Source organism: Allobosea sp. (assembly GCF_030695125.1).
Lineage (GTDB): Bacteria > Pseudomonadota > Alphaproteobacteria > Rhizobiales > Beijerinckiaceae > Allobosea.
On sequence record NZ_JAUYTP010000085.1, the window covers coordinates 56,233 to 111,215 of the forward strand.

General features: G+C 67.9%; 56 protein-coding genes (1 of these 56 running past the window's edge). 25 read left to right on the top strand and 31 right to left on the bottom strand.

Annotated elements, in window-relative coordinates; all coding sequences use genetic code 11:
- Positions 1-15: 15 nt before the first annotated feature.
- Positions 16-333 (bottom strand): ArsR/SmtB family transcription factor, encoded by a 318-nt coding sequence (locus tag Q8S38_RS24445; protein ID WP_305682920.1) that lies wholly within the window; start codon positions 331-333, stop codon positions 16-18.
- A gap of 189 nt (positions 334-522) precedes the next feature.
- Positions 523-1,455 (bottom strand): LysR family transcriptional regulator, encoded by a 933-nt coding sequence (locus Q8S38_RS24450; protein ID WP_305682921.1) that lies wholly within the window; start codon positions 1,453-1,455, stop codon positions 523-525.
- 123 nt (positions 1,456-1,578) lie between these two features.
- Between Q8S38_RS24450 and Q8S38_RS24455 the strand changes: the two genes are divergently transcribed.
- The 9 genes from Q8S38_RS24455 to Q8S38_RS24495 all read left to right on the top strand — a co-directional run bounded on the left by Q8S38_RS24455 (position 1,579) and on the right by Q8S38_RS24495 (position 10,120).
- Entirely contained in the window at positions 1,579-2,616 is a 1,038-nt protein-coding gene (locus Q8S38_RS24455) for an ABC transporter substrate-binding protein (protein ID WP_371125962.1), read from the top strand.
- A 176-nt stretch (positions 2,617-2,792) separates the two neighbouring features.
- Positions 2,793-3,836: an ABC transporter ATP-binding protein gene (locus Q8S38_RS24460; RefSeq protein ID WP_305682922.1), complete on the top strand. Its 1,044-nt coding sequence runs from the start codon at positions 2,793-2,795 to the stop codon at positions 3,834-3,836.
- Positions 3,833-4,699: an ABC transporter permease gene (locus Q8S38_RS24465; protein ID WP_305682923.1), complete on the top strand. Its 867-nt coding sequence runs from the start codon at positions 3,833-3,835 to the stop codon at positions 4,697-4,699. The genes Q8S38_RS24460 and Q8S38_RS24465 overlap by 4 nt, the downstream gene beginning before the upstream one ends.
- Positions 4,700-4,862: 163 nt before the next feature.
- Positions 4,863-5,663 (top strand): ABC transporter permease, encoded by an 801-nt coding sequence (locus Q8S38_RS24470; RefSeq protein ID WP_066723403.1) that lies wholly within the window; start codon positions 4,863-4,865, stop codon positions 5,661-5,663.
- Between the two features lie 5 nt (positions 5,664-5,668).
- Positions 5,669-6,802 carry an NAD(P)/FAD-dependent oxidoreductase gene (locus tag Q8S38_RS24475; RefSeq protein ID WP_305682924.1) on the top strand — a complete coding sequence of 378 codons (1,134 nt, stop codon included), beginning with the start codon at positions 5,669-5,671 and terminating at the stop codon, positions 6,800-6,802.
- Entirely contained in the window at positions 6,795-7,091 is a 297-nt protein-coding gene (locus tag Q8S38_RS24480; protein ID WP_371125966.1) for a (2Fe-2S)-binding protein, read from the top strand. Before Q8S38_RS24475 ends, Q8S38_RS24480 begins: the two co-directional genes overlap by 8 nt.
- Entirely contained in the window at positions 7,088-8,536 is a 1,449-nt protein-coding gene (locus Q8S38_RS24485) for an FAD/NAD(P)-dependent oxidoreductase (protein ID WP_305682926.1), read from the top strand. The genes Q8S38_RS24480 and Q8S38_RS24485 overlap by 4 nt, the downstream gene beginning before the upstream one ends.
- Positions 8,533-9,681 (top strand): NAD(P)/FAD-dependent oxidoreductase, encoded by a 1,149-nt coding sequence (locus Q8S38_RS24490; RefSeq protein WP_305682927.1) that lies wholly within the window; start codon positions 8,533-8,535, stop codon positions 9,679-9,681. The genes Q8S38_RS24485 and Q8S38_RS24490 overlap by 4 nt, the downstream gene beginning before the upstream one ends.
- A 94-nt stretch (positions 9,682-9,775) precedes the next feature.
- Complete coding sequence (locus Q8S38_RS24495; RefSeq protein ID WP_305682928.1) at positions 9,776-10,120, top strand: Rid family hydrolase; 345 nt, start codon at positions 9,776-9,778, stop codon at positions 10,118-10,120.
- Positions 10,121-10,251: 131 nt separating this feature from the next.
- On the opposite strand, the gene Q8S38_RS24500 is transcribed toward Q8S38_RS24495, so the two are convergent.
- The 5 genes from Q8S38_RS24500 to Q8S38_RS24520 form a co-directional block, all read right to left on the bottom strand.
- Positions 10,252-11,850 (bottom strand): gamma-glutamyltransferase family protein, encoded by a 1,599-nt coding sequence (locus Q8S38_RS24500; RefSeq protein WP_305682929.1) that lies wholly within the window; start codon positions 11,848-11,850, stop codon positions 10,252-10,254.
- A 134-nt stretch (positions 11,851-11,984) separates the two neighbouring features.
- Positions 11,985-13,268, bottom strand: a complete 1,284-nt coding sequence (locus tag Q8S38_RS24505; RefSeq protein WP_305682930.1) for a TRAP transporter large permease — start codon at positions 13,266-13,268, stop codon at positions 11,985-11,987.
- 12 nt (positions 13,269-13,280) lie between these two features.
- Positions 13,281-13,796, bottom strand: a complete 516-nt coding sequence (locus Q8S38_RS24510) for a TRAP transporter small permease (RefSeq protein WP_305682931.1) — start codon at positions 13,794-13,796, stop codon at positions 13,281-13,283.
- Between the two features lie 69 nt (positions 13,797-13,865).
- Positions 13,866-14,861: a TRAP transporter substrate-binding protein gene (locus Q8S38_RS24515; RefSeq protein WP_305682932.1), complete on the bottom strand. Its 996-nt coding sequence runs from the start codon at positions 14,859-14,861 to the stop codon at positions 13,866-13,868.
- A 75-nt stretch (positions 14,862-14,936) separates the two neighbouring features.
- Entirely contained in the window at positions 14,937-16,277 is a 1,341-nt protein-coding gene (locus tag Q8S38_RS24520) for an NAD(P)H-dependent oxidoreductase (protein WP_305682933.1), read from the bottom strand.
- A 249-nt stretch (positions 16,278-16,526) separates the two neighbouring features.
- Here Q8S38_RS24520 and Q8S38_RS24525 point away from each other — a divergent pair, with 249 nt between their 5' ends.
- The gene (locus Q8S38_RS24525; protein WP_305682934.1) at positions 16,527-17,441 is read left to right on the top strand and encodes a LysR substrate-binding domain-containing protein; all 915 of its coding nucleotides are present in this window, start codon (positions 16,527-16,529) and stop codon (positions 17,439-17,441) included.
- Between the two features lie 40 nt (positions 17,442-17,481).
- On the opposite strand, the gene Q8S38_RS24530 is transcribed toward Q8S38_RS24525, so the two are convergent.
- A complete protein-coding gene (locus tag Q8S38_RS24530) occupies positions 17,482-17,856 on the bottom strand; it encodes a thiol-disulfide oxidoreductase DCC family protein (protein ID WP_305682935.1) in 375 nt (124 codons plus the stop codon).
- 147 nt (positions 17,857-18,003) lie between these two features.
- Entirely contained in the window at positions 18,004-20,175 is a 2,172-nt protein-coding gene (katG, locus tag Q8S38_RS24535; RefSeq protein ID WP_305682936.1) for a catalase/peroxidase HPI, read from the bottom strand.
- Positions 20,176-20,319: 144 nt separating this feature from the next.
- Here katG and Q8S38_RS24540 point away from each other — a divergent pair, with 144 nt between their 5' ends.
- Complete coding sequence (locus Q8S38_RS24540; protein WP_305682937.1) at positions 20,320-21,258, top strand: hydrogen peroxide-inducible genes activator; 939 nt, start codon at positions 20,320-20,322, stop codon at positions 21,256-21,258.
- A 42-nt stretch (positions 21,259-21,300) separates the two neighbouring features.
- Here the strand turns inward: Q8S38_RS24540 and Q8S38_RS24545 are convergent, their stop codons facing one another.
- The 10 genes from Q8S38_RS24545 to Q8S38_RS24590 all read right to left on the bottom strand — a co-directional run bounded on the left by Q8S38_RS24545 (position 21,301) and on the right by Q8S38_RS24590 (position 31,013).
- Positions 21,301-21,693 (bottom strand): DUF4149 domain-containing protein, encoded by a 393-nt coding sequence (locus Q8S38_RS24545; protein ID WP_305682938.1) that lies wholly within the window; start codon positions 21,691-21,693, stop codon positions 21,301-21,303.
- A gap of 67 nt (positions 21,694-21,760) precedes the next feature.
- Positions 21,761-22,981, bottom strand: a complete 1,221-nt coding sequence (locus Q8S38_RS24550) for an FAD-binding domain-containing protein (protein ID WP_305682939.1) — start codon at positions 22,979-22,981, stop codon at positions 21,761-21,763.
- Positions 22,982-23,129: 148 nt separating this feature from the next.
- Entirely contained in the window at positions 23,130-24,125 is a 996-nt protein-coding gene (locus tag Q8S38_RS24555) for a zinc-dependent alcohol dehydrogenase (protein ID WP_305682940.1), read from the bottom strand.
- A gap of 13 nt (positions 24,126-24,138) precedes the next feature.
- A complete protein-coding gene (locus Q8S38_RS24560; protein ID WP_305682941.1) occupies positions 24,139-24,909 on the bottom strand; it encodes an SDR family NAD(P)-dependent oxidoreductase in 771 nt (256 codons plus the stop codon).
- 3 nt (positions 24,910-24,912) lie between these two features.
- Positions 24,913-26,226, bottom strand: a complete 1,314-nt coding sequence (gene hpsN / locus Q8S38_RS24565) for a sulfopropanediol 3-dehydrogenase (RefSeq protein ID WP_305682942.1) — start codon at positions 26,224-26,226, stop codon at positions 24,913-24,915.
- An 82-nt stretch (positions 26,227-26,308) separates the two neighbouring features.
- Positions 26,309-27,358 (bottom strand): ABC transporter substrate-binding protein, encoded by a 1,050-nt coding sequence (locus Q8S38_RS24570; protein ID WP_305682943.1) that lies wholly within the window; start codon positions 27,356-27,358, stop codon positions 26,309-26,311.
- A 33-nt stretch (positions 27,359-27,391) separates the two neighbouring features.
- Positions 27,392-28,648: a DegT/DnrJ/EryC1/StrS family aminotransferase gene (locus Q8S38_RS24575; protein WP_305682944.1), complete on the bottom strand. Its 1,257-nt coding sequence runs from the start codon at positions 28,646-28,648 to the stop codon at positions 27,392-27,394.
- Complete coding sequence (locus tag Q8S38_RS24580; RefSeq protein WP_305682945.1) at positions 28,638-29,435, bottom strand: ABC transporter ATP-binding protein; 798 nt, start codon at positions 29,433-29,435, stop codon at positions 28,638-28,640. Before Q8S38_RS24580 ends, Q8S38_RS24575 begins: the two co-directional genes overlap by 11 nt.
- A 13-nt stretch (positions 29,436-29,448) precedes the next feature.
- Positions 29,449-30,237 (bottom strand): ABC transporter permease, encoded by a 789-nt coding sequence (locus tag Q8S38_RS24585; protein ID WP_291824904.1) that lies wholly within the window; start codon positions 30,235-30,237, stop codon positions 29,449-29,451.
- Positions 30,237-31,013, bottom strand: coding sequence for an ABC transporter permease (locus Q8S38_RS24590; RefSeq protein ID WP_305682946.1), 777 nt, complete (start codon positions 31,011-31,013; stop codon positions 30,237-30,239). The genes Q8S38_RS24585 and Q8S38_RS24590 overlap by 1 nt, the downstream gene beginning before the upstream one ends.
- 165 nt (positions 31,014-31,178) lie before the next feature.
- Here Q8S38_RS24590 and Q8S38_RS24595 point away from each other — a divergent pair, with 165 nt between their 5' ends.
- The gene (locus tag Q8S38_RS24595) at positions 31,179-32,192 is read left to right on the top strand and encodes a LacI family DNA-binding transcriptional regulator (protein ID WP_305682947.1); all 1,014 of its coding nucleotides are present in this window, start codon (positions 31,179-31,181) and stop codon (positions 32,190-32,192) included.
- Positions 32,193-32,283: 91 nt separating this feature from the next.
- Here the strand turns inward: Q8S38_RS24595 and Q8S38_RS24600 are convergent, their stop codons facing one another.
- Genes Q8S38_RS24600 through Q8S38_RS24615 form a run of 4 tightly spaced genes read right to left on the bottom strand, consistent with a single transcriptional unit; the run spans position 32,284 to position 35,731 of the window.
- The gene (locus tag Q8S38_RS24600; RefSeq protein ID WP_305682948.1) at positions 32,284-33,120 is read right to left on the bottom strand and encodes a shikimate dehydrogenase family protein; all 837 of its coding nucleotides are present in this window, start codon (positions 33,118-33,120) and stop codon (positions 32,284-32,286) included.
- Between the two features lie 40 nt (positions 33,121-33,160).
- A complete protein-coding gene (locus tag Q8S38_RS24605) occupies positions 33,161-34,240 on the bottom strand; it encodes a LacI family DNA-binding transcriptional regulator (RefSeq protein ID WP_305682949.1) in 1,080 nt (359 codons plus the stop codon).
- 29 nt (positions 34,241-34,269) lie between these two features.
- Positions 34,270-34,962 carry a DUF4286 family protein gene (locus Q8S38_RS24610; protein ID WP_305682950.1) on the bottom strand — a complete coding sequence of 231 codons (693 nt, stop codon included), beginning with the start codon at positions 34,960-34,962 and terminating at the stop codon, positions 34,270-34,272.
- A gap of 13 nt (positions 34,963-34,975) precedes the next feature.
- Positions 34,976-35,731, bottom strand: coding sequence for a 3-ketoacyl-ACP reductase (locus tag Q8S38_RS24615; RefSeq protein ID WP_305682951.1), 756 nt, complete (start codon positions 35,729-35,731; stop codon positions 34,976-34,978).
- A gap of 144 nt (positions 35,732-35,875) precedes the next feature.
- Here Q8S38_RS24615 and Q8S38_RS24620 point away from each other — a divergent pair, with 144 nt between their 5' ends.
- The gene (locus Q8S38_RS24620; RefSeq protein WP_305682952.1) at positions 35,876-37,513 is read left to right on the top strand and encodes an acyl CoA:acetate/3-ketoacid CoA transferase; all 1,638 of its coding nucleotides are present in this window, start codon (positions 35,876-35,878) and stop codon (positions 37,511-37,513) included.
- Positions 37,514-37,534: 21 nt separating this feature from the next.
- On the opposite strand, the gene Q8S38_RS24625 is transcribed toward Q8S38_RS24620, so the two are convergent.
- Entirely contained in the window at positions 37,535-38,470 is a 936-nt protein-coding gene (locus Q8S38_RS24625; protein ID WP_305682953.1) for a ketopantoate reductase family protein, read from the bottom strand.
- Positions 38,471-38,657: 187 nt separating this feature from the next.
- Between Q8S38_RS24625 and Q8S38_RS24630 the strand changes: the two genes are divergently transcribed.
- From Q8S38_RS24630 to Q8S38_RS24655, 6 genes are all read left to right on the top strand, one after another.
- Complete coding sequence (locus Q8S38_RS24630; protein WP_305682954.1) at positions 38,658-39,512, top strand: ABC transporter permease; 855 nt, start codon at positions 38,658-38,660, stop codon at positions 39,510-39,512.
- A gap of 61 nt (positions 39,513-39,573) precedes the next feature.
- Positions 39,574-40,572 carry an ABC transporter substrate-binding protein gene (locus Q8S38_RS24635; RefSeq protein WP_305682955.1) on the top strand — a complete coding sequence of 333 codons (999 nt, stop codon included), beginning with the start codon at positions 39,574-39,576 and terminating at the stop codon, positions 40,570-40,572.
- A 57-nt stretch (positions 40,573-40,629) separates the two neighbouring features.
- A complete protein-coding gene (locus Q8S38_RS24640; protein ID WP_305682956.1) occupies positions 40,630-41,142 on the top strand; it encodes a MaoC/PaaZ C-terminal domain-containing protein in 513 nt (170 codons plus the stop codon).
- Positions 41,143-41,153: 11 nt separating this feature from the next.
- Positions 41,154-41,990 carry an ABC transporter ATP-binding protein gene (locus Q8S38_RS24645; RefSeq protein WP_305682957.1) on the top strand — a complete coding sequence of 279 codons (837 nt, stop codon included), beginning with the start codon at positions 41,154-41,156 and terminating at the stop codon, positions 41,988-41,990.
- A gap of 51 nt (positions 41,991-42,041) precedes the next feature.
- A complete protein-coding gene (locus Q8S38_RS24650) occupies positions 42,042-42,797 on the top strand; it encodes an enoyl-CoA hydratase/isomerase family protein (protein ID WP_305682958.1) in 756 nt (251 codons plus the stop codon).
- 36 nt (positions 42,798-42,833) lie between these two features.
- Positions 42,834-43,643 (top strand): IclR family transcriptional regulator, encoded by an 810-nt coding sequence (locus Q8S38_RS24655; protein WP_305682959.1) that lies wholly within the window; start codon positions 42,834-42,836, stop codon positions 43,641-43,643.
- Between the two features lie 99 nt (positions 43,644-43,742).
- On the opposite strand, the gene fdhD is transcribed toward Q8S38_RS24655, so the two are convergent.
- Together fdhD and Q8S38_RS24665 are read right to left on the bottom strand one after the other, a co-directional pair.
- Positions 43,743-44,570, bottom strand: coding sequence for a formate dehydrogenase accessory sulfurtransferase FdhD (gene fdhD, locus Q8S38_RS24660; RefSeq protein ID WP_305682960.1), 828 nt, complete (start codon positions 44,568-44,570; stop codon positions 43,743-43,745).
- Between the two features lie 46 nt (positions 44,571-44,616).
- Positions 44,617-45,048, bottom strand: a complete 432-nt coding sequence (locus tag Q8S38_RS24665; RefSeq protein WP_305682961.1) for a hypothetical protein — start codon at positions 45,046-45,048, stop codon at positions 44,617-44,619.
- 245 nt (positions 45,049-45,293) lie between these two features.
- Here Q8S38_RS24665 and Q8S38_RS24670 point away from each other — a divergent pair, with 245 nt between their 5' ends.
- Both Q8S38_RS24670 and Q8S38_RS24675 read left to right on the top strand, forming a co-directional pair.
- Positions 45,294-45,479, top strand: a complete 186-nt coding sequence (locus Q8S38_RS24670; RefSeq protein ID WP_305682962.1) for a hypothetical protein — start codon at positions 45,294-45,296, stop codon at positions 45,477-45,479.
- Between the two features lie 396 nt (positions 45,480-45,875).
- Positions 45,876-46,343: a response regulator gene (locus Q8S38_RS24675; protein WP_305682963.1), complete on the top strand. Its 468-nt coding sequence runs from the start codon at positions 45,876-45,878 to the stop codon at positions 46,341-46,343.
- A 20-nt stretch (positions 46,344-46,363) separates the two neighbouring features.
- Here the strand turns inward: Q8S38_RS24675 and Q8S38_RS24680 are convergent, their stop codons facing one another.
- Positions 46,364-48,715 carry a hybrid sensor histidine kinase/response regulator gene (locus Q8S38_RS24680; RefSeq protein WP_305682964.1) on the bottom strand — a complete coding sequence of 784 codons (2,352 nt, stop codon included), beginning with the start codon at positions 48,713-48,715 and terminating at the stop codon, positions 46,364-46,366.
- A 325-nt stretch (positions 48,716-49,040) separates the two neighbouring features.
- Between Q8S38_RS24680 and Q8S38_RS24685 the strand changes: the two genes are divergently transcribed.
- Together Q8S38_RS24685 and Q8S38_RS24690 are read left to right on the top strand one after the other, a co-directional pair.
- On the top strand, positions 49,041-49,679 hold the full coding sequence (locus tag Q8S38_RS24685; RefSeq protein ID WP_305682965.1) for a Crp/Fnr family transcriptional regulator: 639 nt from the start codon (positions 49,041-49,043) through the stop codon (positions 49,677-49,679).
- A gap of 82 nt (positions 49,680-49,761) precedes the next feature.
- Positions 49,762-50,334, top strand: a complete 573-nt coding sequence (locus Q8S38_RS24690) for a DUF4142 domain-containing protein (protein ID WP_305682966.1) — start codon at positions 49,762-49,764, stop codon at positions 50,332-50,334.
- Between the two features lie 91 nt (positions 50,335-50,425).
- On the opposite strand, the gene Q8S38_RS24695 is transcribed toward Q8S38_RS24690, so the two are convergent.
- A complete protein-coding gene (locus Q8S38_RS24695; protein ID WP_465247608.1) occupies positions 50,426-51,469 on the bottom strand; it encodes a sensor histidine kinase in 1,044 nt (347 codons plus the stop codon).
- A gap of 250 nt (positions 51,470-51,719) precedes the next feature.
- Here Q8S38_RS24695 and Q8S38_RS24700 point away from each other — a divergent pair, with 250 nt between their 5' ends.
- Positions 51,720-52,121: a SpoIIAA family protein gene (locus tag Q8S38_RS24700; protein ID WP_305682968.1), complete on the top strand. Its 402-nt coding sequence runs from the start codon at positions 51,720-51,722 to the stop codon at positions 52,119-52,121.
- A gap of 30 nt (positions 52,122-52,151) precedes the next feature.
- Positions 52,152-52,799, top strand: coding sequence for a DNA-3-methyladenine glycosylase (locus Q8S38_RS24705; protein WP_305682969.1), 648 nt, complete (start codon positions 52,152-52,154; stop codon positions 52,797-52,799).
- A gap of 70 nt (positions 52,800-52,869) precedes the next feature.
- On the opposite strand, the gene Q8S38_RS24710 is transcribed toward Q8S38_RS24705, so the two are convergent.
- The 3 genes from Q8S38_RS24710 to Q8S38_RS24720 all read right to left on the bottom strand — a co-directional run.
- Positions 52,870-54,042 carry a zinc-dependent alcohol dehydrogenase gene (locus Q8S38_RS24710; RefSeq protein ID WP_305682970.1) on the bottom strand — a complete coding sequence of 391 codons (1,173 nt, stop codon included), beginning with the start codon at positions 54,040-54,042 and terminating at the stop codon, positions 52,870-52,872.
- Positions 54,043-54,113: 71 nt separating this feature from the next.
- A complete protein-coding gene (locus Q8S38_RS24715; RefSeq protein ID WP_305682971.1) occupies positions 54,114-54,533 on the bottom strand; it encodes a hypothetical protein in 420 nt (139 codons plus the stop codon).
- A 111-nt stretch (positions 54,534-54,644) separates the two neighbouring features.
- On the bottom strand, positions 54,645-54,983 hold the 3' portion of the coding sequence (locus Q8S38_RS24720; RefSeq protein ID WP_305682972.1) for a LysR substrate-binding domain-containing protein. 549 nt of this gene lie beyond the right edge of the window; the window shows 339 of its 888 coding nt (coding positions 550-888); its start codon lies beyond the right edge, outside the window; it ends in the stop codon at positions 54,645-54,647.

Below are 54,983 nucleotides of genomic sequence, written 5' to 3' on the forward strand. Positions count from 1 at the left end.
TGAACGCCGGCGCCGTCAGGCGGCGCTGGCGTCGGATGTCTCGCAGCACTCGTCGCGGCAGCATTCCGCCACGAGGAAAGCGACGAGGCCGTTCATCACGTCGAAATTCGCGCGGCAGACGAGGGTGCGGCCCTGCCGCTCCTGCGTCACCAGTCCGGCCACGATCAGCGCCTTCAGATGAAAGGAGAGCGTCGACTGGGCGATGCCCAGCCTGCTCTGGCAATCCCCGACCGAGAGACCGCCATGGCCGGCGCGGACGAGGGCGCGGTAGAGCGAAAGCCGGGTCAGGTTGCCCAGTGCCTCCAGTCGCGATGCGGCGATGATCGTTTCCATGCCGCGAGCATGTCCGACGACGCAGCGGTCGTCAATCGATATTTCCGGTTTTATCGATATAAAGAGTCGCGGCTGGCGCCCCGTCAGAACCGGTAGAATCGCCGCGCATTGCCGTGGAGCAGTCGGGCGCGCGCCGGCTCGTACATCGCCGCCCTATCCGTCCTGTCCTCCCGGTGGCTGATGCCGTGGTCAGGGAGACAGGACTGGACCGGGATGGTGCGCGTCTTCGCTGTCGGCCAGATGCTGCATGGCGCCGACCACGGACTCGACGAAGCCCAGCGCCAAGGGCGAGCGGAATCGTCCGGCCGGCCAGACGACGCCGACATCGTACAGCACCTTCGGATGGAAGGGCCGCACGACGATGCCCCGACCGCCATATTCGGCCGCGGTGTAGGGATCGACGATGCCGATTCCGGCGCCCGAGGCGACCAGCGAGCAGGCGATCATCGAGAGCGGCGTCTCGACGCGGATCTGTCGCGTCACCCGGGCGGCTGAAAACAGCGCGTCGGTGCGGTAGCGCCACTGCGTCGAACCCGCCAGCGAGACGAAGGGCTCGCCGACGAAGTCGAGCGGCTCGATCACCGCCTTCTCCGCCAGTCGGTGGCCTTCCGGCACCACCGCCACGGCCGCCACGGAGGGCAGTTGCTCGGCATCGATATGGGGAAAGTCGAGCGGGTATTGCGCGAAGCCGATATCGCAGAAGCCGGTCGCGACCCAGTCGACGACCTGCGACGAGATGCTGCCATAGATCGCGATGTCGAGGCCCGGCTTGTCCTTCATATAGGCCGCGACGAGACGCGGCAGGAAGCCGACATTGAAGGTCGGCAGGGCGGCGATGCGCAGGCTGCCCGACAGCCCATCGCGGAGGTTGCGGGCGGCATTGTGAATCTGCTCCAGCCCGACGAACTGGCGCTCGACCTCGCGGTATAACGAAAGCGCCTCGTTGGTGGGCACCAGCCTTGTTCCGCGCCGCTCGAACAGCGTCAGCCCCAGCACATATTGCAGATCATGGATCAATCGCGTCACGGCCGGCTGGCTGATATTCAGCGCCTTTGCCGCCGAGGTAACCCCTCCGGTGACGATGACGGTTCGAAAGGCTTCGATCTGACGGGGATTCAGCATGGTTTCCGACGGGCAAAACCGAGACATAACATTTCGGTATGGATTGCGCGATTCATTCGATTTGACCCGTTACAATCTGTCGCAGAACCTTCACGGATCACTCGCAAAAATGAGGAGGGGTTCATGAAGTTCTCTTGGGTTGGACTGCTGCTGACGACCACCGCGCTGGCGACGTCCGGCGCCGCCATGGCGCAGCAGAAGACGATGTTCGTGGCCGGCTATGGCGGGTCCTACGAGCAGACCATGCGCAAGGAGGTCATTCCGGTCTTCGAGAAGCAGGCCAACGTCAAGATCGAGTACGTCGCCGGCAACTCGACCGACACCCTCGCCAAGCTCCAGGCCCAGAAGGGCAACCAGCAGATCGACGTCGCCATCGTCGATGACGGCCCGGCCTATCAGGCGGTCGCGCTCGGCTTCTGCGGCACGCTGACCGACGGCCCCGTCTACAAGGACGTCGCCCCGGTGATGAAGTTCAAGTCGAACAAGGGCGTCGGCCTCGGCCTCGTCGCGACCGGCCTGTTCTACAACACCAAGGTCTTCGCCGAGAACAAATGGCCGGCCCCGACCTCCTGGAACGATCTCAAGTCCAAGACCTACGGCAAGAAGATCGTCACCCCGCCGATCAACAACACCTATGGCCTGCATGCCCTGATCGCGATGGCGCAGATCGGCGGCGGCGGCGAATCCAATATCGAGCCGGGCTTCAAGACCTTCAAGGACGAGATCAACCCGAACGTCATCGCCTATGAGCCGTCCCCGGCGAAGATGACCGAGCTGTTCCAGAACGGCCAGGCCGTGCTCGGCGTCTGGGGCTCGGGCCGCGTCAAGGCCTTTGCCGACACCGGCTTCCCGGTCGCCTTCGTCTATCCGAAGGAAGGCAGCTTCGCGCTCGGCGTGGCCGCCTGCCCGGTCGAGGGCGCCAAGAACCCAGCCGAGGCCAACGCCTTCATCCAGTTCATGCTCTCGCCCGCGATCCAGAAGATCATGGCCATCGGCGCCGGCTTCGGCCCCGCCAACACGACCGTGACCCTGACCAAGGACGAGCAGAAGGGCCTGCCCTATGGCGACGAGGTCAAGGCGCTGAAGGCGGTCGACTGGGACATCGCCAACGCCAAGCGCGAGGAATGGACCAAGCGCTGGAACCGCGAGATCGAGCGGTAAGGCTCCGTCCGTCATTCTCGGGCGCCGCGACGCGGCGACCCGAGAATCTCGTGACGAGCACATCGCCACCGTCATGCTCGGGCTTGACCCGGGCATCTCGTCCCAGGCGTTCAGAGATGGTCGGGTCAAGCCCGACCATGACGCCCGATCTTTGAGCTGAAACCTTCGAAAGTCCCATGTCCCATCTCGTCCTCGACGGCCTGACCAAGCGCTTCGGCGGCTTCACTGCCGTCGACGCCATGAACCTCTCCGTCGAACGCGGCGAATTCATTTCCCTGCTCGGCCCTTCCGGCTGCGGCAAGACCACGACGCTCCAGATGATCGCTGGCTTCGTCGAGGTCGACGACGGCGGCATCCGGCTCGATGGGGCCGATCTGGTGTCGGTGGCGCCCAACAAGCGCGGTCTCGGCATCGTCTTCCAGAGCTATGCGCTGTTCCCGCATATGACGGTGGCGGAGAACATCGCCTTCGGGCTCGAGATGCGCGACGTGCCCAGGGCCGATCGCGATCAGCGCACCCGGGAGGCGATGGAACTCGTCGGCCTCAAGGGCTTCGCCGACCGCTATCCGCGCCGCATGTCGGGCGGCCAGCAGCAGCGCGTCGCGCTGGCCCGCGCGCTGGTGATCAAGCCGGCTTTGCTCCTGCTTGACGAGCCGCTCTCCAATCTCGACGCCAAGCTGCGCGAGGAGATGCAGGGCGAGTTGCGCCAGATCCAGCGCTCGATCGGCACCACCACGATCCTCGTCACCCACGACCAGCACGAGGCGATGGCGCTCTCGGACCGGATCGTGCTGATGAACCATGGCCGCATCGAGCAGATCGGCGCGCCGCACGAGGTCTATGACCGGCCGGCCAGCGCCTTTGTCGCGAGCTTCCTCGGCAAGACCAATGTGCTCGCCGCCACCGGCGACGGGCAGGGCGCGGTCACTATCGGCGGGCTCGCCCTCGCCCTGCCGGGCGCCGGCAAGGGGCCGCTGCAACTGGCCGTTCGGCCCGAGCGCCTGACCTTCGCGCAAGCCGGCGAGCCCGGCCTCGAGGCCCGCATCACCGGCCGCATCTTCCAGGGCGCGCACTGGCAGTTCAGCGCCGACAGCGCCGCCGGGGTGCTCTGCCTGATGCGCGGCAACAATGGCGAGGCGGTTCCCGCCGAGGGCGAGACGGTGCGGCTGCGCTTCTCGGCCGCCGACGCGGCCATCCTGCCCGCCGGAGCGGCGGCATGAGCGGCGTCGTCACGCAGCGCAACGCGCCCTTCCTTTTGACCGGGCCGGCGCTGCTGGTCTTCCTCGGGCTGGTGATCATCCCGCTGGGCATGACCGTGCTGCTCTCCTTCTACGACTGGGGGCAGTACAAGGGCATCGTTCCCGACTTCACGCTGAAGAACTGGATCGAGGTCTTCACCGATTCCTACTTCTTCGAAATCTTCATGCGGACCTTCCGCATCGCCTTCCTGGTGACGCTGGCGGCGATCGTCATCGGCGTGCCCGAGGCCTATATCCTCAACCGGATGTCGCCGGCCTGGCGCAGCGCCTTCCTGCTCGTGATCATCGGCCCGCTGCTGGTCTCGGTCGTGGCGCGCACGCTTGGCTGGGCGCTGCTCCTGGGCTCGACCGGCCTCGTCAACCAGGGCCTGATCGCGCTCGGCCTGATCAAGACGCCGCTCGAATTCATGTTCACCGAGACCGGCGTCGTCATCGCGCTGATCCATGTGCTGATCCCCTTCATGATCCTCGCGGTCTGGGCCTCGCTGCAGCGGCTCGACCCGCAGATCGAGAATGCCGCGCTCTCGCTCGGCGCCGGCCGCATCACGATCTGGCGGCGCGTGATCCTGCCGCAGATCGTGCCGGGCATCCTCTCGGGCTCGATCATCGTCTTCGCACTCGCCGCCAGCGCCTTCGCCTCGCCGGCGATCATCGGCGGGCGCCGTCTCAAGGTCGCCTCGACGCTGGCCTATGACGAGTTCCTGAACACGCTGAACTGGCCGCTGGGCGCCGCGGTGGCGACGCTGCTGCTCGTCGCGCTCGTGCTGATCACCGTCGGCTCCAACCGCCTGATCGAGCGCCGCTACGCACAGGTGTTCGAATGAGGGACCAGACCAACACACCAGCCCTCATCCTGAGGAGCCGCGAAGCGGCGTCTCGAAGGATGCTTCAGGAGGCTCCGGAGATCACTGGACCATCCTTCGAGACGCGCCTGTCGGCGCTCCTCAGGATGAGGGCTTTGGAAAGCCTCATCGAAGGAACCCTTCCATGAGACGCAACGGCATCCCCGCGCTGATTTTCCACGGGCTCTTCGTCGTCTTCATGCTGGCGCCGCTGCTGATCGTCTGCGTCGTCGCCTTCACGCCCGAGGGCTATCTCTCGCTACCGACGCGCGGCCCGAGCCTGCGCTGGTTCCGGGCGATCTTCGACTATCCCGAGTTCATCCGGGCCTTCCGCGATTCGCTCTGGCTGGCGGCTTTGTCCTCGACCATCGCGATCGGGCTTGCGGTGCCGGCGGCGCTCGCCATCGCGCGCTACCGCTTCCCCGGACGCGAGGCGATCACGGCGCTGTTCATGTCGCCGCTGATGGTGCCGCATGTCGTGCTCGGCATCGCCTTCCTGCGCTTCTTCACGCAGATCGGCATCTCCGGCACCTTCGTCGGCCTGGTGCTGAGCCATATCATCGTGGTCATCCCCTTTGCGCTGCGGCTCGTGCTGGCGGCCTCCTACGGCATCGACCGGCGCATCGAGCATGCTGCGATCTCGCTCGGCGCCGGCACGGCTACGGTCTTCCGCCGGGTGACGCTGCCGCTGATCCTGCCGGGCGTCGTCTCCGGCTGGCTCTTGGCGGCGATCAACTCCTTCGACGAGGTCACGATGACCGTGTTCATCGCCTCGCCGGCGACCGTGACGCTGCCGGTGCGCATGTTCCTCTACATCCAGGACAACATCGACCCGCTGATCGCGGCCGTCTCCGCCTGCCTGATCGCGATGACCGCGATCCTGCTCTTCGCGCTCGACCGGCTGTTCGGGCTCGACCGCCTCTTCGTCGGATCCGGAAAGGGCTGACAGACGTGACGAACTCAGCATTGTCATCGGAAGCCGACATCGTCGTCGTCGGCGGTGGCGTCGTCGGCGGCGCCATGGCGCTCGGCCTGGCGCGCGGCGGCGCCCGCGTCACCGTGCTCGACGAGGGCGATGTCGCCTTCCGCGCGTCGCGTGGGAATTTCGCGCTGGTCTGGGTCCAGTCCAAGGGGCTGGGCATGCCCGACTATGCGATGTGGTCGCGCCGTTCGGCCGAGCAATGGCACGAACTCGCGGACGTGCTGCACGAGGACACCGGCATCGACGTCGCCCACAGCCAGCCCGGCGGCTTCATGCTCTGCCTCTCGGAAACGGAGCTGGAGCAGCGCCGCCAGACCATGCAGCGGCTGCACAACCAGATGTCGCTGAGTGATTTCCCCTATGAGATCCTCGATCATGACGAGACCAAGCGCCGTCTGCCCGACATCGGGAAGGATGTGGTCGGCTCGGTCTACAGCCCGCTCGACGGCCATGTTAATTCGCTCAAGCTGTTCCGGGCGCTGCGCGACGCCAGCGCACGCCGCGGTGTCGACTATCGCCCCAACTGCACGGTCGACAGCATCACCTCGGACGCGGGCGGCTTCCGGCTGAAGGGCGCCTTCGGCGAGATCGCGGCGGGCAAGGTCGTGCTTGCGGCGGGGCTCGGCAATGCGCGGCTCGCGCCCATGGTCGGGCTCGACGCGCCGGTGAAGCCGAGCAAGGGCCAGATCATCGTCACCGAGAAGACGGACGCCTTCCTGCACAACCCGATGGTGACGATCCGCCAGACCGACGAGGGCGGCATCATGATCGGCGACAGCCAGGAGGATCGCGGCTTCGACACCGTGGTCGGCCAGCCGATCCTCTCGGTCATGGCCGAGCGCGCGGTTCGGATGTTCCCGCGGCTGGCGGGGCTGAACGTGGTGCGCTCCTGGTCGGCGCTGCGGGTGATGAGCCCCGACGGCTTCCCGATCTACGACCAGTCGCTCAGCCATCCCGGTGCCTTCGTCGTCACCTGCCATTCCGGCGTGACGCTCGCCGCCAACCACGTCCTGACGCTCGCCCCCGCCATCCTGTCGGGCGGGTTGCCGGACACGCTCGATGCCTTTTCCGCACGGAGGTTCCATGTTCCGGCCCATGCATGAGGCGAAGCCGGCCGAGGCGCTCGGCTTCACCTTCGATGGTCGCGCGCTGACGGCGCGCGCCGGCGACACGGTCGCGGCCGCGCTGCTGGCCAACGGAATCCAGGCCTGCCGCCAGACGCCGGTCTCGGGCGCGGATCGCGGACCCTATTGCATGATGGGCGTCTGCTTCGACTGCCTCGTCGTCATCGACGGCGTCGGCAACCGCCAGGGCTGCCTCGTGCCGCTGCGCGAGGGCATGCGGATCGAAACCCAGGCCGGGCGCCGCCATCCCGACGGGGCCCAATCATGATCACGATCGAAACAATCGGCGAGGTCGCCGAGCATTACGACATCGCTGTCGTCGGCGCAGGCCCCGCCGGGCTCGCCGCAGCGGCGCGCGCGGCCGAACTCGGCCTCTCCGTGCTGCTGGCCGACGAGAACCCCGCGCCGGGCGGCCAGATCTACCGCGCCATCACCACGACGCCGGTCACGCCGCGCGCCGTTCTCGGCGAGGATTACTGGAAGGGCGGGGCGCTGGTCGACCGGCTCAAGCCGACGGCAACCGCCTATGCGCCGGGCTGCACGGTCTGGTCGGTCGCGCCTGACGAGGCGGGCGGTGTCGAACTCGGCCTTTCGCTCGGCGGCCAGGCCCGGCTCATCTCCGCCGGTCAGGTCATCCTGGCGACGGGCGCGCAGGAGCGGCCCTTCCCGATTCCGGGCTGGACCCTGCCGGGCGTGATGACCGCGGGCGCCGCCCAGATCGCGCTGAAGGCCTCGGGCCTGGTGCCGAGCGGCCGCACGGTCATCGCCGGCTGCGGTCCCTTGCTCTATCTGCTCGCCGGCCAGCTCGCGGCGGCCGGCGCCACCATCGTCGCGGTGCTCGACACCACGCCGCGCCGCAACTGGCTCGCCGCCATCGCCGCGTTTCCCGATTTCCTGCGCTCGCCCTATCTCGCCAAGGGCCTGAAGCTCATGGCCACGGCGCGGGGCAAGCTGCCGTTCAAAACCGGCGTCACCGCGCTGGCGGCCGAAGGCTCCGGCAAGCTCACGGGCGTGACGGTGACGCGGGGCGGAGCGACCGAGACCATCCCCTGTGACGCGCTCCTGCTGCATCAGGGCGTCATCCCCGGCATCAACCTCGCCAACGCCGCCGGCTGCGCGCAGCACTTCGATACAGTCCAGCATTGCTGGACGCCGACGGTGGACGGCTGGTTCGCCTCCTCGATCCCCGGCATCGCGATTGCCGGCGATGGGGCCGGCATCGGTGGCGCCGAGAGCGCGGCGCTGCGCGGCGAGATCGCGGCGCTCGACGCCGCGCACCGGCTCGGCAGGCTCTCGGAGGCCGAGCGCAACGAGAAGGCAGCCCCCACACAGGCCGAACTCGCCCGCAGCCTGCGCGGGCGCCGCTTCCTCGACCTGCTCTATCGCCCGGCCCTGCAATTCCTCGCGCCCCCGGCGGACGAGACCATCGTCTGCCGCTGCGAGGAGGTCACCGCCGGCCAGATCCGCGACACGGCGCGGCGCCTCGGCGTTACCGGCCCCAACCAGATGAAGGCCTTCCTGCGCTGCGGCATGGGCCCCTGCCAGGGTCGCCTCTGCGGCCCGACCGTGGTCGAGCTGATCGCACAGGAGCGCGGCGTCTCGGCCGAGGAGACCGGCTATTACCGGCTGCGCCCGCCGGTGAAGCCGGTGACGCTGTCCGAACTCGCGGCCCTGCCGCCGACGGATGCCGCCATCAAAGCGGTGGTGCGGTGAGCGAAGGGCGCCGCAGCGCCGACGTCATCGTCATCGGCGGCGGCATCCATGGCTGCTCGACCGCGTTGCACTGCGCGATGCGCGGGCTCTCGGTCATCCTGATCGAGAAGGACCATGCCGGCCGCCATGCCTCCGGCGTCAACGCCGGCGGTGTGCGCCAGCTCGCGCGCCATGTCGCGGAGATCCCGCTCTCCAACACCTCGATGGCGCTCTGGCACCGCATCGGCGACCTCGTCGACGATGATTGCGGCTTCACCTCCGACGGGCAGGTGCTGGTCGCGGAGGACGAGGAAGACCTCGGCAACTGCCGCGCCCGCGTCGACGACCTGACTCTGCGCGGCTTCCACCATGAAGAGCTGATCGACGCGGCCGAACTGCGCCGCCTCGTGCCGGCCGTCTCGGACGCCTGCCCCGGCGGCGTCGTCTCGCGCCGCGACGGTGCGGCGATCCCGCTGCGCGCGACGCAGGCCTTCAAGCGCAAGGCCCAGAGCCTCGGCGCCGACATCCGCGAGGGCGTGCGTGTCACCCGCGTCGCCCGCGACGGCGCCAACTGGCGCGTCGAGACCGATCACGGCGCCTTTCTCAGCTCCCGCATCGTCAATGCCGCGGGCGCCTGGGCCGACCGCATCGCTGCCGATCTGGCTGAGCCGGTGCCGCTCGAGGTCATCGCGCCGATGCTGATGATCACGGCCCGGATGCCGGCCTTCATCAAGCCGGTGGTGATCCTGCGCAAGCGCAAGCTCTCCTTCAAGCAGTTCGAGAACGGCACCGTGCTGATCGGCGGCGGCTATCTCGGTCGCGCCATCCGCGACGAGAACCGCACCGTGCTCGACTGGGGCAAGCTCGCCACCAATGCCAGGACGGTCTGGGACCTGTTTCCGATCATGCGCGGGGCGCCGATCCTGCGTGCCTGGGCCGGCATCGAGGCACGCATGCCCGACGATCTGCCCGTCTTCGGCAAGAGCGCCCGGCATGAAGGCGTCTACCACCAGTTCGGTTTCTCGGCCCATGGCTTCCAGCTCGGGCCGGGCGCCGGGGCCGTCATGGCCGAGATCATCGCCACCGGCTCGAGCAACGTCCCGATCGACGGGCTCGGCATCGCGCGGTTCGCGCCGTCGTCACACCAGCCGGCATTGCGAGCGTAGCGAAGCAATTCAGGGGCCGCCGTGCGCTGCTGCCCTGGATTGCTTCGCTGCGCTCGCAATGACGACCACAGCCTTTCACCCCAGGAGAGAAGACATGACCATCAAGCGCCACATCAAGACCCCGATCCAGAACCGCGTCGTCGAGGCCGGGAACCTCGTCTTCGTCGGCGGCTGCATCGCCGACGACATCACCCAGTCGATGGGCCCGCAGACGCAGAACATCCTGACCAAGATCGAGAGCTATCTCGGCGAGGTCGAGCTCGACCGCAAGGCGATCGTCGCCGCGACCATCTTCGTCACCGATCTGCCGGGCAAGAAGGAAATGGACCCGGTCTGGACCGCGTTCTTCGGAGACGCGCTTCCGACCCGCGCGACCGTCGGCGTCGCCGATCTCGGCGGCGCGCTGATCGAGATCGTCTGCACCGCCAGCCGCGGCTGAGGGCCGACTTGAAGCGCGGGTCGTCCCGGGCGCCCGCAGGGTGACCCGGGACCCATTCCGGAACAGTTCAGGAATGGATCCCGGATCTCCGCTTCGCTGCGTCCGGGATGACGGCGCGTTATTGGTATCGCTCAAACCGCCACGACATAGCCATCCCGGCGCGGGTCCGCCGCGCCGGTCATCACGCCGGTGACGGGGTCGACCGACACCGCCTGCATGCCGCCGCAGCGCATCGTCCAGCCCGTGTCGAAGGCGGTGATGGCGTGGCCGCGCCGGCGCAGCTCGGCCAGGGTCTCGGGCGCGATCCGGTTCTCGGCCTCGATCGCCCGCCCGTCCCAGAGCCGCGCGCGCGGCGCCTCGATCGCGTCCTGCAGCGGCAGCCCGAAATCGAGATGCTGCACCATCGCCTGGGTCTGCGTCTGCATGATGCCGTAGGAGCCCGGCGTGCCGAGCGCGAGCACGGGGCGGCCATCCCGCGTCGACAGGCTGGGCGACATGCACATCGGCAGTTCGTCGCCGGGCTTCGAGCGGTTCGGGCTGCCGGTCTGGACGTCCGACCAGTACAGGAAATTGTTGAGGCAGACGCCGGTGCCCGGCACCACGATCCCGCTGCCGAAGGGGCTGCCCAGGCTGTTGGTGATGCACACCAGATTGCCCTCGGAATCCGCCGCCGAAAACGAGGTCGTATGCGCCGGGTCCTCGCCCGGCTGCGGCGTCCATTGCTCCGTCGGGCCCTCCACCGGCGCGCCGTCGGTCAGGCGCTGGCGCAGTGCGGCTAGCGCATCCTCCGTGAAGATCCCGGCGAGGCGATCGGGCGAGGGGTTGTTGGCGGCGATGCGGACACCGGCCGCCAGCCGGATTGCGCGGAAGACGAGGTCGAGATGCTCCGGCCCGTCCTTGGCGAGGGCGCCGAGATCGCTGCCCTCGAGGATCTTCAGGCTGAGCAGGAACTGGAAGGCCTCGCAGGGCGGCGGTGGCACATGGACGGTGAGGCCGCGATAGGAGGCCGCGAAAGGCTCGCGCCAGCGCGGCGCCACCGCCGCGAGATCCTCCATCGTCATCAGCCCGCCGAGCGAACGCAGATGGGCGACGATGCGCTGCCCCAGCGCGCCGCGATAGAGATGATCCGGCCCCTCTGCCGCGATGGCGGCAAATGTTGTCGCGAGATCGGGCTGGCGCAGCACCTGGCCCACCCGGATGGGGCCGCCCTCGGGCAGATAGGTCGCGGCGAAACCGGGATAGAGCTCCGTCCACGCCTCCAGCAGCGGCGCCTGTTCGTTGAACTCGGCGACGCCGAATTCCGAGAGGGCGAAGCCGTCCCCGGCGAGCGCGATCGCTGGGGCGAAAACCTCGGCCAGCGTCTTGCGGCCATGGCGCGAGACGAGTTCGCACCAGCCGGCGAGGTTTCCCGGCATCGCCACGGCATGGGGTCCGCGCTCGAGATCGCTGCGCTGCGTGAAGCGCTCGGCCGGGAAGCTCTTCTGGATCGGCGGCACGAAGTCGAGCACGCTGACGCGGCCCTCCGCCGCCGACCAGAGCGTCGCCGAGCCCATGCCCGACAGGCTCGACATGAAGGGCTCGACCACGGAGAGCGCCGCTGCCGTCGCGGCGATGGCGTCGAACGCGTTGCCGCCCTGGATCAGCAGCCGCGCGCCCGCCTGGGCCGCGAGCGGATGGGCCGCGGCGACGATGCCGTGGCGGGACTGGATCGTCGGGCGGCGGCCATCCATCGTCGGTCTCCTCGCAGCGGCTCTTGAGTGGCCGGCGCGCGATCAGAGCATGACGGGGGCGGGGCGCGACAGAGCCCCGGGCCTGCGCTGCGCGGGCCGGGGCCGGCGCGGCGCGCATGGCGACGATGCGGGGCTCAGTTCAGCACGAGCCGCGGCAGCCAGAGCACGACCTCGGGGATGAAGGTGATGATCGCCAGCACGCCGAATCCGACACCGAGGAAGGGCAGCACCTCCCGCACGACCCGCTCGATCTTCACCTGGGCGAAGTTGCCGCAGATGTAGAGGAGAATGCCGACCGGTGGCGTCAGCAGGCCGAGCATTAGGTTGAAGACGATGACCAGCCCGAAATGCACCAGATCGATGCCGACCGCCTCGACGATCGGGATCAGCACCGGGATCAGGATGATCATGGCCGCGATCGCTTCCATGAAGCAGCCGACGATCAGCAGCAGCACGTTGATGAGGATCAGGATGACCCAGGGGTTGTCCGAGAAGGCGCCGATCCACGCGGCGATCTCGCGCGGCAGGCCGCTCACCGCCATCAGCCAGCCGAAGCCGGCGGCAAAGGCGATGATGATCATGACCACGGCGGAATCGAGCCCGCTCTGGACGCAGATGCTCCAGAGCTGCCGCCAGGACAGTTCGCGATGGATCACCATGGCGACGAAGAGCGCATAGAGCACGGCCACGGCGGCGCTCTCGGTGACGGTGACGACGCCGCCGGTGACGCCGAACAGGATGACGAAGGGCATCATCAGCGCCCAGATCGCGCCCCGGCCGGAGCGCAGCACCTCGCGCATCGGTACGGCCTCGTTGACCGGGTATTTCCGGGCCCGCGAGATCAGGTAGACCACCATGGCCAGCCCGCCGCCGAGCAGAAGGCCGGGGATGACGCCGCCGAGAAAAAGGGCGGCGACCGAGACGCCCTTGCCGACCGACAGGGCATAGATCACCAGCGGGATCGAGGGCGGGATGATCGGGCCCATCACCGAGGCGGAGGCCGTGATCGAGGCGGCGAAGCCGGGGTCGTAGCCCGAGCGCTTCATGCCGGGGATCAGCACCTTGCCCAGTGCGGTCGCATCGGCCACCGCTGATCCGGAGACGCCGGAGAAGACCATGCAGGACATCACGGTGGTGAGGCCGAGCCCGCCGGAGAAGCGGCCGACGCAGGCATTGGCGAAGCTGATGATGCGGGCGGTGATGCCGCCGACATTCATGATGTTGCCGGCCAGGATGAAGAACGGGATCGCCAGCAGCGAATAGGAATCGGCACCGATCAGCGCCCGCTGCACGAAGACCGAGAAGGGCAGCGTCGGGTGGTTGGCGATCGTCATGACGGCGGCGAGCGCCATCGCGAAGGCGATCGGCAGGCCCAGCACCATCATCACGCCGAAGGAGAGCATCAGCACGCCGGCCATCGGGGTCGTCTCCTAGAGATGAACGTCGCCGAGCGGATCGCGCCTGGCCGGATCGAACAGCTTCTCGATCCAGAACACGATCATCAGCGCGGCGCAGAACGGCGCGGCGAAGTAGAAGGAGGCGGGGCTGATCTCCAGCGCTCCGAAGGTCTGGCCAAGCGTGCCGATGGAGATCTGCAGCCCGAACCAGAGCATCAGCACGGCCAGCAGCAGGATGAGCCCCTGGTTGAGCCAGTGCACCAGCGTCTGCAGCCGCTGCGGCAGCATCAGCACGAACATGTCGATCGCGATGTGCAGCATGTTGCGGTAGAGCACCGCCGCGCCGGCGAAGACCGACCAGACGAACAGGATCCGGCAGACCTGCTCGGTCCAGGACAGCGGGCGCTCGAGCCCGTAGCGATACCAGACCGCCGCGATCGTGATCAGCACGATCGCCGCGATCGACACGCCGATGATGGCGCGGGCGGTCCATTCGCAAAGGTCGCAGAGCCTGCGCCATAGCGCAGGCAGGCCGGTCAGGGGCTGCATGGCAATCCTGTCACGCGAAGGAAAGTTGCCGGGCCCGCGGTGGGCCCGGCAGCGATGGCGATCCGATGATCAGGCGATCGTCTTGATCCGGTCGACCCACTTCTTCACATGGGCGAACTCGGTCTCCATGCCTTCGAGCGTCTTGCGGAAGGCGTCCTTGTCGACCTCGTTGATCGCGATGTTCTTGGCCTTGACCAGGGCCAGGATGCGGTCGTCGTCGGCGATCACCTTCGGACGCAGCGAGTCCTCCATGTCGCGGGCGGCCTGGATGAGGGCCTTGCGCTGGTCCTCGTTGACCGCGCGGAAGCTCGCTTCCGAGATCACGATCATGTTGTCCTGCATCATGTGCTCGGTCAGGGCGAGGTTCTTGTTCACGTCGAAGATGCCGCCGTTGAAGGTCAGCGCCATCGGGTTCTCCTGGCCCTCGATCACCCCCGACTTGAGGGCCTGGAACACCTCCGGCCAGGGAAGCGGCGTGGGCGAGGCGCCGAAGCGCTCGAAGGTCCGGCGCCACATCGTGGTCTCCGGCACGCGGATCTTGAAGCCCTTGAGATCGGCCGGCGTCTTGACGACACGGCTGGAGGAGAGCTGGCGCGGCATGCGCGGGATGGCGCCGAGCGGACGCAGCTTGGCCTGAGCCGCGACGTCGTCGCCATATTCGGCCATGATCGCGGTCATGACCTTGTCCTTGTGGGCGACGTTCTTGAACAGATAGGGATAGGTGAAGACCTCGGCCGGCTTGTACCAGCCGGCGAGCAGGGCCGCGCCCGGCGTCGCGACATGGATCGAGCCCTGCAGCAGCCCCTCGACATTCTCGCGCTCGCCACCGAGTGCTCCGGCATGGTGGGAGGCGATGTCGATCTGGCCCTTGGTCAGCTCCTTCACGCGCGCGGCGAAGACGTCGAGGCTCTGGGAGATGAAGTCGGTCTGCGGCGTCGCCGAGGCTCCGATCCATTTCAGTTGCTGGGCCCTCAGAATACCGGGGATGGCGATGAGGCCGGCGCCGAGCGCGGCTCCTGCCAGGACGGTCCGGCGGGTCGGCTGGTCTGTTCTGCTCTTGGTCATGATGTCCTCCCTGGACGTTGGGCCGGCCCGTTATCTCGGGCTCTCGCCGGTCTGCACTGCTAGGCCGGGGCGACGTCAGCCCCGGAAGAGATCCTCCATCTCGCGGCGAACCTTGACCGCGGCATCGTCGGCGTCGAAGGCGACGTCCGACCACTTCAGCCGCTGGCCCAGCGCGATATCATGCTTGAGCTTGACGCGATGGGCGAGGCCCAGCGGCAGATAGCCTTCCGCCAGCGAGGTCTTGGCCGGCGTCTGCTTGCCCCATACGCAGAAGCCGCCCTCGCCATCCAGCATTTCGCCGGCCTTGAGGTCGCGCTTGGCGGTGGCGACGACGTCGGAATTGAAGCAGATCGGCGCGCCCGTCGGCTCATGACGCAGCGCGGCGGAGGCGACCGAGATGCCGAGTTCCAGCCCGATCATGTGGATCGGCCGGTAGAGGCACGAGTAGCGACCGCTCTTGTCGGGCAGCATCGAATACTCGCGGAAGCACTCCTCGCTATAGGCGCTGTCGGATTCGAAGACGACATAGGTGCCCATGACCAGGCTGTGGGGCACGTCGGTGCCGTCGCGATAGACCGAGGAGGTCACCTCGGTGACGCCGGCCCGCTCCAGCACGCCGCCATCGGCCTTGGGCTTGCAGATCTCGGCATGCTCGAACCGCGTCGCCGGCGGGAAGGACAGGCCTTCCGTCTGCGATTCCAGCCCCGTCGCGTTGCAGACCGCGGTCATCTCGATGCCCGACTTGGTGCCGTCGACGAAGGAGTTGAACATCTTCGGATTGATCGAGTTGCGATCCTTGATCTTCATGTACTTGTCGAGGATGTCCCAGACCGTGTCGGGCGTCGACTGGTGGTAGGTCGGGTGGTAGCGCGTGCCCTTGCCGGCGCTGACGACCCGGAAGCCCGAGGCGCGGGCCCAGTCGACATGGTCGGCGATCAGGGCCGGCTGGTCGCCCCAGGCCAGCGAATAGACCACGCCGGCCTCGCGCGCCTTGCGCGCCAGCAGCGGCCCGGCGCAGGCGTCGGCCTCGACATTGACCATGACGATGTGCTTGCCATTGGCGATGGCGCGCATCGCGAAGCGGATGCCGGCACCCGGATCGCCCGTCGCCTCGATGATGACCTCGACGCCGGGATGGTCGATCAGCGCGTCCCCGTCCTCGGTGACGAGCGTCGCACCGTTCTTCAGCGCATCGTCGATCGAGGTGGCCGCGTATTGTTCCTCCGGCCAGCAGGCGAGTTTCAGCTGCGAGCGGGCGCGGGCGGTGTTGAGGTCGGCGACGCCGACGATGTGCATCCCGTCCGTGCTGCGGGCCTGGGAGAGGAACATGGTGCCGAACTTGCCGGCGCCGATGATGGCGACGGTGACCGGCTTGCCGGCGGCCTTCCGTTCGAGAAGCAGTCTATGCAGGTTCATGCGCCGGTTCTTTCCTCGTCAGGCCGACCGCGGAGATCGGACGTCTCGTCATTCGAGGAGGCATCGCATGGAGAAGGGGTGGCGAACGCGGGCTGCGCGTCACCTGGCGCCGGTTGCCGGCGCGTCATTCCTCCCTGCGGGCCGCAGCTTCGTTTGATGAGCTGCATTCCTCATGTCATAGGCGTAACATGGGGTTCGTTCACTGGAAAAACGAATAAGTTTGGCATGATCGACGAATAGGATTCACCGATGATCGGAGGCATGCCACCGCTGCAATGGCTGCAGACCTTCCGGGCCGTGATGGAGGCCGGAAGCTTCGCCGGCGCGGCCAAGCTGATGAACCTGACGCCATCCGCGATCAGCCATCAGATGCGCGCGCTGGAGGGCATGCTGGGGCGGCCCCTGTTCCTGCGGGTGCGGCGCAGTGTCGTCCCGACCGAGGAGGCGCTGACCTACTCCGCCTCAATCGGCGAAAGCTTCGCGCGGCTGATGACGGCGACCGTCCGGGTCGCGTCGGGGGCGGGCGTGCGGCGCCTGCCGATCCATGCCTCGCCGAGTTTCGCCACCCTCTGGCTGATGCCGCGGCTCGGCCAGTTCCTGCGCGAGCATCCCAGCATCGACGTCGCGCTCTTCGCCAGCCATGAGCCGGCCCGCCTCGGGCAGGACGGCATCCTCATCGACATCCAGTATGCGCGGCCGGTGCCGGAGGATTGCGAGGCGGTGGCGCTGGGCGAGGAGCTGATCGTCCCGCTCGCCAGCCCCGCTTTCGTGGCCGCGCATGGGCTGGAGGCGCCCGGCGACATCGCCCGCGTGCCGCTGATCCAGTCGCTGCGCTGCGTCGTGCCCTGGGACCAATGGGCGGCGCGTTATGCGCCTTTCGTGCCGCTGAGCCCGCGCGGGCTGCAGTTCGACCGGGCCCATCTCGCGCTGGCTGCGGCCATGGACGGGCTCGGCCTCGCGCTCGAATCGACGCTGCAGGCGCGCGATCTGCTCGCCGCCGGCAAGCTCGTGATGCCCTTCGGGCCGCGCGGCATCGGCGTCGTCGCCCATCGCCTGATCTATCGCCGGGAGGAGCGTGCCAATCCCGAGATCCAGGCCTTCGTGGAATGGCTGATGCGCGAGATCACCGAGAAACCCGACCCCGAGGAGCGGGGCGAGCCCTGAGCGCGACGGTCGGGTCCATTGAGCCGGCGTGGCTCGGCGGTCAGGGCTGGACGGTGGTTTCGGCTTCGCGCTTGCGGGCCCAGCGTTGCAGGATCGGCCGGTAGCGCAGGAAGCGGACATAGAGCCATTCCAGCGCCGCGCCGACGACGCGGTTGCGTGCGACCAATCCGAGCGGGCGCAGCAAGGGGATGGCGCGCCACATCGCGGCGAAGGCGGCCGCACCCGACAACAGCGTCCCGTTCTCTTCCGCATGAAAGCGCGCCAGCAAGGCACCGCGGTCGATCGGGCAGGCCGTATCCTCGGAGGTCACGTCGAGGAAGGTGATCGCGCCCTTGCGGTCGAGCCGCTTCATCGCCGCGATCTCGCGGCGGCACAGCGGGCAGTCGCCATCATACCAAACGGTTGGACCGGTCATAGACGCAGAGATGGGCCCTGTGCGGCGGCGCGGCAAGCGGGCCCGGCGCCGCAGGCGTCGATGTCGCAGGGGTGGAAAACAAGTCGTCCCGGCGCGGGGGCGCCGGGACGATGAGGGGGGCGGCACGCGCCCCCGAACAGAGCCGCCTCAGTTCAGGTCGAAGCGGCCGGCATTCATGACCTTGACCCACGCCGCCACGAAATCGGCGACGAACTTCGCCTTGGCGTCGTCCTGGGCATAGACCTCGGCATAGGCGCGCAGCACCGAGTTCGAGCCGAAGACGAGGTCGACCCGGGTCGCGGTCCACTTCACCGTGCCGCTCTGGCGCTCGACGATGTGGTAGAGGTTCTTGCCGACGGGCTCCCAGCGATAGGCCATGTCGGTGAGCGCGACGAAGAAGTCCGTCGTCAGCGCGCCGACATTGTCGGTGAACACGCCATGCGCCGTGCCGTTATGGTTGGCGCCCAGCACGCGCAGGCCGCCGACCAGTGCCGTCATCTCCTGCGCCGTCAGGCCCAAAAGCTGGGCGCGGTCGAGCAGGAGTTCTTCGGGGCTGACCGTGTAGTCCTTCTTCAGCCAGTTCCGGAAGCCGTCGGCGACAGGCTCCATCACGGCGAAGGAGTCAGCGTCGGTCTGCTCGGGCGTGGCGTCGCCACGGCCGGCCGCGAAGGGAACGCTGATCTCGACGCCAGCCGCCTTGGCGGCCTGTTCGACGCCATAGGACCCGGCGAGCACGATCACGTCGGCGATGCTCGCGCCGGTCTGCGCCGCGATGCCTTCCAGAACGCTGAGTACGCGGGCCAGTCTCGCCGGCTCGTTGCCCTCCCAGTCCTTCTGCGGCGCGAGGCGGATGCGCGCGCCATCGGCACCGCCACGCAGGTCGGAGCCGCGGAAGGTCCGCGCGCTGTCCCAGGCGGTCGAGACCATCTCGGCGATGGAGAGGCCGGACGCCGCAATCTTCGCCTTGACGGCGGCGACGTCGTAGTCGCGCCGGCCGGTGGGGATCGGATCCTGCCAGATCAGGTCCTCAGCCGGCACCTCGGGGCCGAAATAGCGGATCTTCGGGCCCATATCGCGATGGGTCAGCTTGAACCAGGCGCGGGCGAAGGTATCCGAGAAATAGGCGTGGTCGCGGCTGAAGCGCTCGCAGATCTCGCGATAGACCGGGTCCATCTTCATCGCCATGTCGGCATCGGTCATGATCGGCATGACGCGGATCGAGGGATCCTCGACGTCGACAGGCATGTCCTCCTCGCGGATGTCGATCGGCATCCACTGGAAGGCGCCGGCGGGCGACTTCTTGAGCTCCCACTCATAGCCGAAGAGCAGGTCGAAATAGCCGTTGTCCCAGGTGGTCGGATGGGTCGTCCAGGCGCCCTCCAGGCCCGACGTGACGGTATCGCGGCCGATCGAGCGGGTGCTGTGGTTCATCCAGCCCATGCCCTGCTCGGCGATCTCTGCGCCCTCGGGCGCCGGGCCCAGCCGCGCTGCATCGCCATTGCCGTGGGTCTTGCCGACGGTGTGGCCCCCGGCGGTCAGGGCGGCGGTTTCCTCGTCGTTCATCGCCATGCGGGCGAAGGTCTCGCGGACATGGGCCGCCGTCCGCAGCGGGTCGGGCACGCCGTTCACGCCCTGCGGGTTGACGTAGATCAGGCCCATCTGCACGGCGGCGAGCGGGTTCTCCATCGTCGACGCGTCCATCAGGTCGCCGTAGCGGCTGTCGGACGGCGCCAGCCACTCCTTCTCGGCGCCCCAGTAGATGTCCTTCTCCGGGTGCCAGATGTCCTCGCGCCCGAAGCCGAAACCGAAGGTCTTCAAGCCCATCGATTCATAGGCGACGTTGCCGGCCAGGATCAGCAGGTCTGCCCAGCTGACCTGGTTGCCGTATTTCTTCTTGATCGGCCACAGCAGGCGGCGCGCCTTGTCGAGATTGGCGTTGTCCGGCCAGGAGTTCAGCGGCGAGAAGCGCTGGTTGCCGGTGCCGCCGCCGCCGCGGCCGTCGGCGAGGCGATAGGAGCCCGCTGCATGCCAGGCCATGCGGATGAAGAGGCCGCCATAATGGCCCCAATCGGCCGGCCACCAGGGCTGGCTGTCGGTCATCAGGGCGGTCAGGTCGCTCTTCAGCGCCGCGACGTCGAGCGTCTTCAGCGCCTCGCGATAGTCGAAACCCTTCAGCGGGTTGGTCTTGCTGTCGTGCTGGTGCAGGATGTCGAGGTTGAGCGCGTTCGGCCACCAGTTCATGGCCATGCCATCGGTCTTCGTCACCGCGCCATGCATCACCGGGCACAGGCCCTTGGGTGTCACGTTGGAGCCATCCATCACTTTTTCCCCGCGCTGTTGATCATGTCGGCTGATGCGGTCGGGGGCTTCACGCCGCTCGGATCGCTCAGATCGACCGCGTCGTAGCACGGGAAGGCGATAAAAATAATTTTGAATTTATAATCATTCTGATAAGCTGAGCCTATGATTGGCATCTCGATCAAGCATCTGCGCTATTTCGATGCGCTGGCGCGCCAGGGGCATTTCGGCCGGGCCGCCGAGTTCTGCTCGATCTCCCAGCCGGCCTTGTCGCTCCAGATCAAGGAGCTCGAGGAGATCCTCGGCGCCAAGCTGGTCGAGCGCAGCTCCAAGCAGATCCGGTTGACCACGCTGGGGGAGGCGTTCGCCCTGCGTGGGCGCGATATCCTGCAGGCGGTGGAGGAGTTGACCGATCTCGCCCGGGCCTCGCGCGGTCCCCTGGCCGGGCGCCTGCGCATCGGGGTCATCCCCACCGTCGCGCCCTATCTGCTGCCCCGGCTGATCAAGGAGCTGGTCGCGGGGTATCCCGGCATCGAGCTGCATCCGCGCGAGGCGCTGACCCGGATCCTGCTGGAGGATCTTGTCGGCGGGCGGCTGGACGCCGCTATCGTCGCCTTGCCCGTCTCGGAGCCCTCGCTGGCCGCCTTCACGCTGTTCGAGGAGGAGTTCGTGCTGGTCCGCCCGCGCGAGGACGCCGCCAAGCCGGTGCCGAGCCCGAGCATGCTGCGCGAGATGCGGCTTTTGCTGCTGGAGGAGGGGCACTGCTTTCGCGAGCAGGCCCTCGAGGTCTGCCATATGACGCCGCTGGCGCCGCGCGCCCTGATGGAGGGCAGCTCGCTGTCGACGCTCGTGCAGATGGTCGGCGCCGGGATTGGTGTGACGCTGATCCCCGAGATGGCGATTCCGGTCGAGATTCGCGGCGCGAGCGTCTGCATCGCAAGGCTCGATGCGCCGCGGCCGACGCGCCAGATCGGCATGGTCTGGCGCAAGACCAATCCGCTGGCCGGGCAACTGCTCGAGATCGCCGAGATGGTCCGCCGCGTCGGCCATCTGGCCCTGGAGGATGCGACCGGCGCCTTCGGCGCCGCCTCGATCGCGGCATAAAGCCACCGCGGGACGGCCGGGGCGGGCCCGCGACGTCAGATGTCAGACGAAGCGGCTCAGGACGAAGCCGGCGATGCCGATATGGGCCAGCGTGACCACGACCGACGCGCCATGCAAAACCTTGAAGCGGCTCTTGTCGCCCGTATCGGTCGCGGCGTTGATCGCCGGCATCAGCAGCTGGCGCGTCGGGATGGTCGAGACGGCGATGGCGAGAAGCCAGGCCGCCGAGACGCCGTCCCGGGGCGCGATCAACGCGGCCGCCGCTGCCGCAGTGGCCATCACGAACAGGTAGAAATGCGGGAAGGCGCGGCGCAGCACCCGCCCGGCCTCGCCTGCCGACAGCGTCGAGAACAGGATCGCGGCGAATCCGAACGAGAACAGGACCATGCCGCCAAACAGCAGCGCGACGGTCAGGAGGGCGGCGGTCTGCATCATCGAACCCTGTGCGTAAGAGAAAGAGGCGCCCCGGCCCGGCCGCGTAGGGCCACTGCAGACAGCGACATCACAGGCACCGCACGCGCTCCAGGATCTGCGGGATCTGCTGCTTGACCTTGAAGAAGCCTGCGCTCGCATGCGGCCAGATCAGTCTGTCCCAATCGCGCTGGAATTCGCGCAGCGTAATGCCGCGGGCGGCCAGCAGTGGCGCGGCTTGCGCCAGCCAATCATGCAGCGGGCCCTGCGTGACATAAGGCGTCGCGATCTGGCTCACGCCCGCCCGCTCGGCCCAGGCGACCAGATTGTCGGGCGCGTCGGCCTGCAAGGCGTGCGCAGCGAGCCCGGCGCGCGCGGCGGCATCTGCAAGCGCGGCTGCCTCGAACCGGATGACCGCATCCGACACCGGCAAGGGCGAGCGCAGGGGGCTCGCGGCGAGCGTGGCGCAGGCGCGGATGTCGAGGCCGGCGAGATCGAAATCCTCGAGCCGGCAATCCTCGTCGGTGAAGAGCAGCGCTGTGGGCCGGCCGTGCTCCGGCGCCACGACGCTGCGCAGGCTCTGTGCCGGCGGCAGGCCGTCGGGCTCCTGCGCTTCGAGGCCGTGCGTGACCTCGGCCAGATCGCTCTCGCGCGGCGTGAAGCGCTGGCCGGTGAACGTGGCGATGTTCCAGGCCTGCGCCGGGTAGGGCTTGCCACGCGTATGCAGCCCCGCCACCCAGCGCCAGCCCAGCGTGTTCGAGGCGGCGTCGCCGTCGAGCAGGTGCCGGTAGAAGAAATCCGCACCCAGCCGCCAGGGCAGCCCCAGCGTGAAGATCCAGATCGAGGCGAACCACATCCGGGCGTGGTTGTGGAGATAGCCGGTCTCGGTCAGCTCCTGCGCCCAGGCATCGAAACAGGCCAGGCCCGTGCGCCCTTCTTGCGCGTCCGAGACCCGGCGGCGCAGACGGCGGTCGCCCTCGAGCGCGGCGAGATCGGCGGAAAGGCCCGCGACATAGGCAGTCCAGACGGACGGGCGCCGCTCCAGCCAGCCCTTGAAATAGCCGCGCCAGAATACCTCCTCGATAAATTTCTCGGCGTCCTCCGGCCCATGCGCGGCGATGGCGGCGCCGACCAGCTCGGCCTCGGTGACGAGCCGGCGCCGAACGAAGGGGGACAGTTGCGAAACGGCATCGTGGCGACCGGGTCCATGGTCGAAATTGCGGCCATTGGCATAGCGCCGCCCCATCCGGGGGACGAAGTCTTCGAGCAGCTTCAGGCCCGTCTCGCGGGTCGCCATCGGTATCGATGTCATGGGGGACTACATCCGGGGTGACGCGGCATCTACGCCGGTAACGCCCCCGATCGCCACGTTATGCCGCTGTGACCGTTCGTCACCCTGTGCGGACCAAAGGATTCGTCGCGTCGCGCCCGCCGCCCTCGATGCACCGGGCCCGTGTCGATCATCGCCCGGCGTCGAGGATGATCTTGGCGGCGCTGACGCGGCCGGAATCGATATCCGCGAAGGCGCCGGCGCCGTCCCCAAGCGCGCGTTGCTCGATCCAGCCGAGCGCGCCGAGACGGCCGCTTGCGAGCGCATCGACGCTCTGGCCGAAATCGACGGGCGTGTAGCAATAGACTCCAGCCAGCGTGATTTCCTGGAGGGTGATCTTGCGGATGTCGAGGCCGCCTTCGCCAGGGATCAGGCCGACATGGACGATCACGCCGCCGGGGCGCACCATGCGGCAGGCGGCCGCGCGCGTCGCATCGGCGCCGACGGCATCGATGACGAGGTCGATCGCATTGGCGTCAGGCTCGTCGAGGCCGGGCGTGTAGGTGGAAAATCCCTCCGCGGCGAGGGTGGCGATGCGCAGCGGGTTGGTGTCGCCGATCCGGATGTCGCGGGCGCCGAACAGCCGCGCGACCAGTCCGGCGGCCAGCCCGATCGCGCCGCCGCCGAGCACCACGACGCGGCAGGCCGCCAGCGGCTGGTGCAGGCGCTGCAGGCCGGTCCGCACCGCATGCCAGGAGACGGCGACGGGCTCGGCCAGCGCCGCATGGGCGATCGGCATGGCGTCGGGAATCGGCGTCAGGTTGCGCTGGGGAATTCGAACCAGCTCCGCGAAGGCGCCGGGCCGTGGCGGCATCGAGATGATCTGCCGCGTCGGCGAGAGATGCCAGCGCCCCTCGATGGCATAGGGGCAGGCCGGGTCGACCACGAGCGGGTTGATGGTGACGCGCTCGCCGGCACGCGGCCCCGTCGCGATGCGCCCCGCCGCCTCGTGGCCGAGGATCAGCGGCGGCGGGCGGCGCGCATCGAAGCCGTGATAGGCATGCATGTCCGAGCCGCAGATGCCGACCGCCTCGACGCGGACCAGCACCTCGTCGGCCTCCGGCATGGGATCCGGCTCATCATGGAAGACGAGGCTGTTGGGACCGGTATAGACCAGCGCCTTCATGCGGCGACCCTCCTCATTTGGCGGTGAAGCCGCCATCGACGGCCAGGGTCTGGCCGGTGACATAGACTGAGGCCGGCGAGGCCAGAAAGACCGTGGCGCCGGCGAGATCGTCGAGCTCGCCATTGCGGCCGATGGCGGTCTGCGCCGCGTTTTTGGCGGCGCGCGCGGGATCGGCGAAGACGGGGGCCGTCAGCGGCGTCGGGAAGAAGCCCGGCGCGATCGCGTTGCAGGTAACGCCATGGCGCGACCATTCCTCGGCGATGGCCCGCGTCAGCTGGACGACGCCGCCCTTCGCCGCGCCGTAGGGCGCGCAGTCGGGGAAGGCGCGGTAGCTCTGCAGCGAGGCGATGTTGACGATCCGCCCATAGCCGCGCTGCGCCATCCCCGGCGCAAAGGCCTGCGTCAGCAGGAAGGGCGCTCGCAGATGCACCGCCATGTGGAGGTCGAAGCCCTCGGCCGAAACCTGCATGAAGGGCTGGCGCAGATTGAGCCCCGCGACATTGACGAGGATGTCGATGGTCCGCCCCAGCCGCTCGCAGGCCGCCGCCAGGGTGGCGCCGGCCTCCGGCGAGGCGAGGTCGGCCGCGATGATGTCGGCCGCGATGCCGTCCGCCCGCAGGCCTTCGGCCGCCTCGCGCAGCGCCTCCTCCCGCCTTGCGACGATGACGAGATGCGCGCCCGCCAGCCCCAGCGCGCGGGCCATGGCGAGCCCGATGCCGCTGTTGCCGCCGGTGACCAGGGCCGTCTTGCCGGTCAGGTCGAAGAGAGAGGTCAGCCTGAACATCTCTCAGACCTCGACCGGCGTGCCGAGGTCGACATTCGAGCCCGGCGCATATTTGGCCATCCGCGCATCGCTGGTGCGGGCATGGGCCTCCATGCCCTCCAGCCGCGAGATCCGGGCCGAGACGGGGGCGATGCGCTGGCAGGCGGCGCGGTCCATGCGCTGCCAGGTCAGGGGCTTCAGGAATTTGTGGACCGACAGACCCGCCGAATAGCGGGCGGCGAACTTGGTCGGGAGGATGTGGTTGGGGCCCGAGACCTTGTCGCCGAAGGCGACATTGGTCTCCTCGCCGAGGAAGAGCGAGCCGTAATTGCTGAGATGGGCATGCCACCAGTCGAGATCGCCGCAATGCACCTCCAGATGCTCGCAGGCGTAAGCGTCGGAGACCGCGACCATCTCCTCGCGCGTGTCGCAGAGGACGATCTCGCCATAGTCGCGCCAGGCGGCGCCGGCGGCATCGCGCGCGGTGGGTGGCAGGGTCGCGATCAGCTCCGGCATCAGCCTGGCGACCTCGTCGGCGATGCGGCGCGAGGAGGTGATCAGCCAGGCCGGGCTCTCATGGCCGTGCTCGGCCTGGCCGACGAGATCGGTCGCGACGATCAGCGGATCGGCGCTGTCGTCGGCGATCACGGCGACCTCGGAGGGGCCGGCGAAGACGTCGATGCCGACCTTGCCGAACAGCATGCGCTTGGCCTCGGCGACGAATTTGTTGCCGGGCCCGACGATGATGTCGGCCGGCTTGCCGGTGAACAGGCCGAAGGTCATGGCCGCGACGGCCTGGACGCCGCCGAGGCACATGATGATGTCCGCGCCGGCCACCGTCAGCGCATAGAGCACATGGGGGTGGATGCCCTGGCCGCGGAACGGAGCGGAACAGGCGACGACGGTCTTGACGCCGGCGGCCTTGGCGGTGGCGACGGACATATAGGCCGAGGCGATATGGGCGTAGCGGCCGGTCGGCACATAGCAGCCGGCCGTGTTCACCGGCACGAGCTTCTGCCCGAGATGCAGGCCGGGCGAAATCTCCAGCGAAAAATCCTGACAGGAGGCGCGCTGCGCCTCGGCGAAGCGGCGCACCTGACCTGCGGCGAAGCTGATATCGTCCCTGACGCCCTGCGGCATGTCGCGGATGCGCTCCGCGATGGCGGCCTGGTCGAGGACGATCGGCCCGTCCCATTTGTCGAGCTTGAGGGCGTAGTCCTTCACCGCCTGCTCGCCCCCGGCCTCGATCGCGGCGAGCATCTCGGTGACCACCGCGCGTGCGGTGTCGGTTTCCGTCTCCGGCGTCTTGGTCGCGGTCTTGAGATGGGTGATGGCCATGGCTTGAGGTCCGCTTCGGAGCGCAGGGGGTGGTGGCGGTGACGCCGGGAGGCGTCACCGCAGCGGTCGGTGATGAGCTGGCTTACTTCTTGTCGAACTCGGTCGCGAAGGCCTTGAGCTTGGGGTCGGCGGCGACGCGCTTCAGGAAGTCGTCGGTGACGTAGCTCTTGGCGTCCGGGTTGGAGGGAATCGTCCCGACCTCGGTGATGAACTTGCCGATCTCGGAGAACCAGCCATCGACGGTGGAGGCGCCCGAGGCCCGCGCCATCAGCTTGAGCTGCTCGTCGAGGCCGAAGGTCGGCCGCAGCGCGAACTCCTGGTCCATCGCCTTGGGCGTCACCTCGAGCCCACCCTGCTTGTAGAAGTCGAGCGCCAGCGTGCGCGCCTCGGCCGGGTTGGCCTTGGCCCAGGACCAGCCGCGCAGGAAGACGGCCAGGAACTTCGCGACGTCCTCGGGCCGCTCCTTGGCGAAATCGCCGCGAACGATCAGCGCGCCGGGCACGATCGCGTTCGCATCCGCGCCCGAGCAAAGATATTTGGCGTTGGCGCGCTCTTCGAGCGTGTAGGTGTTGGGCGCCCAGACGCCGGCGACATCGCCATTGTTGGAGGTGATCGCGGTGATGATCTGGGCCTGGCCGAGATTGACGAACTGCATGTCGCTCTGCTGCAGGCCGAACTTGGTCAGGCATTTGCGCGCCGCGTAATCCACCGTGGAATTGGTGGTGAGGAGAAGCTTCTGGCCCTTCAGCAGCTTCGGATCGGCCTTGATCGCGTCGAACTTGTCGCCGCGCACCATCATCGCATTGGTCTTCGACTCGTCGTTGGTGATGCCGATGGTCAGGATGTTGAAGCGTACCGCCCCGAGCACGGCGGGAACCGAACCGGTGCCGCCGACATCCCAGGATTTGGCGGCCGAGGCCGCGATCTGCGGCGCGCCGGCCGGGAAGGTCGAGAAGTTCGGCGTCAGGCCGACATCCTTCCACCAGCCCTTGACGGTGGCGTAGTGGAACGGCAGCGCCCAGTAGAGCGAGGGCTGGTAGCTGACGCCGATGGCGGTCTGCGCCTGGCTCGGCGAAGGCGCGGCAAAGGCCAGCGCGGCGGCGATCCCCAATCCGGCAACGATGCGTTTCATCTTCGTTTTCTCCCTGTTGTCGTTAGCCCGGTCTCAGCCTGTTACGGCCCGCCCGGTTTTCCCTGTCTCCGCCCGGGCGGAGACGACGGTCTCGATGGCCTCGCGCAGGATCTCGGCGACGAGGTCGCAATCTTCATCGGTCAGCGAGAGCGGCGTGCGAATGTCGCAGAGCCCGGCCAGGATGGCGTGGGTCTGCGCCATCGGCCCCTGCTCGCCGGCATAGCGCCAATGGCGCGGCGCGCTGGTGAAACCGCGCTGCCGGCCGGCGCCGAACCATTTGATCGGCAGGCCGCGGGCGGCGCAGCGCTCGAGGACCGCAGCGATCTCGGCATCGTCGAAGCCCAGCAGCGAGAACTGGACCGAGGTCGCGCCATAGCGCTCCTTGGGCGAGCGCGGCGGCAGGCGGACATGCTGCGAGCGCGCGATGGCTGCGCCGATCCGGTCATGGATGGCGTTCCAGCGCGCAGCGCGGCGCGGCAGGTCGTGCAGTTGCGGCCGCAGCAGCGCAGCGGCGAGCGCCGTCATCCGCATGCTGAAATTGGGGGTCCGTTCCTCCCAGGCAGCGATGACCTCGGCAGCCGGCGCGCTGCGATGCTGGGCGTGCAGCATGTAGCTGCCCGAATGCAGGATGGCCCGGGCGATGCGGTCGTCATCGTCCAGCACGAGGAAACCGCCCTCGCCGGCGTTGAGATGCTTGTAGGTCTGGGCACTGAAGGCGGCCGCCGCCCCGAAGGTGCCGATGGCGCGTCCGCCCCAGGCGGCGCAGAGCGCATGGGCGCAATCCTCAACCAGGAGCAGCCCGAGCTCGTCGCAGGCGGCCATCACCGCATCCATGTCGGCGATGTGCCCGCGCATATGCGACAGCAGCAGGATGCGGGCACCCGAGGCGCGGGCCTTGGCGCGCAGATCCTCGCAGTCGATGACGTAGTCCGGGCCGACCTCGACCAGGACCGGCCGGCCGCCGGCATGCAGGATGGCGCCGGGCACCGGCGCCAGCGTGAAGCCATTGACCAGCACCGGCTCGCCCGGCTGCAGGTCCAGCACCTTCAGCGCCAGGCACAAAGCGGCGCCGCCGGAGTTGACGGCGACGCAATAGCGCCGGCCGACGAAGGCGGCGAACTCCTGCTCCAGCAAAGCGACGTCGTTCTGGTCGGCACCCATCTCGCCATAGCGGAACAGCCGGCCCGAGCGCATCAGTTCGCAGGCGCGCGCGATGCCCGCCTCGGGAATCGGCTCCGGCTCGGTCAGGTCACGCGCGAGGCGTGGCAGGGTGGCGAGGTCAGACCCCATGGGCGCCCTTCTCCTCGCGCAGCGACTTCCAGATCTGGGTGCGCAGATGGACGAAGGATTCGAGATCCATCACGTCTTCGATCCTCTCATGGCGGTCCCAGTTCTCGGCCTGTCGCACCGAGCGGATGTCGAGCACCTCCTTGATGCGGCCCGGGCGGCGGGTCATGATCGCCACCCGGTCGGCGAGGTAGACTGCCTCTTCCACCGCATGGGTGATGAACAGCACGGTGCGGGGATTGACCCGCGCCAGCCGCACCAGCTCCTCCTGCATGACGACGCGCGTCTGCGCGTCGAGCGCGCCGAAAGGCTCGTCCATCAGCAGCACTTCCGGATCGAGCACATAGGCCCGCGCGATGGCGACCCGCTGCTGCATGCCGCCCGAGAGCTGATGCGGGAAGGCATCCGCATGGCTCTCGAGGTTCATGAGCTTGAGCGCGTCGGCGACCAGCCCGTCGCGTTCGCCCTTCGGCAGGTTCTTGTTGCGCAGTCCGAGTTCGATGTTCTCGCGCACCGTCTTCCACGGAAACAATGCGAATTGCTGGAAGACCACGGCGCGATCGGGGCCCGGCTCCGTCACAGCCTTGCCGTTGACGCTGACGATGCCGGCGCTGGGCGGCTCGAAGCCGGCGACCATGCGCAGGCAGGTCGTCTTGCCGCAGCCGGAGGGGCCGACGATCGCGACGAACTCCTTGTCGGCAATCTCCAGATTGATGTCGTCGAGCGCCTTCAGGCCGCCCGACACCGGACCGAAGACCTTGTCGACCTTGTCGAAACGAATCGAACCCATCGTCGTCGTTCCCTTACGCCTGGAGGCCGCGGCGGCGGCGAAGCCAGGCTTCGCCCTGCCGCAGCATCACATCGATGGCCATGCCGACGAGGCCGATCGCGACCATGCCGGCCATCACGGTCGGGGTCGCGACATTGGCCTGCGCCTGCACCATCATGAATCCGACCCCGGCCGCCGCCACGATCAGCTCCGCCCCGACCAGCGACTGCCAGCCGAGCCCCGCCGAGACGCGCAAGCCAGAGACGATCGAGGGGGTCGCCGCCGGAAGCAGGATTTCCAGGATCATCCGCAGATGCCCGGTGCCGAGCATGCGCGCCGCCTCAATGAGGCGGGGCTCGACGAAGCGGGCGCCGCGATAGGCGTTGATCAGGCAGGGCGGGAAGGCGCCCGCGAAGATGATCAGGATCGGCCCGCCGATGCCGACGCCGAACCACAAAGCGGCGAAGGGCACCCAGGCGATCGGAGCGATGAAGCGCAAGCCGTCGAAGAGCGGGGTGACGACGTCGTCGAGCCAGCGGAACCAGCCCATCAGCAGGCCGAGCGGCACGCCGATGAAGGCTGCCAGCAGCACGCCATAGGCATAGCGCTGGAAGCTCGAGGCCAGATGCTGCGGCAGCGTCGCGCCGGCGAAGGGATTGGTCAGCAGGTGGACGAAGCGGGTCAGGACATCGAGCGGCGAAGGCAGGAACTGACGTGGCACGATGCCGAAGGCCGACAGCGCCGCCCAGAGCCCGATGAAGCCGACGAGACCCAGCGCGCCCCAGGCGCATTTCTCGCTCAGGCGAAGCGGGATCGTCTGCATCAATCCCTCCCCGCCACATTCCAGGCGAGCGCGCGGCGCTCGACCCGGCCGAGCGCATGGGTCGTCGCCCAGCCGAGCACGCCGACCGTCACCATCCCCACCAGGATCATGCCCGGGTAGATGTCCTGCTGGGCCATGTTGAGCACGAAGCCGATGCCGGCGAGGGCGCCGACGAGTTCGGCCGCGACCAGCGTCGTCCAGGAGGCCTGGAGCGACAGGCGCAGGCCCGTGAAGATCATCGGGGCGGCGGCCGGGGCGATCACCTCGGTGACCATCCGCCAGCGCGGCGTGCCCAGCATCTGCGCGGCCTCGATGATCGGGCGGTCGATGTTGCGCACGCCGGCGAAGGAATTGATCACCGAGGGCACGAAGGCGGCAAACCAGATCACCATGATCTTGGCGCCGTCGCCGAGGCCGAGCCAGAGGATTGCGAGCGGAATCCAGGCCAAAGGCGGGATCGGCCGGATGATCAGGAAGATCGGGTTGATCGCGGCCTCGGCGCGCCGGTCCCAGCCCATCCAGAGGCCGAGCGGCACACCGGTGGCGATCGCCACGAGAAAGCCCATCACGACCAGCTTGACGCTCTGCAGCGCATGGGCCGCCAGCCCGCCGCCGGCATAGCCGCGCGTCGTGATCTGCTTCAGCGACAGCCAGAAATCAGCAGGCGAGGGGAAGCGGCCGGGCGAAACGAAGCCCGTCGCCGTGGTCACGCCGAACCACAGCAGCAGCACAGCCGCCACCGAGCCCAGACCGACCCATCCCCGTCTTCCGATCATGGCGCTCCCCGATGCGCTCTTCTGATGAAAGCGCTTTCAGCAAACGTTCCAGATCGTCGGCGTCATGTCAACCTCTGTCGGTCAGCGGCGATTTTTGACAGTTCTGCTTGCCGTTCAAGGCGATATGAGACTAGATCGAATGAAAGAACTTTCATTACGACGATGGTGAGCGCAGTGCGCGTCAAGCTGAGCGATGTGGCCCGGGATGCGGGTGTATCCGCTGCGACCGTGTCGCGTGCCATCGCCCAGCCCGAGCTTCTGTCGCCGGAAACGCTCGCCCGCGTCAGGGCCAGTGCCCAGCGTCTCGGCTACCTGCCCGACGGGGCTGCACGGGCGCTCGCATCCGGCCGGTCCATGACCATCGGCGCGATCGTTCCCACGCTCGACAGCGCCATCTTCGCCCGTGCCCTCCAGGCGATGCAGGCGACCCTGGCGCAATCGGGCTATCTGCTGCTGGTCGCCTCGCATGAGGCCAGCCCCGCCGCCGAAACGCAGGCCGTGCGCGCCCTCTTGGGGCGCGGCGTTGATGGCCTGATGCTGGTCGGGGCCGAGCGGGCGCCGGACACCACCGCCCTGCTGAAGGCCTCGGGCCTGCCGGTGGTGCTGACCTGGTGCGGCGATGGCCATTTCACCGCCGTCACCATCGACAATGCGCTCGCCGGGCGCCTGGCGGCGCAGCATCTGATCAAGCTCGGGCACCGCCGCATCGGCATGATCGCGGGGCATCTCCAGTTCAACGATCGGCAGAGGGCGCGGCTCGCCGGCGCCAGAGCGGCGCTTGAGGAGGCGGGCCTGTCGCTGCCCGATTCCCTGGTCGTCGAACAGGCGCTGACGCTTGCCGGCGGCCGGGCCGGTTGCGCGATGCTGCTCGACCTGGACGCCCCACCCACCGCGCTGATCGGCGGCATCGACCTGTTCGCCATCGGCTGTCTCGAAGAGGCGCATGCGCGCGGCATCGTCGTGCCCGAGGGCCTCAGCGTCGTCGGGATCGACGGGCTCGACATGTCGGCTCATGTCTCGCCGGGGCTAACCACGGTCCACGTCCCCACGGGCCGGATCGGCAATCTCGCCGCGCAGACACTGATGGCGATGGTGGCGAACCGTCCCGTTGCGAAGGAAACCGTGCTGCCCGTCGAGCTCGTGGTTCGCCGGTCCTCTCAGCCGCTCAACCGGACCTAGCCGCAAACGCAGCCGGGCTCGTCTGTCGCCGGCCGGTCTCGTCGCCGGGGTCTTCACGCTGCCGGGAACCGTCTTGCGAGGGAGTGCGGGCCTAACGCCCGCTCTGTGGCGCGTCCTTCTCGCCAAATCCGAGAAAATGCAGGATCGCTGCGGTCTGGGCGGCGACCATCGCGCCGCCGCCGGCATGGCGGCAGCCGAGGGCGGCCGCGGCCTGCAGCAGCGGGGTCGCTGGCTTCGTCACGATGTCGACGACGGCGGTACGAGACGACAGGCCGGCGATCTCGATGGCGATGCCGTCGCCCGGCGCCATGCCGACCGGCGTCGCATGGACAAGCAGGTCGACTGCGCCGACATCGAACGCCCCGGCGACCGGCACCAGCGGCCCGGTCGCCGCAACCCGGCGACAGAGATCGGCGGCTCGCGCGCCGTCGCGATCCAGGATCGCCAGTGTGGCGACGCCCGCCTCGGCCAGGGCGAAGGCGATGGCCGCGCCAGCCCCGCCGGCGCCGACCAGCCCGACCTTCAGCCCCCGCGGCGACATCCCCAGGCTTTCGACGGCGCCGATCAGCCCGACGCCGTCGAAGATGTCGCCGATCCAGGCGCCGTCGGCCCGTCGCCGCGCCGCATTCACCGCCCCCACGGCGCGAGCACGGGCCGAGACCTCGTCGAGCCGGGCGATCAGCCGCTCCTTGAACGGCATCGTCACGACGAGGCCATCGAGATTGGCGATCGCCATGACCCCGCCGATGGCGGCGTCGAATTCGCCCTGCCGCAGATGGATCGGCACCAGCACGGCGTCATGTCCCGCGGCGGCCAGGCGCGGATTGAAATTCTGGGGCGATTTCGCGTGGATTACGGGATCGCCGAGAAAGCCGATCAGGCGCGTGGCGCCCGTGATCGGGACGGCGGAGGCGACGGGAGGTGTCATGGCAAGCCTTCTGGGGGAGGGGGCGGGAACCGGGCGATCCCTACGCGGCCGGGGGAGGCCCTGAGGACGCTCGGATGACCAGCTCGGCCTCGGCCTCGAGCGGCGCGCTGCAGCTGCGCCCTTCGAGCCGCGCGATCAGCACGCGCGCCGCGATCCGGCCGATCTCGGCGCTGGGAACCCGGACGGTCGTCACGGGCACGGGGAGATGGCTCATGATCTCGATGTCGTCATAGCCGACGATCGACAGGTCGTCGGGCAGGCGCAGGCCCATGGCGAGCGCTTCCAGCACCGCGCCGACCGCGAGATGGGCGTTGCCGCAGACGATCGCGGTCGGCTTCGGGTCGGTCTGCAGCAGGGCGCGCAGCAGAGCACGGCCCTCGGCGATCGACCATTCGCCGATCGCGAAATGCTGCGGCCGGACCGCCAGTCCGCGCAGGGACAAGGCATCGCGCACACCGTCGAGTCGCGCGCTGGCGCGATCATTGTTGCGGGTCGACTGCGCGATCACGCCGAAGCGGACATGGCCGAGATCGGCCAGGTAATCCGTCATCATCATCAGCGCCTTGCGGTTGTCGGGGCCGACACAGGTGCCATGCGTGTGCTGGTCGTAGACGAAGGTGTTGACGAAGGGCATCTGCCGTTGCGCCAGGAGCGGCTCCAGATCGGGGTGATGCGCCTGCCCGACCAGGATCAGACCATCGACGCCACGCTCGACGAATTTGCGGACCTGCCGCAGTTCGAGATCGGAATCATAGTCCGAGCAGGCGAGCAGCAGCGTGTAGCCCGACAGGGACAGCTCCGACTGGATCGCCTGTGTCGCATGGGCGAAATCGCCGACCGACAGGGCCGGAAACACGGCTCCGATGGTTTGCGAACGGCGCGTGCTCAGCGCGCGCGCAGCGCCGTCTGGCACCCAGCCCAGCGCCTTGACGGCGACCGCAATGCGCTCGCGCAAATCCGAGGAAACCACGTCGGGGGTGTTGATCGCACGCGAGACCGTCGCCGTCGAGACACCGGCCGCGCGCGCCACCTCCCGCAATCCGACGGTGCGGGGCCCCTCCGCCGTCACCGGAGCGGGCTCGGCATCGGTTCCGGTGTGCGCGGTCTTGCCCCTCGCCATCGCGATCCATTCCTCCAGCGCGCTGTCACTCAGGCGATCTGGTGTTTCGAAAGCCCGTATTGCAGGCGATAGATGCCACAATCGCGGACCGCGTCGTAGTCGGTAGCGATCGTCGCGAGCCGCGTTGGCGAGGCGTGCTCCGCCAGGGCAGCCTCCAGCGGCCCGGCATCGACGGCCTCCACCAGCAGGATCCAGTCCGCGATCTGGTCCGGCTGCCCGCGCAGTGCCTTCTCCGCCGTAGAGCCGGTGCCACCACCACCCTGGCCTTCGAGCAGATGAACCGCCACGATCGAGGCGGCCTGCCCCAGCGGCTCCATCACCACGTCGCGCATCGCGTTCAGAAAGTCCGCGCGCGCGCCGCGAGCCGCCAGCCGCAGCGTCGCGACATAGGCGCCGTCGCCGAGCCCCTGACTGGCGGCGACCGCGCAGACCGTCCGCGAGGTATCGCGAAAATGCCGGACGACGCGTTTCGTCCAGTCGGAGGGCGCATTGAGCCGCGCCAGGTAATCCGGGGAGACGAGCGCGTCGGGCGAATCCGTCTCGTAAAAGTTGAAGTATTTCGGCATGCCGCGCTCGGCGACATAGCGGCGCCCGCGCAGGAAGCCCGGCACGGCGACGCGCTCTGGGATGTGCTCGCCGATATGCCAGGCGATGAAATCGTCTTCCGCCTCCGCGGCGATGCCGTTCCAGATCGCCAGGACGCCTGTGCCTGCCAGTGCCATCTCGTGATTCTCCTCAGACCCGGTGCAGGTGCAGCCCGCCGCCGACATCGATGTGGATGCCCGTCGCATAGGGGATCGCGCCGGTCGCGAGCGCGGCCACCGTGCGCCCAATATCGGACGGCTCGCCCCAGCGGCCCATGGGAATGCCGCCATTGGCCAGCAACGCATCGTATTTGGCGGCGGCCGGGGCCGTCATGTCCGTGCGGATCACGCCCGGTCGCACCTCGAAAACGGCGATGCCATGGGCCGCCAGCCGCGCCGCGAACAGCTTTGCCATCATCGCGACGCCGGCCTTGCTGACGCAGTAATCGGCGCGGTTCTCGCCGATGATCTCGGCATTGGCCGAGCCGATGAAGATGATCGAGCCAGGCTCGCTCTTCCCCCCGCCGCTGGCCTTCGCCAGGCGGCGGCGCGCAAACGCCTGGGTCAGGAAGAAGCCGGCGCGCAGATTGACGGCCAGGGTGCGGTCGTAGCTCTCCGGCGACAGATCGAGCAGATCGCCGCGCTGCAGCGAGGTGACGCCGGCATTGTTGACCAGGCAGTCCGGCTCGCCGAGATCCTCCGCGATGCGCGCGATCAATCGGGCGTGGGCGGTCAGGTCGGCGACGTCGCAGCTGTAATAGGCGCCCGTCCCGGGCGCGATGCTGCCAGGTTCGGGCTCTGTCTCAAGGCTGACGCGGGCGGCGATGAACCCGGCCTCGACCAAGGCGTCGGCGATGGCGCGGCCGATGCCGCGGCCGGCCCCGGTGACGATCGCGACGCGGCTCATCGCCCGCCCATCCGACGGGCGCTGTCGGCCGATGACCTGGAACCAAGACTTGACACTGGCGGACTCCCAACTTTATGCAAGCGGTTACAAAACCGGCTGCGAAAGTCAATCGCATCGAAGCCGGAGCCTGTGAGGAAGCGACCGATGAAGGTGATCAGCGCCAGCGAGGCCGCCTCGCTCATCCAGCAAGGCGACAGCGTGCTCGTCAGCGGCTCGGGCGGCGGTCATTGCGTGCCGGAGGCCATTCTCGAAGCGGTCGAGGCTCGGTTCCTCGAGACGGGCGCGCCGCGCGACCTCTGCCTGATCCACGCCGTCGGCATCGGCGACCGCAAGCTCAAGGGCGCTGCTCGCTTCCGTCATCCCGGCATGCTCAAGCGCAGCATCACGGGGGCGCTGGTCGACTCGCCTCCGCTGATCGCGCTCGCCCAGAAGGACCTGATCGAATCCTACACGCTGCCGCAGGGCGTGATCGCGCAGATGACGCGTGAAATCGCCGCCGGCCGACCCGGCGTGATTACGAAGACGGGGCTGCACACCTTCGTCGATCCGCGCCAGCGCGGGGCGCGGCAGAGCCCCAGCGCGCGTGAGGATCTGGTCGAGTTGCTCGAGATTGGCGGCGAGGAATGGCTGCGCTTCAAGCCGTTTCCGCTCGACATCGTGCTGCTGCGCGGCACCAGCGCCGACGAGGACGGCAATATCAGCATGGAGCAGGAGGCCGTTCCCGGCGAGATGCTGTCCTCCGCCCAGGCTGGGCGGCGGCTGGGCGCGGCGGTGGTCGTCCAGGTCAAGCGCATGGCAAGGCGGGGCACGCTGCCGCAGCGCGCGGTGAAGATCCCCGGCGTGCTGGTGGACTATGTCGTCGTCGACGAGAACCAGCGCCAGACCTATTGGAGCGACTACAACCCGAGCTATTCCGGTGAAATGCGGGTGCCGCTCGAAGGCCTGCGCAAGCTGCCTTTCACGGAGCGCAAGATCGTCGCCCGGCGCGCGGCGATGGAGATCCAGCCGGGCGCGATCTGCAATCTCGGCGCCGGAATCTCGACGGGCGTTTCGGCTGTGGCTGCCGAGGAAGGTTTTCTCGACGAGATTGTCCTCACCAACGAGCAGGGCTTCATCGGCGGCGCCCCGCTGACGGGGCCCGATTCCGGCGCCGCGCAGAACTATGATGCGATGGTCGACCAGCCCTACCAGTTCGATTTCTATGATGGCGGCGGGCTCGACATCGCCTTTCTGTCCTTCGCCGAGGTCGATGCCGAAGGCCATGTCAATGTCAGCCGCTTCGGCGATACGATCGTCGGCATCGGCGGCTTCGTGAACATCAGTCAGAACGCGCGCAAGGTCGTCTTCAGCGGCACCTTCACTGCCGGCGGGCTGCAGATCGCGACGACCGACGGCAAGCTGCGCATCCTGCAGGAGGGCCGCAGCCGCAAGTTCGTCCAGAACGTCGAGCAGATCTGCTACAACGGTCGCTTCGCGCGAGAGCAGGGCCGCGAAGCCGTCTTCGTGACGGAGCGCGCCGTGTTTCGCGTCGGGACGGCGGGCCTCGAACTCTGCGAGATCGCACCGGGCATCGAGATCGAGCGGGACATCATGGCGCATATGGCCTTCCGCCCGGCGATCGCGGCCGATCTCAGGACGATGGACGCCCGCCTCTTCGCGGCCGAGCCGATGGGCCTGAAGCGCGATATTCTCGCAGGCGGGTCGCAGGCGCGGCAGCCACGGCGGCTGCTGGCGACGAAAGAAAGCGCCCGGAAGCCGGAAGGGGTGGCCGAGCCGGCCTGAGCCAAAGCCGGAGCCTCGACCTCAGCCTCCGCCGCCCGCCGCCTCGAGCCCGAGGATCAGCGCGGCCAGCGCCTCGAGCGTCGGTGTCGGGACAGTTCTGGCCCGCCCGCGTTCGATCACGCTCCCATAGATAGCCTCGACCTCGCTGGGCCGTCCTGCTTCGACATCCCGGCGCATGCTGGTCTTGTTGCGCGCCGCGCCGCTGGTCACGATGCCGTCGAACACCTGATAGCGCGTGTCGAACGGAAGGCTGATGCCACAGGCCTCGGCCACGGCCGCCGCTTCGTCCATCGCCCGGCGCGCGACGAGCGCGAGAGAGGGCAGGTTTGCGACGGCGCCGATCGTCAGCCCGGTCAGCCCGCTCGTGGCCGACATCGCGACGTTGAGCATCAGCTTGCGCCATTTCTCGGTGAGGATGTCGTCGCTGGCCGAGGTCGGAAGGCCGTGAGCGGTCAGCAGCGCAGCCAGCGCCTCGGCCCGCGGCGAGAGCCCGCCCGTCATTTCGCCGATCATCGTCGGCAGGGTGGCGTAGCTGCGCACCACTCCCGGCGCTTCCAGGGTCGCGCCGAGCGAGGTCAGGCCGCCGAGCACCGCTTCGCGGCCCATGGCCTGCGCCATGATCTCCTCATTGCCGAGGCCGTTCTGGAAACTGACGGCCATCGCGCCGGGCGCCATCAGCGCAGCGACGCTTTCGCTGACCGCCCGGGTCGCATGCGCCTTGCTCTGAATGAAGACGATGTCGGCCGGCGCGATTCCGGCGGTCGATGTCGCCGCGCCGATCGGCACATGACGCTCGCCGCCCTCGCCGACGATGCGCAGCCCGTTTTCGCGGATCGAAGCGACATGCTCCTCGCGCCGCGCCAGCAGCGTCACGCGCAGTCCGTTCTCGGCGAGCAGGCCGCCGAACAGGCTCCCCATCGCTCCGGCGCCGGCGACGACGATATGCGGATCCTTCACCGGGCTCCCTCCAGGCGCCGTCGCTGACCGGCATAAAAGCAATGTAAGCGGATACATTTCTGTTGTCACGCCTGCCAAGTTGGAATAGCGTTCAAGCATCGATCGAGATGCCTGCGCGGTGGCCGGGCTCCAAAAAGAAGCGCGACCCTCGGGACACGCGCCGATGTCAGGGAAGGAGAGCCGGAAGATGGCTTCGCAGATGGCGTCGCGTGCGACGTCCGATTTCACGATGCCCGAGACACTGGACGACGCGCCGCGGCGGCGTTCGCCTGCGACGCGACGGCTGCTGGCGGTCGGCTGGAACCTGATTCCGCCGCTGACCTTCGTCGCGATCGTCGGGCTCTGGTCGGCCGCGATCCAGATCTTCCAGATTCCCGCCTATCTGCTGCCGGCGCCGGGGGCGGTCTTCCAGCGCGTGATCAGCGACGCCGCGATGCTGTGGCTGAACGCCAAGGTTACGCTGACGGAGATCGTGCTCGGCTTTGGCCTCACGGTCGTCTTCGCGATCCCGCTGGGTCTGCTGATCGCCCTGTCGCCGGTCGCCAAGCAGACGCTTTACCCGCCGATCATGCTGCTGCAGCTCGTGCCGAAGATCGCGGTGGCGCCGCTCTTCCTGGTCTGGCTCGGCTTCGGCATGGAATCGAAGGTGCTGCTGACCTTCCTGATGACCTTCTTCCCGCTGCTGCTCGCCAGCATCAGCGGGTTTCAGATCCTGGATCAGCGGCTGCTCTATCTGACCAAATCGATGGGCGCGAGCACCTGGCAGACCTTCTGGTATCTGCGCTTTCCCGCCGCGCTGCCGGTGATCTTCTCGGGCATCAAGACATCCGCCACGATCGCGGCGACCGCGGCGATCGTGGCCGAGTTCGTCGGCGCCAACCAGGGCCTCGGCTACGTGCTGCTGCGCGGCACCAGCACCCTCGACATGGAACTGACCTTCGCCGTCCTCGTGGTGCTGACCGTGATCGGGGTCATCATCAACTACGCGGTCGAATTCAGCGAATGGGCTTTGACGCCCTGGCAACGCCAGAGCCGCCGCTGACCCCTGCGGCTCCGACGCACGACAACCGGTTCATCAAACAACAATAACGGGAGGACTTGTCATGAAGCACTGGATCAATCGGACGCTTGCAGCCACAGCCGTCGTGGCCGGGATGGGCCTTGCCACGGCCTTCGCGCAGACGCCTGTGACCTTCCAGCTCAACTGGACGGCGGGCGGCCCCAATGCGGGCTTCGCCGCCGCTGTCGGCGAGGGCTATTACAAGGCCGCCGGGCTCGACGTCACCGTCGTCCAGGGCAATGGCTCGGGCAACACGGCCCAGCTCGTCGCCAGCGGCCGCTCGCAACTGGCCTATGCCGATGCGGTGGCGGTCAGCCAGCTGATCTCCAAGGGCGCGCCGATGAAGATCGTCTCGACGGTCTACCAGTCGAACCCCAACTCGGTGAACGCCCTCAAGAAGACCGGCATCAAGTCGCTCGCTGATCTCAAGGGCAAGAAGGTCGGCGTTCCCGCCGGCTCGTCGCAGGGTCCGATGCTGCCGCTCCTGCTGAAGGCCAACGGCCTGAAGGAATCGGACATGACGCTGATCAACATGCCGGTGGCCGCGATGGTGCCGTCGCTGCTGCAGGGCCAGGTCGATGCGATCCTGGGTTCGCTCGATGCCTACCAGATCCAGCTCGAGATGCAGGGCGCGGAGCTGAGCAACTTCCCCTTCGCCGACCATGGCGTGCCCACCGTCGCCACCTCGATCTTCGCCTCGAACGATTTCATCAAGCAGAATCCCGAGGTCCTGAAGAAGTTCATCGCCGCGAGCCTGAAGGGCTGGTCGTTTGCGCTCGACAACCCGACCAAGGCGATCGAGCACGTCAAGACGCTGTTCCCGGACGTGAACGTCAAGCTCGCCACCGCCGAGCTCGCCGCCATCACCCCGCTGTTCTGCAGCGGCGGCGCCAAGTTCATCGGCAAGGCCGAGGACGCGCACTGGACGCGGACGCAGGCGCTGCTCTCCGAGGTCAAGCTGCTGCCCGAGGGCCAGGACCCCAAGAGCTATTACAGCAACGACTACCTGCCGCCTGCGAGCGAAATGCGCGCCTGCAAGTAAGCGCGGACGCGGCGATTAAGGCTCCATCAGGTCGTGGTCAGGACATCGGCGGACAGCATGAACGTGAAACCGAAACTCGGGTACTGCTATGACGATCTCTTCGTCGGGATGCAGTTCCGCAGCCCCGGCCGGACGATCACCGACGCCGACCTGATGGGCTTTGCCGGGCTGACGGGCGACCATTCGGAGCTGCACACCAGCGACGTCTATGCCCAGGCCAGCCAGTTCGGCCGGAAGGTCGCCCATGGCATGATGGGACTGGCCTATGCCCACGGCCTGATGTGGGCCCGCACCGGCGAATTGCGGGAGACCGCCATCGCCTTCCTCGGCATCGATGGCTGGCGCTTCGTCGGGCCCATCTTCGTCGGCGACACGATCTTCGTCGACTACGAACTGGCCGAACTCCGCGACAGCCGCTCCCGGCCGACGCAGGCGATCGCGACCTTCGCGGTGAAGGTCGTCAAGCAGGACGGCTCGATCGTGCAGCAGGGCCGCAAGGCCCTGCTCGTCTCCAAGGTTCCGCTCGAGGCCGTCGCGGCCTCCACCACGCTCGCGGCCACCGCAACCTGATGGGCCAGCCCATGACCGACAAGAGCCTGAACGACGCCTCGAAATCGGGCGTGACGATCCAGATCCGCAACGTCTCCAAGGTCTTCGGCTCCGACACCGAAAAGCCGTTCCGGGCCTTGAAGCCTCTCGATGTGACGATCCCCGCGGGCCAGTTCATCTCCGTGGTCGGCGCGTCCGGCTGCGGCAAGAGCACGCTCATGCTGATGGTGGCGGGGCTGCTGGCGCGCTCCACCGGCGAGATCACCGTCGACGGCAAGGTCGTGACGAAGCCGATCACCGATGTCGGCATCGCCTTCCAGGACCATCTCCTGCTCGATTTCCGCACCGCCTTCGAGAACGTGATGCTGCACGCCGACATCCGCGGTCTCGACCGGGAGGTGCTGGCGCGACGCGCGAAGGATCTCTTTGCGCAGCTGCGCCTCGAGCACGCGATGGACAAATATCCCAATCAGCTCTCGGGCGGCATGCGCCAGCGGGTCTCGCTGATCCGCACCCTGGTGCATGAGCCGCCGGTTATCCTGATGGACGAGCCCTTTGGCGCGCTCGATGCGCTGACGCGCCTGCAGGTCCGCACCGACCTCGAAAGCCTGTGGTTGCGCCGGCGCCCGACCGTGGTCTTCATCACCCACAGCGTCGAGGAGGCTGTCGGCCTGTCCGACCGGATTCTGGTGATGAGCCCGAGCCCGGGCGAGGTGATCGACGACATCCAGGTCGATCTGCCGCGCCCGCGCCCGATCGTGCTCGGCGACGCAACCGCCTTCGCCGCCTATGTCGACCGGATCCACCAGCAGTTCGAGCGCATGGGCGTGCTGCACGGCATCACCTTGCCGCAGCAGAGCGCGGCCTGAACGATGACGGGCCCCGCGGCGACGCCCCCCCTCCCGACGGGCTCGGTCACCTTGACCGAAAACGGCCCGGTCGCCGAGATCGTGCTGGCGAACGGCCCGCTCAATCTCGTCACCCGCCCGTTGCTGCGCCAGCTCAACCGGATTCTCGCCGCCGTCTCGCAGAGGCAGGACCTGCGCTGCGTCATCCTGCATGGTGGGGACGCGCGCGCTTTCTGCGCGGGCAGCGACATCAAGGAGTTCGGCCCGGTCAAGGCCGATGCCAGCGAGCAGAAGATCCTATTCGAGGACATGGTGCTGCGCAATCTGGCGCAGCTGCCGATGCCGACCATCGCGGCCATCGACGGACCGGCGCTGGGCGGCGGGCTCGAGATCGCGCTCTGCTGCGACCTGCGCATCCTGCGCGCCGGCGTGGCGGTGGGTCTTCCGGAATGTCATCTCGGCGGGCTCGCCGGCAATGGCGCGATCCGGCTGGCGCGGCTCGTCGGCCCCGCGCGCGCCAAGCAGATGCTGTTCACGGGCGCTCCGATTTCGAGCGAGCAGGCCCTGGCCTGGGGCGTCGTGAACGCCGTGAGCGAGGGCGGCTCGGCCCTGGCCGCGGCCCGCGAGATGGCCGCGACGATCGCCCTTCGCGGCCCGATCTCCAACCGCCTGGCGAAGGAGCTCGTCGACCTCGCGGATGATCTGCCGCTCGATGCCGGCCTGTCGCGCTCGACGGTGGCGCAGCAGCGCATCTTCGATTCCGACGACCTGCAGGAGGGCGCCGCGGCCTTCTTCGCAAAGCGTCCGCCTGTTTTCGCCGGCTGCTGAAGGCGGCCCCGCTGCACTCCTCGAACCGCGCATGCCATGGCCCACATCCCCGCCGAACGCTGTCTGTCGATCGTCCAGCTCCTCGTCGAGGAGGGGGGCGACATGCAGCTCGGCGACATCGCGGCGCGGCTTGGCCTGCCCAAGAGCGGCGTCCACCGCCTGCTCGCCGCTTTGATCGAGCAGGGCTGGGTCGAGCAGGACCCGCAGACGAGCGCCTACCGGATGACGATGCGCCTCACCATTCTCGGCCAGCGCCTCTACAACGCGACGGGGATCCCCGATCTCTGCCAGCCCGTGCTCGACGAACTGGCTGCCGGGACCCGCGAATTCGTGCGCCTCGCCGTCATCGATGCCCATGCGCTGGTCTGGGTCGCCGATGCGCAGGGCGCACGCGGCGGCCTGATGTACCAGCCGCTGCTGAGCACCAACACCGTGCCCCTCCATGCCACGGCGAGCGGAAAATCCTGGCTCGCGCGCCTCTCGCAGGCCCAGGTTCGTGATCTGATCGGCCGCAATGGCGGCTTCGGCGAGGCGGGCCAGTATGGCCCCAACGCCGTGCGCAGTTTCGATCAGCTTTTCGCCGAACTGGAACGCACTCTGGCGCGCGGCTACGGCATCGCCGTCGGCGAGGCAGAGCCCGGCGTCACCGCGGTTGCAGCCGCCATCGTGTCGGGCATCGAGGGTCAGATCGTCGGCACCGTGAGCGTGGCCGCCCCCAGTATCCGACTTGGCCCTGCGCAACTCGATGTCGTCGGCCGTCGCGTGATCGAGGCCGCCGGCCAGCTGTCCGAGATCTGGCCGCTGCGCAAGACCGGCAAGCGATCGGGCTTGTCCGCTGCCGCATGAGACAGGATCGGCAGGTCGATCAATCCTGACGCGTCGCGGACTGCAGGCAACCGCCGGCCCGATCCGCGATGTGATCGGACGACCGCTGCCGCTGCTGGCTCAAGCGCCGTCGTCGAGGCTGCCCGCATACACCTCGCAGCCATCCTCGCGTGCGACGGAGACGAGGATCAGGCCGGCCGCCTTCGCCCGTGCGACGGCCAGCGACGTCGGCGCCGAGACCGATACGAGCGCCGCTGCGCCCAGGGTCGTGGTCTTTTCGACCATTTCATACGAAGCCCGGCTCGTGACGACCACGAAACCTGCCGCGACATCGCGCTCGGCCCGCATCACCGCTCCGATGAGCTTGTCTAGCGCGTTGTGTCGCCCGACATCCTCGCGCGCATCCAGGATGGTGCCGTCGAGATCGCACCAGACGGCGCCATGGACCGAGTGCGTCAGAGCATGGAGCGGCTGGTGCGCTCTCAGATGGGCCACGGCCCTGGCGACGGCCCGCGCGCTGACGGCCTTGTGGGAGCTACCGACGGGCGCGTTCGAGCGCGGCAGATCGGCGGCATCAGAGATCCCGCAGACGCCGCAAGAGGTGCGTCCGCTCAGCCGGCGGATGCGGCCGAGATGCTTGCGGAACCGATCCGGGCTGAGATCGATCTCCACCGTTATCGCCTCGGCCTCGGCGACGATGTCGATCCGGCGGATCTCGTTGGTCCCGGCGATGATGCCCTCGGTCAGGCTGAAGCCCGTGACGAAATCCTCCAGGTCGAGCGGGGTCGCCATCATCACGGCGTAAGGCACGGAGCCGTAGCGGATGTTGATGGGCCACTCGACGGCGATCTCGGTGTCGCGCGCGAGGTTCGAAGGTGCGCTGTAGCGCCAGCGCGTTGCCGCGACGGGCAGGAAAGCCGGCTCCAGCCGGGCTGCATCGCTCATCATCTGGGGAAGGCTCCTTGCTGGTGGTGGCGTCGACCGATGCGCCGCATCACTCGTCCGAGATCCGGATCGGCATCGACTTGGCGGCCGGCGTCATGCTCTCCTGCGCGTAATGCCAGAGCAGCAGCTGGGCGTTGCATTCGGGGAAATAGGCCGCACAGGTGTCCGCCGGGATATCGTAGTCGATGACCTCGAACCCGCTCATGCTGCGCAGGATCCAGTCGGGGGTCGTCCGCTTCTCGGTCAGATCCCAGAAGGTCGCCTTCGCGCCGTTCTCGCAGAATTCGGCCAGATGCGGCTCGCCGGGCCTGGCCCAGGCGCAGCCGGTGCGGGCATAGCCACCCGGCTTGTTGTGATCCCGCATCAAAAGTGGACCAGTCCCGATCGCCTGCTGACGGATCGCATGCTCCGCCAGCGATTTGACCGAGCCCCAGCCGCCGGTGGGTTGGTCATAGGGCTTGTAGCGTGCGCGGCGGGCCATCGAATGCTCCTGACGGGGGCTCGAGAGCCCAATCGACCGGCGCCGCGATGGTTCCCTGACAGGCCGAGGTCATCTCTGTTTCTTGGCGCGGGGCCGTGAGCGTGGCCCCTGCTGGCGACCGCCTGATCGGTTCTGTCGGCCGATCACGCCCTTCGGCGGCATGCGGCCCTGAACCATCCCGTCGTTCGGGGGTTGGGCAACCAAAGCGCCGCTTTCCCGCGCCGCCACAGCCAGGAGTTCATCCGATGTTGTTCGTCAGAGACTATGTTGCGGCCGCGATGGTGGCCGTCATGATCCTGGGCCCTATGGCCGCAGGCGCCATGCGCGCCGGCGACGAGCCGGCGCAGCAGCCCGCAGGCCCGTCTGCCGCCGCCCAGCCGGTGCCCGGTGGCATTGCTCCGGTCGCCGGCCCCGGCCGAACCGCGCCCTGATCGTCAAGGCGCTTGCGCTCGGCGCGCCGCGGCTCAGCCGGGTCCTCTGGCTCGAAGCCGGTGCGCCGGGCGTCGGTCCGTCCTCTCGCGACAGCTCAGCGGACCCTGTGAGGGCGCGCCTGGGGCTTTTGCAGGGGCGAGCCGCCTCGGCTGCGATTGATATGAAAGCGTGGTCAACGCCGGTAAGCCAAAGCCGGCACGCGCTTTTTGCCCGAGACGTCATCGGGCCGACGCGTCTATCCGGCTCATGGACGGTGAAATCCACACCGGCCTGATACGCCGGCTCTTGCCAAGGCGGCCGAACCCTCCTTCTCTACCGTCGGGCCCGGTGCGGGGCAGGGGGCCTTCGGGACCCATTGCCTTGCGGGTAGGCTGCGGCCCTCAAGAAAAATGGTTATGGCGCGCATGCGGGAAGTCTTCTGTCGGCCTCCAACGCCTCAGAATTCGTGCACCTCCAACGCCTCAGAATTCGTGCAGGAGGACAGTGAGACGATGACCGAAACCAGCTCCGCATCCAGGACCGTCCTTGTCGTCGATGACGACGCGCTGATCGCGATGAGCACCGTCGACCTGCTGGAGGACCTCGGCCATATCGTCATCGAGGCGAATTCCGGGGCGGCCGCCCTGGAGATCATCGCCAGCGGCCGCCCGATCGACATCATGATCACCGATTATGCGATGCCCAGGATGAATGGCGGCGAACTCGCCGCCGCGGCGCGGCAGATCCGTCCTGACCTGCCGATCCTGCTGGCGACGGGCTATGCCGAGCTTCCGGCAGGCAGCGAACTCGACCTGCCCCGCCTGACCAAGCCTTATCACCAGCACCACCTGGCCGCGGCCATCGCCAAGCTGATCGAGACCTGACGCGTTTTGCGCTGCGGCGGCTACGGGGCGTCGTCGCGCGGCGAGGCGGCGGGCTTGGGCAAGGCGCTGTTCCCGTCGGATTGCGGCACCGGGTCCGGGAGGACCTGGCGAAGCTTTCGTGCCAGCGCCTCCCGCGTATAGGGCTTCGACAGGAGGTTGACCCCCTCGTCCAGCCGGCCGCCATGGACGATGGCGTTTTCGGTGTAGCCCGAGGTGAACAGGATCGCGAGCTGCGGCAAACGCTGCTTCGCTTTCCGGGCGAGTTCCGCGCTCTTCAGGGCGCCCGGCATCACCACATCGGTAAACAGCAGGTCGATCTCAGCGCCGCTTTCGACGATGCCGAGGGCGCTCTGCGCATCCGACGCCGTCAACACCTTGTAGCCCAGTTCGGACAGGAGGCCGATGACCGTTTCGCGGACCGCATCGTCGTCCTCGACGACCAGAACGGTCTCGGTTCCCCCAACGACCGGCCGGGTGTCCTCCGGTGTCGTCGCCTCTTCGGCCTTCGTCGAGCGGGGCAGGTAGATCTTGACCGTCGTCCCCGAACCGACCTCGCTGTAGATTTTGACGTGGCCGCCAGACTGCTTGACGAAGCCATAGACCATCGACAGCCCCAGCCCGGTGCCTTTCCCGACCGGCTTCGTCGAGAAGAAGGGTTCGAACACCTTCGCGGCGATCTCGGGAGCCATGCCCGACCCGGTATCGGTCACGCTGATGACGACATATTGCCCGGCGGTGACATCGCTGTGCCCGGCCGCGTAAGCGTCGTCCAGGAAAGCGTTGCCGGCTTCGATGGTCAGGCGGCCGGCGCCCTCCATGGCGTCACGAGCGTTGATCGCGAGATTGAGAATGCTGTTCTCGACATTCGCCGGGTCGGCGAAGGTGTTCCAGAGACCGCCTGCGATGATCGTCTCAACCTCGACCGCCTCGCCGATGGAGCGGCGCAGCAGATCGTCCATGCCGCGGATCAGCCGCCCGACATTGATCGGCTTTGGCGCCAACGCCTGCCGACGGCCGAACGCCAGCAATTGACTGGCGAGTTGGGATCCCCGGGCAACGCCGGCCATGGCATGGCCGAGGCGGGCCCGGCCCTTGTCGCTCAGATGGGTTTCCCGCGCGATCAGTTCGAGATTGCCGCTGACGACCTGGAGGAGGTTGTTGAAGTCGTGGGCTACGCCCCCGGTCAGGTTGCCGACGGCCTCCATCTTCTGCGCCTGCGCCAGCATCGCCTCGACCCGCAGGCGCTCTTCGCCCTCTGCCCGGAGCCGGTCGTTCGCGGCTGCGAGTTCGGCGGTTCGTTGCTGGATTTTCGCTTCCAGCTCGGAGCTGTGGGCACTCAGCTTCGACGACGCATCCGACATTGCCGTCCGCAACGCGATGAATTCGCGCAGCCGCGTCGGTGCGGCGATCGGCGTCGAGAACTGGCCGAGCCTCCCTCCGGCGATCGTCAGCGCTTTGAGCGGCGTTTCGATCAAGCGCCACAGCAGGATCGCCAGCACCGACGCGGCCAGGAGCGCCGCGACGCCGGCGGTGGTCAGGACTTGCAGCGCGTCCCGCAGCGGGCGCTCGATCACGCTCTGGCGGATGTTGGCGGCGACCAGCCAGTCGGAAAGGGCAGAGCGCGCATAGCCGACGAGGACGTCCTCGCCGAGGGCACTCTGGCCGACGAAGGTTCCCTCCCGTCCCACGGCCTTGTCGAGAAAGGCCGGCACGCCGGGGCGCCCTGTGAACGCCTCGTGCTGCTCCGAGCGGGTGACGTAGACGCCGGCCCTGTCACCGACGGCGACGAACCAGCCTGGCGGCGTGACGGGGCGAATGACGTTGTAGACCATGCGCGTATCGGCACTGACATGAAGCAGGTAGCGCAACTCGTCGTCGATGAAGACGGGGACGACCAAGGCAATCAGCGGCGCCTTGGCCAGTGCGCCCGTGAAGACGTTCGCAACGGCGGGCTGGCGCGATGAAATGACCTGCCCATCGATGCCCAGCGGCGTGGTCGGCAGGGGTTGGCCGAACGCCTCGCGCGTGTTGATGATCTGGCGCCCATCCAGGGCGCGCAGGCCGATATCGGCGCCAATGAACGTCTTGACCGCCTCAGCCTGCTGATGAAACGCCTCGAGATTGCCACTGCGGAGGTTTTGCGACGTCGCCAGTGTCTGCAGCGTGGCCTGCCAGCCCCGAATGGTCTGGTCGATGACCGAGGCTGCGGTCACGGCGACCTCGCGGGCCTCCTGTTGATAGCGGTAGCGTTCGGCCTCGGCGAAGCGGGCCATCAGGAGGGTGGCGAACAGCGTGGCGGGCAGAACGAGGACGGCAAAAAAGGCGACGATGACAAGTCGCGTCGGCAAGCCCTTTGCGACGAATCGCGGCATCAATTCTCGTTCCCGCTCATTGTTCTCGCCCCAATTCTCATGGTTGCCCCGTAGATTCAAGGATCGTGGCTTTCGACCCCTGCCTCAAGCCCGCCGGGACCGATTGACCAGGCGCGACAGGGCGCAGCGTGAGCGGAATGATCAGATCGGCCGTGATCGTCGGCAGGACCCGGCTCATTCCCTGCGATCGCCCCGGATGATCGCCTGACCGTGCAACTTTTCGCCTGTGCTCTTGGTTGAGACTGCTCGAGGAGGCTTCATGACCGAGCGAGCGGAGGACGAGACCAGCATAGCTCACGACCCTGTCGTCGAGCGGCTCCTGCCGATGGCCTCCCGCATTCACCTGAGCGCCGGCGAGCGGCTGCACGACGACGGTGCGGTCTATTTTCCGCTCGACGCTGTGGTCGCTCTGGTTCTGTCGCGCGACGAGGCCCGGTTTCAGATCGGTTTTGCGCGTCGCGGTGATGCGATCGGCCTTCCCAGGCTGTTCGTGCCCGATTTCCCGCTCGTCCTGGCCACCGTGCTGCGAGGCGGACGCTTCGGCCGGGTCAATGCTGGCGTCCTGTGGCGGCTGATGGCGGCCGAGCCGGCCTTCCGCGACCGGCTGTCCAGCTACACGATGCATGCGATGGGCCGATACCTGTCGGAGGCGGCCGGTGCGCTCGCCTTGTCGCTGGAGCAGCGTGTCGCGCGGTGGATCACGCTTTGCCGCCGGGCCTTGGACGACGACAGCCTGCCGGTCACGCATGACGGCATCGCCGCGGCTCTGGGCGTGCGTCGTTCGGGCGTGACGGTCGCGCTGCATGTGCTCGAAGGCAATAGGTTCATCCGATCCCGGCGCGGGCGGATCGATGTGCTCGATCGGGAGGGCCTGCGCGCCTTTTCAGCCACCGCAGCGCGCACGCCGGGGAAAAGGCAGACGGGTCTGGACGGTCTCCGGGGCCCACGGCCAGACCGTCGATGATCGTCACGGGTGGGCTGGAACGCGTCCCGCACAGGTGAGCCCAGATGCCAGACACCAGGGAACAGGAGGACAGGCCTGCCGGTTGCAGCCGAAACGCTCGGCATGTGCGGGGCGTCAACAACGGGAGCTGACGATGAATCGACGTCAAACGTTAGGTCTGCTGGCGCTGGTCTCGATGAGCGGGCCGGCGCTGTCGCAGACAGCGTCACGGGTTCCGGTGCCGGAGGCCGAGCGGAACCATGCCCTGCGGACCCTGCAGGCAGGGTCCGCCTCGCTGGAAACCAGCCGCGTCGCCATCTCGAAAGGCACGGCGGCCGGCATCAAGCGGTTTGCCCAGGCGGAATCGGCCGAGCAGCAGACCCTTGCTCAGGTCTTGAAAGCGCGGCTCGGTGTGGATGACAACGACAAGGTCGCGATGCCTGCCGAGGGCAAGGCCGGGATCGATCGGCTGCACGACATCAAGACCGGTCCGGACTTCGACAAGGCCTATGTCGCCGTGCAGATCGAAGGCCACCGGGACCTCCTGCAGATCCAGGAGGACTATCTGGCGATCGGCAAGGACGCCATGTCGAGCGCGATCGCGAGGCTGGCGCGGGGCCATATCCGGGAGCATTTGACGGTCCTCGAAATCCTCCAGAACGATCTGGCCGGCTGACACCGCCTCAGGCCACCCTGCGACGCAAGGTACCGGTGCGGCGCCATCATCGGCGCCGTTCCGCTCTGCCGTCGCCCCGGTGGGCGACGCGTCACGACAGCCGATCCACGACGGGCTGTTCGGTGAAACGCAGCGCGAAGACCGTGCCGGCGCCGGCATCCGACGTCCAGGCGATCTCGGCGCCGAGTTGGACGGCGAGTGTCTGGATCAACGTTTCGCCGATGCCGCGGCGCCGGTCGCTGGCCAGGCCCGTGCCGTTGTCGGTCACGATGATGGACCGATCGTCGCCATCCGCCTCGAGGACGATGTCGATTCGTCCGGCGCGATTGTCGGGAAAGCCATGGCGCAGGGCGTTGGCCAGCACTTCGTGCAGAATGAGGGCAAATGACGTGGCGTGGTCGAGCGGAACGTCAAAATCGCTTCCATCAACGTGGAAGACCACCCCGTCGCGGCCGAACGAATGCGTCAGCGATCGGATCAGCAATTCGATGAACGGCCGTGCCCGAAGAGCCGACGAGCCGACATCCTGAAGCTGGGCGTGGACGGTTGCCATGGCTTCGATCCGATCTCGCAAGGACCGCAATTCCGCCGCCGAACCGGGTGACGCCCGCCGCATGTGCAGGCTGACGAGGCTCGCCGTCACCTGCAGGTTGTTTTTGACGCGGTGATGGACCTCGCGCAGCAGGACGCGTTCGTGGCGCAGGGCCCTTTGCAGATCGGCGGTGGCCATCGCCACGGCTTCTTCCAAGCGCCGCTTCGTCTCGGCCGGGGAGGCGTGTTGCAGGATTTTCGGCAGCACGAAGGTGAAGGCCGCTGCCGTCACCAGCGAAACCACCGCGGTCAATCCCATGATCGACAGAGCAAACCAGTTGTGCGGCGTTCGCGCTGTGACTGCGTGAGACGCGTGGACGAGGTGGCTCAACCCGCAGGCGACGATGAAGACGGCGAATCCGGCCCAGAGCCAGCGAAAGGGCAATTCGTGGCGCCAGCGGGCGAAGACCACCGCCATGACGACGGGAATCCAGAAATAGGCGACCGCGATCGCGATGTTCGCCAGGATGGTGATCTCGCGCCAGTAAAGCGGGGCGGCGTCCGACGTGCAGATCGCATAGAAAAACTGCAACCACTCAAACATGTCGGGCTCCGCAGCCTTGCCGGCCGGCCATTCTGTAGATGGGAAGCGCGGTGAATGGGAAGCGCGCTCTCGTCTGGTGCCATCTGCGAAAGCTCAAGCCGGCTGCTTTGGTTCCCTCCTGTCGAGCGAAGACGGCTGCGGCGGTGCGCTGCCCGTGACACGCGCTTCGCCGCCGCCGAACCTTTCTCCCAGTCGTCGGTTCTTGCGGTGGCCGATGCCGGCCGAACGATCATTATGGGAGCCTCCGGCCATGTCAGCGACTGCCCCCAACCGTTCCATCCAGGCCGAACCCGGCGGCCGTGCGGATCTGCTGGTCTTCGAGATCGTCGCCAAGATCACCGAAACCGATATCGAGTGGATGGCGGCACGGGTTCAGGCCGCCTTCGATACGCAGGGCGAGATCGACATGCTGATCATCATGCGCCATTTCGACGGTGCCGAACTGGGCGCCGTCTTCGATGCCGATGCGATGAAGGCGCAGATGCGTTCGCTGAAGCATGTGCGGCGCTACGGCGTCATCGGGGCCCCGTTCTGGGCGAAGGCGATGATCAACCTGTTCAGCCCCCTCACGCCGGTCGAGGAAAAGACCTTTGCGCTCGAGGACGAAGCCGAGGCCCGGATCTGGATTTCGACGCCGCGAACGTCGTCATAAGCCGGACATGGGCCGACAGCCCGGATCGAGATGACCCAGTTCCGCGGCGATACTCTACCCGCCGCTCCCCTGATCATGGCGGCTAGCAGCCTGAACCCTGGCTTCTTCACGCGCCCGGCCGATCTGGTCGCCCGCGAGTTGATTGGCTGCAGCCTCCTCTTTCACGGCGTCGGCGGCGTCATCGTCGAAACCGAAGCCTATGATGAGCAGGATCCGGCCTCCCACAGCGCCCGGGGGCCGACCGCCCGCAACCGCAGCATGTTCGGAGCACCCGGCCACGCCTATCTCTACCGGTCCTACGGGCTGCACTGGTGCTTCAACATCGTCTGCGGCGTGCGCCCGGGCGCAGCGGTCCTGGTGCGGGCGCTGCAGCCGGTTTTCGAAATCGCAGCGATGCGGCAGCGACGCGGCGACGGGCGCGATGCCAAACTCTGTGCCGGACCGGGGCGACTCTGTGCGGCGCTTGGCCTCGACGGCGCTTTTGACGGCTACGACCTCAGCCAGCCCCCCTTCGCGCTGCTGCCCTCTACGGGCAGCCAGCACGTGCTGACTGGTCCCCGCATCGGCATCTCGCGTGCGGTCGATGTGCCGTGGCGCTTCGGGCTCGCGGGCTCGCCCTGTCTGAGCCGGCCGTTTGGGCGCTCGGGCCGACTGCCACAGGTCAGCGCCAGCCCCTGAATGCCGAACGCCGCCGGCTGTCTGGCCGGCGGCGAAAATGTCGGGGTTCATCGTGTAGGCGAAAACCCGGCTACGGCGTCATTACGACCTTGATGCAGCCATCTGTCTTGTCGCGGAACTTTTCATAGAGGCCGGGGCCCTCCTCGAGTGTCGCGCGATGCGTGATGACGAAGGTCGGATCGATCTCGCCATTGAGGATCCTGTCGAGCAGCGGGGCGAGATAGCGGTGGGTGTGCGTTTGCCCGGTGCGGATGGTGATGCCCTTGTTCATCAGCGCGCCGAAGGGCAGCTTGTCGAGGAAGCCGACATAGACGCCCGGCACCGACAGCGTGCCGCCCTTGCGGCAGGACATGATCGCCTCGCGCAGGACATGCGGTCGATCGGTCCCCAGGAACATCGCCGCCTTGACCTTGTCGACCACGGCATCGACCGAGCCGCCGGCATGGGCCTCGGCGCCGACAGCGTCGATGCAGCGATCCGGCCCACGGCCCTTGGTCATCTCCATCAGCCGGTCATAGACGTCGACCTCGTCGAAATTGATGAGTTCGGCCTTGCCGTAGGTCGCCGCCATCTGCAGCCGCTCGGGGACATTGTCGATGGCGATGACGCGGCCGGCGCCCAGCATCCAAGCAGATTGCATGGCGAACTGGCCGACCGGCCCGCAGCCCCAGACCGCAACGGTGTCGCCAGGCTCGATCTCGGCATTCTCCGCCGCCATGTAGCCGGTCGGGAAGATGTCGGACAGGAACAGCACCTGCTCGTCGGGGATGCCGTCGGGGATCTTGATCGGCCCGACATCGGCAAAGGGCACGCGCAGGAATTCGGCCTGGCCGCCGGCATAGCCGCCCAGCATATGGGAATAGCCGAACAGGCCCGACGGAGAATGGCCCATCGCCTTGCGCGCCATCTCGGCATTGGGATTCGAGCGGTCGCAGAGCGAGAACATCGACTTCTGGCAGAAGAAGCACTCGCCGCAGGCGATGTTGAAGGGGACGACGACCCGGTCTCCGACCTTCAGCTTGGTCACCGAGGAGCCGACCTCGACGACCTCGCCCATGGTCTCGTGACCGAGGATGTCGCCGCTTTCCATCGTGGGCATGTAGCCGTCGAAAAGATGCAGATCCGATCCGCAGATCGCACAGGACGTCACCTTGATGATGACGTCCCCGGCATCCTGAAGGGTCGGGTCCGGAACGGTGTCGCAGCGAATGTCGCCTTTGCCGTGCCAGCAGAGAGCTCTCATTGATTTGGGTCCTTGATGGGCCCCCCGCTGCTGAACGTGACGCGATGCGAGACGTTCCGGGCAATGGAGCGTCAGGCCGGATCGAGCCCGCCTGCGTCGCGCACGGACGCAAGCGCGCCGAAGGGGAACCAATCGCGCGAACCGGACTTGAGCGGTTCACGACGCCCGAACGGCTGACGATAACGACCGCGATGACTGACGACGAAGCCGCCGATCGGCGCATGACGCCATCGGCCGCCAACGACCCGCCTGCGGCTTCTCTGGCCCCCGGTTGGGCGTCTCAGACGCCCGATCACGCGCAGCAGAACGATGATCGACCCGGTCTGGCCGAAGAGGTGTTCAAGACGGGCCGCCATTACGCGCTCGATCTCGTGCGGCAGCTTCCGGGTCAGGACGGGATCGCGCTGGTGCTCGACGCCTGCAGACGCCGCCGCGACGAGGTCGAATGGCATCTGCAGGAGGACGGGGTTCCGCCCGACGATATCAGGCAAGCCTGCGACGCGGTCCTGGCGCGCGCGCCCGATGTCGTGAAACCTCGCCCATCGGCGATCCTGGCCGACTGTGACGGCGGCACCTCGCCCCCGCAGGCGAGCCGGCTGGCGTCAGGCGTTCGGCCCGTCCGCGAACGAGTGCTGCAGCCAGTCGACGAAGGAGCGCACGATCCGTCGTTGATGATGGAGCTTCGGGAAGACGAGGCGATGTCCGACATAGGAGACATCCTGTGCGCGGCCGGCCAGCGGCGCCACGAGCCGGCCGGCCCGGATTTCCCGTTCCGCCAGCAGCGTCGATTCCAGCGCCACGCCCAGCCCGTCCGACGCGGCGGCCAGCGCCAGAAAACTGCGATCGAAGCGGATCCCCTGGGGGGCGGGAGCCGATATCCCGTTGAGCGAGAACCAGTGGTTCCAGCGCACCTGCTTGTTGTCGCTGTGGATCAGCTTGGC

Bases quoted from the DNA above. Each gene is read 5' to 3' on its own strand.
- Q8S38_RS24600 (WP_305682948.1), bottom strand. From the start codon at position 33,120: ATGACACCTCCCGTCGCCTCCGCCGTCCCGATCACGGGCGCCACGCGC.
- Q8S38_RS24580 (WP_305682945.1), bottom strand. From the start codon at position 29,435: ATGGGTTCGATTCGTTTCGACAAGGTCGACAAGGTCTTCGGTCCGGTG.
- Q8S38_RS24485 (WP_305682926.1), top strand. From the start codon at position 7,088: ATGATCACGATCGAAACAATCGGCGAGGTCGCCGAGCATTACGACATC.
- Q8S38_RS24545 (WP_305682938.1), bottom strand. From the start codon at position 21,693: ATGATGCAGACCGCCGCCCTCCTGACCGTCGCGCTGCTGTTTGGCGGC.
- Q8S38_RS24605 (WP_305682949.1), bottom strand. From the start codon at position 34,240: ATGGCGAGGGGCAAGACCGCGCACACCGGAACCGATGCCGAGCCCGCT.
- Q8S38_RS24700 (WP_305682968.1), top strand. From the start codon at position 51,720: ATGTCAGCGACTGCCCCCAACCGTTCCATCCAGGCCGAACCCGGCGGC.
- Q8S38_RS24585 (WP_291824904.1), bottom strand. From the start codon at position 30,237: ATGCAGACGATCCCGCTTCGCCTGAGCGAGAAATGCGCCTGGGGCGCG.
- Q8S38_RS24560 (WP_305682941.1), bottom strand. From the start codon at position 24,909: ATGTTCAGGCTGACCTCTCTCTTCGACCTGACCGGCAAGACGGCCCTG.
- Q8S38_RS24465 (WP_305682923.1), top strand. From the start codon at position 3,833: ATGAGCGGCGTCGTCACGCAGCGCAACGCGCCCTTCCTTTTGACCGGG.
- Q8S38_RS24500 (WP_305682929.1), bottom strand. From the start codon at position 11,850: ATGGATGGCCGCCGCCCGACGATCCAGTCCCGCCACGGCATCGTCGCC.
- Q8S38_RS24630 (WP_305682954.1), top strand. From the start codon at position 38,658: ATGGCTTCGCAGATGGCGTCGCGTGCGACGTCCGATTTCACGATGCCC.
- Q8S38_RS24705 (WP_305682969.1), top strand. From the start codon at position 52,152: ATGACCCAGTTCCGCGGCGATACTCTACCCGCCGCTCCCCTGATCATG.
- Q8S38_RS24680 (WP_305682964.1), bottom strand. From the start codon at position 48,715: ATGCCGCGATTCGTCGCAAAGGGCTTGCCGACGCGACTTGTCATCGTC.
- Q8S38_RS24645 (WP_305682957.1), top strand. From the start codon at position 41,154: ATGACCGACAAGAGCCTGAACGACGCCTCGAAATCGGGCGTGACGATC.
- Q8S38_RS24655 (WP_305682959.1), top strand. From the start codon at position 42,834: ATGGCCCACATCCCCGCCGAACGCTGTCTGTCGATCGTCCAGCTCCTC.
- Q8S38_RS24590 (WP_305682946.1), bottom strand. From the start codon at position 31,013: ATGATCGGAAGACGGGGATGGGTCGGTCTGGGCTCGGTGGCGGCTGTG.
- Q8S38_RS24520 (WP_305682933.1), bottom strand. From the start codon at position 16,277: ATGAACCTGCATAGACTGCTTCTCGAACGGAAGGCCGCCGGCAAGCCG.
- Q8S38_RS24540 (WP_305682937.1), top strand. From the start codon at position 20,320: ATGATTGGCATCTCGATCAAGCATCTGCGCTATTTCGATGCGCTGGCG.
- Q8S38_RS24695 (WP_465247608.1), bottom strand. From the start codon at position 51,469: ATGTTTGAGTGGTTGCAGTTTTTCTATGCGATCTGCACGTCGGACGCC.
- Q8S38_RS24635 (WP_305682955.1), top strand. From the start codon at position 39,574: ATGAAGCACTGGATCAATCGGACGCTTGCAGCCACAGCCGTCGTGGCC.
- Q8S38_RS24665 (WP_305682961.1), bottom strand. From the start codon at position 45,048: ATGGCCCGCCGCGCACGCTACAAGCCCTATGACCAACCCACCGGCGGC.
- Q8S38_RS24670 (WP_305682962.1), top strand. From the start codon at position 45,294: ATGTTGTTCGTCAGAGACTATGTTGCGGCCGCGATGGTGGCCGTCATG.
- Q8S38_RS24505 (WP_305682930.1), bottom strand. From the start codon at position 13,268: ATGGCCGGCGTGCTGATGCTCTCCTTCGGCGTGATGATGGTGCTGGGC.
- Q8S38_RS24615 (WP_305682951.1), bottom strand. From the start codon at position 35,731: ATGAGCCGCGTCGCGATCGTCACCGGGGCCGGCCGCGGCATCGGCCGC.
- Q8S38_RS24550 (WP_305682939.1), bottom strand. From the start codon at position 22,981: ATGACATCGATACCGATGGCGACCCGCGAGACGGGCCTGAAGCTGCTC.
- hpsN (WP_305682942.1), bottom strand. From the start codon at position 26,226: ATGGCCATCACCCATCTCAAGACCGCGACCAAGACGCCGGAGACGGAA.
- Q8S38_RS24530 (WP_305682935.1), bottom strand. From the start codon at position 17,856: ATGACCGGTCCAACCGTTTGGTATGATGGCGACTGCCCGCTGTGCCGC.
- Q8S38_RS24480 (WP_371125966.1), top strand. From the start codon at position 6,795: ATGCATGAGGCGAAGCCGGCCGAGGCGCTCGGCTTCACCTTCGATGGT.
- Q8S38_RS24570 (WP_305682943.1), bottom strand. From the start codon at position 27,358: ATGAAACGCATCGTTGCCGGATTGGGGATCGCCGCCGCGCTGGCCTTT.
- Q8S38_RS24460 (WP_305682922.1), top strand. From the start codon at position 2,793: ATGTCCCATCTCGTCCTCGACGGCCTGACCAAGCGCTTCGGCGGCTTC.
- Q8S38_RS24575 (WP_305682944.1), bottom strand. From the start codon at position 28,648: ATGGGGTCTGACCTCGCCACCCTGCCACGCCTCGCGCGTGACCTGACC.
- Q8S38_RS24640 (WP_305682956.1), top strand. From the start codon at position 40,630: ATGAACGTGAAACCGAAACTCGGGTACTGCTATGACGATCTCTTCGTC.
- Q8S38_RS24710 (WP_305682970.1), bottom strand. From the start codon at position 54,042: ATGAGAGCTCTCTGCTGGCACGGCAAAGGCGACATTCGCTGCGACACC.
- Q8S38_RS24620 (WP_305682952.1), top strand. From the start codon at position 35,876: ATGAAGGTGATCAGCGCCAGCGAGGCCGCCTCGCTCATCCAGCAAGGC.
- Q8S38_RS24525 (WP_305682934.1), top strand. From the start codon at position 16,527: ATGATCGGAGGCATGCCACCGCTGCAATGGCTGCAGACCTTCCGGGCC.
- Q8S38_RS24455 (WP_371125962.1), top strand. From the start codon at position 1,579: ATGAAGTTCTCTTGGGTTGGACTGCTGCTGACGACCACCGCGCTGGCG.
- Q8S38_RS24445 (WP_305682920.1), bottom strand. From the start codon at position 333: ATGGAAACGATCATCGCCGCATCGCGACTGGAGGCACTGGGCAACCTG.
- fdhD (WP_305682960.1), bottom strand. From the start codon at position 44,570: ATGATGAGCGATGCAGCCCGGCTGGAGCCGGCTTTCCTGCCCGTCGCG.
- Q8S38_RS24555 (WP_305682940.1), bottom strand. From the start codon at position 24,125: ATGAAGGCGCTGGTCTATACCGGTCCCAACAGCCTCGTCTTCCATGAT.
- Q8S38_RS24610 (WP_305682950.1), bottom strand. From the start codon at position 34,962: ATGGCACTGGCAGGCACAGGCGTCCTGGCGATCTGGAACGGCATCGCC.
- Q8S38_RS24685 (WP_305682965.1), top strand. From the start codon at position 49,041: ATGGCCTCCCGCATTCACCTGAGCGCCGGCGAGCGGCTGCACGACGAC.
- katG (WP_305682936.1), bottom strand. From the start codon at position 20,175: ATGGATGGCTCCAACGTGACACCCAAGGGCCTGTGCCCGGTGATGCAT.
- Q8S38_RS24495 (WP_305682928.1), top strand. From the start codon at position 9,776: ATGACCATCAAGCGCCACATCAAGACCCCGATCCAGAACCGCGTCGTC.
- Q8S38_RS24675 (WP_305682963.1), top strand. From the start codon at position 45,876: ATGGCGCGCATGCGGGAAGTCTTCTGTCGGCCTCCAACGCCTCAGAAT.
- Q8S38_RS24515 (WP_305682932.1), bottom strand. From the start codon at position 14,861: ATGACCAAGAGCAGAACAGACCAGCCGACCCGCCGGACCGTCCTGGCA.
- Q8S38_RS24510 (WP_305682931.1), bottom strand. From the start codon at position 13,796: ATGCAGCCCCTGACCGGCCTGCCTGCGCTATGGCGCAGGCTCTGCGAC.
- Q8S38_RS24450 (WP_305682921.1), bottom strand. From the start codon at position 1,455: ATGCTGAATCCCCGTCAGATCGAAGCCTTTCGAACCGTCATCGTCACC.
- Q8S38_RS24470 (WP_066723403.1), top strand. From the start codon at position 4,863: ATGAGACGCAACGGCATCCCCGCGCTGATTTTCCACGGGCTCTTCGTC.